This window comes from Chitinophaga sp. 22308 (genome assembly GCF_052045305.1).
GTDB lineage: Bacteria > Bacteroidota > Bacteroidia > Chitinophagales > Chitinophagaceae > Chitinophaga > Chitinophaga varians_A.
This window is the reverse complement of sequence record NZ_JBQEOP010000002.1, coordinates 1,098,369-1,156,039: the sequence shown is the minus strand read 5'-3', so window position 1 is coordinate 1,156,039 and position 57,671 is coordinate 1,098,369. Positions and strand designations below refer to the sequence as shown.

The 57,671-nt window shown below is 50.6% G+C and carries 40 protein-coding genes, 2 tRNA genes and 1 pseudogene (2 of these 43 cut by a window edge); 25 read left to right on the top strand and 18 right to left on the bottom strand.

Annotation, left to right across the window (positions count from 1 at the left end):
• Positions 1–713, top strand: a pseudogene (locus tag ACTJJS_RS11510) (recombinase family protein) (its annotated part extends 226 nt beyond the left edge of the window); the annotation flags it as partial.
• 577 nt (positions 714–1,290) lie between these two features.
• On the opposite strand, the gene ACTJJS_RS11505 reads toward ACTJJS_RS11510, so the two are convergent.
• Positions 1,291–1,363: transfer RNA gene (locus tag ACTJJS_RS11505), tRNA-Lys, on the bottom strand.
• Between the two features lie 192 nt (positions 1,364–1,555).
• Between ACTJJS_RS11505 and ACTJJS_RS11500 the strand changes: the two genes are divergently transcribed.
• The 4 genes from ACTJJS_RS11500 (at position 1,556) to ACTJJS_RS11485 (ending at position 7,093) form a co-directional block, all read left to right on the top strand.
• Complete coding sequence (locus ACTJJS_RS11500; protein WP_343745588.1) at positions 1,556–2,371, top strand: SDR family oxidoreductase; 816 nt, start codon at positions 1,556–1,558, stop codon at positions 2,369–2,371.
• Between the two features lie 198 nt (positions 2,372–2,569).
• Positions 2,570–3,397, top strand: coding sequence for an SAM hydrolase/SAM-dependent halogenase family protein (locus ACTJJS_RS11495; RefSeq protein ID WP_168873070.1), 828 nt, complete (start codon positions 2,570–2,572; stop codon positions 3,395–3,397).
• Complete coding sequence (locus tag ACTJJS_RS11490) at positions 3,394–3,687, top strand: putative quinol monooxygenase (RefSeq protein ID WP_168873069.1); 294 nt, start codon at positions 3,394–3,396, stop codon at positions 3,685–3,687. The genes ACTJJS_RS11495 and ACTJJS_RS11490 overlap by 4 nt, the downstream gene beginning before the upstream one ends.
• Before the next feature lie 172 nt (positions 3,688–3,859).
• Positions 3,860–7,093: a protein O-mannosyl-transferase family gene (locus tag ACTJJS_RS11485; protein WP_440663798.1), complete on the top strand. Its 3,234-nt coding sequence runs from the start codon at positions 3,860–3,862 to the stop codon at positions 7,091–7,093.
• Between the two features lie 102 nt (positions 7,094–7,195).
• Here ACTJJS_RS11485 and ACTJJS_RS11480 read toward each other — a convergent pair whose 3' ends face one another.
• Complete coding sequence (locus tag ACTJJS_RS11480; RefSeq protein ID WP_168873067.1) at positions 7,196–8,041, bottom strand: sugar phosphate isomerase/epimerase family protein; 846 nt, start codon at positions 8,039–8,041, stop codon at positions 7,196–7,198.
• Positions 8,042–8,242: 201 nt separating this feature from the next.
• Here ACTJJS_RS11480 and ACTJJS_RS11475 point away from each other — a divergent pair, with 201 nt between their 5' ends.
• The 3 genes from ACTJJS_RS11475 (at position 8,243) to ACTJJS_RS11465 (ending at position 12,280) form a co-directional block, all read left to right on the top strand.
• Positions 8,243–9,337 carry a vWA domain-containing protein gene (locus tag ACTJJS_RS11475; RefSeq protein WP_168873066.1) on the top strand — a complete coding sequence of 365 codons (1,095 nt, stop codon included), beginning with the start codon at positions 8,243–8,245 and terminating at the stop codon, positions 9,335–9,337.
• Between the two features lie 31 nt (positions 9,338–9,368).
• On the top strand, positions 9,369–10,886 hold the full coding sequence (locus ACTJJS_RS11470; RefSeq protein WP_168873065.1) for a sigma 54-interacting transcriptional regulator: 1,518 nt from the start codon (positions 9,369–9,371) through the stop codon (positions 10,884–10,886).
• 89 nt (positions 10,887–10,975) lie between these two features.
• Positions 10,976–12,280 (top strand): Gfo/Idh/MocA family protein, encoded by a 1,305-nt coding sequence (locus ACTJJS_RS11465; RefSeq protein WP_440663797.1) that lies wholly within the window; start codon positions 10,976–10,978, stop codon positions 12,278–12,280.
• Positions 12,281–12,350: 70 nt separating this feature from the next.
• Here the strand turns inward: ACTJJS_RS11465 and ACTJJS_RS11460 are convergent, their stop codons facing one another.
• Both ACTJJS_RS11460 and ACTJJS_RS11455 read right to left on the bottom strand, forming a co-directional pair.
• On the bottom strand, positions 12,351–12,833 hold the full coding sequence (locus ACTJJS_RS11460; RefSeq protein WP_440663796.1) for a GNAT family N-acetyltransferase: 483 nt from the start codon (positions 12,831–12,833) through the stop codon (positions 12,351–12,353).
• A gap of 299 nt (positions 12,834–13,132) precedes the next feature.
• Positions 13,133–13,203, bottom strand: a tRNA-Cys gene (locus tag ACTJJS_RS11455).
• A gap of 197 nt (positions 13,204–13,400) precedes the next feature.
• Here ACTJJS_RS11455 and ACTJJS_RS11450 point away from each other — a divergent pair.
• From ACTJJS_RS11450 to ACTJJS_RS11425, 6 genes are all read left to right on the top strand, one after another.
• A complete protein-coding gene (locus tag ACTJJS_RS11450; protein ID WP_440663795.1) occupies positions 13,401–14,282 on the top strand; it encodes a nucleoside phosphorylase in 882 nt (293 codons plus the stop codon).
• A 354-nt stretch (positions 14,283–14,636) separates the two neighbouring features.
• On the top strand, positions 14,637–15,422 hold the full coding sequence (dapF, locus tag ACTJJS_RS11445) for a diaminopimelate epimerase (RefSeq protein WP_168873061.1): 786 nt from the start codon (positions 14,637–14,639) through the stop codon (positions 15,420–15,422).
• A 22-nt stretch (positions 15,423–15,444) separates the two neighbouring features.
• The gene (locus tag ACTJJS_RS11440; RefSeq protein ID WP_440663794.1) at positions 15,445–16,383 is read left to right on the top strand and encodes a magnesium transporter CorA family protein; all 939 of its coding nucleotides are present in this window, start codon (positions 15,445–15,447) and stop codon (positions 16,381–16,383) included.
• 44 nt (positions 16,384–16,427) lie between these two features.
• Complete coding sequence (locus tag ACTJJS_RS11435) at positions 16,428–19,373, top strand: gliding motility-associated C-terminal domain-containing protein (RefSeq protein WP_440663793.1); 2,946 nt, start codon at positions 16,428–16,430, stop codon at positions 19,371–19,373.
• Positions 19,374–19,436: 63 nt separating this feature from the next.
• Entirely contained in the window at positions 19,437–20,078 is a 642-nt protein-coding gene (locus ACTJJS_RS11430; RefSeq protein WP_440663792.1) for a class I SAM-dependent methyltransferase, read from the top strand.
• A gap of 4 nt (positions 20,079–20,082) precedes the next feature.
• Positions 20,083–20,535: an NUDIX domain-containing protein gene (locus ACTJJS_RS11425; protein WP_168873058.1), complete on the top strand. Its 453-nt coding sequence runs from the start codon at positions 20,083–20,085 to the stop codon at positions 20,533–20,535.
• On the opposite strand, the gene ACTJJS_RS11420 is transcribed toward ACTJJS_RS11425, so the two are convergent.
• Positions 20,532–21,341, bottom strand: a complete 810-nt coding sequence (locus ACTJJS_RS11420) for a queuosine precursor transporter (protein WP_440663791.1) — start codon at positions 21,339–21,341, stop codon at positions 20,532–20,534. The genes ACTJJS_RS11425 and ACTJJS_RS11420 overlap by 4 nt on opposite strands.
• A 345-nt stretch (positions 21,342–21,686) precedes the next feature.
• Here ACTJJS_RS11420 and ACTJJS_RS11415 point away from each other — a divergent pair, with 345 nt between their 5' ends.
• Entirely contained in the window at positions 21,687–24,194 is a 2,508-nt protein-coding gene (locus tag ACTJJS_RS11415; protein ID WP_440663790.1) for a YfhO family protein, read from the top strand.
• A 91-nt stretch (positions 24,195–24,285) separates the two neighbouring features.
• Here the strand turns inward: ACTJJS_RS11415 and ACTJJS_RS11410 are convergent, their stop codons facing one another.
• The 6 genes from ACTJJS_RS11410 to ACTJJS_RS11385 all read right to left on the bottom strand — a co-directional run bounded on the left by ACTJJS_RS11410 (position 24,286) and on the right by ACTJJS_RS11385 (position 29,165).
• Positions 24,286–25,044, bottom strand: a complete 759-nt coding sequence (locus ACTJJS_RS11410) for a glycosyltransferase family 2 protein (protein ID WP_440663789.1) — start codon at positions 25,042–25,044, stop codon at positions 24,286–24,288.
• Positions 25,045–25,054: 10 nt separating this feature from the next.
• The gene (locus tag ACTJJS_RS11405) at positions 25,055–26,140 is read right to left on the bottom strand and encodes a DegT/DnrJ/EryC1/StrS family aminotransferase (RefSeq protein ID WP_440663788.1); all 1,086 of its coding nucleotides are present in this window, start codon (positions 26,138–26,140) and stop codon (positions 25,055–25,057) included.
• 6 nt (positions 26,141–26,146) lie between these two features.
• On the bottom strand, positions 26,147–26,518 hold the full coding sequence (locus tag ACTJJS_RS11400) for a sugar 3,4-ketoisomerase (protein ID WP_168873053.1): 372 nt from the start codon (positions 26,516–26,518) through the stop codon (positions 26,147–26,149).
• Between the two features lie 9 nt (positions 26,519–26,527).
• On the bottom strand, positions 26,528–27,529 hold the full coding sequence (locus ACTJJS_RS11395; RefSeq protein WP_168873052.1) for a glycosyl transferase: 1,002 nt from the start codon (positions 27,527–27,529) through the stop codon (positions 26,528–26,530).
• Positions 27,530–27,538: 9 nt separating this feature from the next.
• Entirely contained in the window at positions 27,539–28,183 is a 645-nt protein-coding gene (locus ACTJJS_RS11390; RefSeq protein WP_440663787.1) for a methionine biosynthesis protein MetW, read from the bottom strand.
• 73 nt (positions 28,184–28,256) lie between these two features.
• Positions 28,257–29,165 carry a sugar transferase gene (locus ACTJJS_RS11385; protein ID WP_343745578.1) on the bottom strand — a complete coding sequence of 303 codons (909 nt, stop codon included), beginning with the start codon at positions 29,163–29,165 and terminating at the stop codon, positions 28,257–28,259.
• Between the two features lie 188 nt (positions 29,166–29,353).
• Here ACTJJS_RS11385 and ACTJJS_RS11380 point away from each other — a divergent pair, with 188 nt between their 5' ends.
• On the top strand, positions 29,354–30,844 hold the full coding sequence (locus tag ACTJJS_RS11380) for a lipopolysaccharide biosynthesis protein (RefSeq protein WP_168873049.1): 1,491 nt from the start codon (positions 29,354–29,356) through the stop codon (positions 30,842–30,844).
• Here ACTJJS_RS11380 and ACTJJS_RS11375 read toward each other — a convergent pair.
• Positions 30,841–31,512, bottom strand: coding sequence for a C40 family peptidase (locus ACTJJS_RS11375; RefSeq protein WP_440663786.1), 672 nt, complete (start codon positions 31,510–31,512; stop codon positions 30,841–30,843). The two genes, ACTJJS_RS11380 and ACTJJS_RS11375, sit on opposite strands and share 4 nt — an antisense overlap.
• A gap of 124 nt (positions 31,513–31,636) precedes the next feature.
• Between ACTJJS_RS11375 and dnaE the strand changes: the two genes are divergently transcribed.
• From dnaE to ACTJJS_RS11350, 5 genes are all read left to right on the top strand, one after another.
• Positions 31,637–35,278 carry a DNA polymerase III subunit alpha gene (gene dnaE, locus ACTJJS_RS11370; protein WP_440663785.1) on the top strand — a complete coding sequence of 1,214 codons (3,642 nt, stop codon included), beginning with the start codon at positions 31,637–31,639 and terminating at the stop codon, positions 35,276–35,278.
• Positions 35,279–35,383: 105 nt separating this feature from the next.
• On the top strand, positions 35,384–35,701 hold the full coding sequence (trxA, locus tag ACTJJS_RS11365; protein WP_168873046.1) for a thioredoxin: 318 nt from the start codon (positions 35,384–35,386) through the stop codon (positions 35,699–35,701).
• 163 nt (positions 35,702–35,864) lie between these two features.
• Positions 35,865–38,006 (top strand): M43 family zinc metalloprotease, encoded by a 2,142-nt coding sequence (locus tag ACTJJS_RS11360; protein ID WP_440663784.1) that lies wholly within the window; start codon positions 35,865–35,867, stop codon positions 38,004–38,006.
• The gene (mqnE, locus tag ACTJJS_RS11355; RefSeq protein WP_440663783.1) at positions 38,003–39,187 is read left to right on the top strand and encodes an aminofutalosine synthase MqnE; all 1,185 of its coding nucleotides are present in this window, start codon (positions 38,003–38,005) and stop codon (positions 39,185–39,187) included. Before ACTJJS_RS11360 ends, mqnE begins: the two co-directional genes overlap by 4 nt.
• Before the next feature lie 7 nt (positions 39,188–39,194).
• Positions 39,195–39,737 (top strand): DUF192 domain-containing protein, encoded by a 543-nt coding sequence (locus ACTJJS_RS11350; RefSeq protein ID WP_168873043.1) that lies wholly within the window; start codon positions 39,195–39,197, stop codon positions 39,735–39,737.
• An 84-nt stretch (positions 39,738–39,821) separates the two neighbouring features.
• On the opposite strand, the gene ACTJJS_RS11345 is transcribed toward ACTJJS_RS11350, so the two are convergent.
• The 3 genes from ACTJJS_RS11345 to ACTJJS_RS11335 form a co-directional block, all read right to left on the bottom strand.
• Positions 39,822–40,187, bottom strand: a complete 366-nt coding sequence (locus ACTJJS_RS11345; protein ID WP_168873042.1) for a GreA/GreB family elongation factor — start codon at positions 40,185–40,187, stop codon at positions 39,822–39,824.
• Between the two features lie 19 nt (positions 40,188–40,206).
• The gene (locus ACTJJS_RS11340; RefSeq protein WP_168873041.1) at positions 40,207–41,769 is read right to left on the bottom strand and encodes an FMN-binding glutamate synthase family protein; all 1,563 of its coding nucleotides are present in this window, start codon (positions 41,767–41,769) and stop codon (positions 40,207–40,209) included.
• A 269-nt stretch (positions 41,770–42,038) separates the two neighbouring features.
• Complete coding sequence (locus tag ACTJJS_RS11335) at positions 42,039–44,327, bottom strand: DUF7133 domain-containing protein (RefSeq protein WP_440663782.1); 2,289 nt, start codon at positions 44,325–44,327, stop codon at positions 42,039–42,041.
• Between the two features lie 310 nt (positions 44,328–44,637).
• Here ACTJJS_RS11335 and ACTJJS_RS11330 point away from each other — a divergent pair, with 310 nt between their 5' ends.
• Positions 44,638–45,759 carry an acyltransferase family protein gene (locus ACTJJS_RS11330; RefSeq protein ID WP_440663781.1) on the top strand — a complete coding sequence of 374 codons (1,122 nt, stop codon included), beginning with the start codon at positions 44,638–44,640 and terminating at the stop codon, positions 45,757–45,759.
• A 95-nt stretch (positions 45,760–45,854) separates the two neighbouring features.
• Entirely contained in the window at positions 45,855–47,120 is a 1,266-nt protein-coding gene (locus ACTJJS_RS11325; RefSeq protein WP_440663780.1) for a NupC/NupG family nucleoside CNT transporter, read from the top strand.
• 267 nt (positions 47,121–47,387) lie between these two features.
• Here the strand turns inward: ACTJJS_RS11325 and ACTJJS_RS11320 are convergent, their stop codons facing one another.
• Both ACTJJS_RS11320 and smc read right to left on the bottom strand, forming a co-directional pair.
• Complete coding sequence (locus tag ACTJJS_RS11320; protein WP_168873037.1) at positions 47,388–47,786, bottom strand: DUF4259 domain-containing protein; 399 nt, start codon at positions 47,784–47,786, stop codon at positions 47,388–47,390.
• Between the two features lie 85 nt (positions 47,787–47,871).
• Positions 47,872–51,402, bottom strand: coding sequence for a chromosome segregation protein SMC (gene smc, locus ACTJJS_RS11315; protein ID WP_440663779.1), 3,531 nt, complete (start codon positions 51,400–51,402; stop codon positions 47,872–47,874).
• Positions 51,403–51,767: 365 nt separating this feature from the next.
• On the opposite strand from smc, the gene ACTJJS_RS11310 reads away from it, so the two are divergent.
• Both ACTJJS_RS11310 and ACTJJS_RS11305 read left to right on the top strand, forming a co-directional pair.
• Complete coding sequence (locus tag ACTJJS_RS11310; protein ID WP_440663778.1) at positions 51,768–54,167, top strand: outer membrane beta-barrel family protein; 2,400 nt, start codon at positions 51,768–51,770, stop codon at positions 54,165–54,167.
• 158 nt (positions 54,168–54,325) lie between these two features.
• Positions 54,326–56,548, top strand: a complete 2,223-nt coding sequence (locus ACTJJS_RS11305; protein ID WP_440663777.1) for an FUSC family membrane protein — start codon at positions 54,326–54,328, stop codon at positions 56,546–56,548.
• A gap of 69 nt (positions 56,549–56,617) precedes the next feature.
• Here ACTJJS_RS11305 and bshC read toward each other — a convergent pair whose 3' ends face one another.
• Positions 56,618–57,671: the 3' portion of a bacillithiol biosynthesis cysteine-adding enzyme BshC gene (bshC, locus tag ACTJJS_RS11300; RefSeq protein WP_440663776.1), read on the bottom strand. It continues 527 nt past the right edge of the window; 1,054 of the gene's 1,581 nt are visible here — the last part of the coding sequence; its start codon lies beyond the right edge, outside the window; the stop codon is at positions 56,618–56,620.

Here is a 57,671-nt window from a genome sequence, read left to right as displayed (position 1 = left end):
TTTTCACCAAATGGGATAGATTTTCTCGCAACGCAGGGGATGCCTATCAGATGATTAGCACCATTCGTAAACTCGGAGTGGAACCGCAGGCAATCGAGCAGCCTTTGGACATGACGATCCCCGAAAGCAAGATCATGATGGCCGTGTATCTGTCCACGCCTGAAGTCGAGAATGACCGTCGCGCTCTCAATGTTTTTTATGGAATGCGCCGCGCTCGAAAAGAAGGCCGCTGGATGGGTACAGCTCCGATCGGGTATCAAAACAAAACGGACGAAAGCGGCAAGGTTAAATACATCTGCCCTAAGCAACCAGAGGCAGATATCATGAGGTGGGTATTTGAAGAAATTGCCTCCAACCGGTTCAATACAGAGCAGATCCTGCAAATGGCTCGCAAGCGTGGTTTAAAATGCAGCAAGAACAATTTTTGGGTGGCAGTACGTAATCCAATCTATTGCGGCAAAATTCACGTTCCTAAGTTCAAAGACGAGGAAAGTATCTTTGTGCAGGGGAAACACCAGCCTATCATATCTTCAACCCTTTTTTATCTGGTACAGGAAATTCTCGACGGACGGCGTAAAAAGCAACGGACAAAGATTGTTGTTGATGACAACCTGCCGCTGCGCGGTTTTTTAGTTTGCCCCCGCTGCGGCAGGATGCTAACCGGCAGCGCATCGAAAGGCAAATACAAGCATTATCACTATTACCATTGCATAACATCATGCGGATGCCGCTTTCCAGCAGAGAGGGCAAATCAGCTTTTTTCAAAAGAGCTTCGCAAGTTTGTGCCACGATCTCCATTCCGTGATATTTTCCGGCCTGCCCTCGAATACTATTTTAAGGCCCAAACTAAAAGCACCAATGACGAAAGGGATAGTTTAATGTCACAAATAGACACCTATACAGACCTGATAAGGGAGGCACGGAAATGTCTGTTCCAACACAAAATCACTGACGAAGATTTTAGGCAAAGTAAAGAAGAGTATGAAAAAGCCATTTCAAAGCTAGAGGATCGGCTGGCGGAGATTCCTAAGAAAAACTACAACATTGAGGGGATTCTCGAAAAGGGTATGCGAAACCTTTCTCAGCTTGATAATTTATATGAAAGTGGTGCAGTAGAAACCCGGCGACAGATCATAAGTTCGATATACCCCGATAAACTGGTATTTACTGGTGACGCATATCGAACTCCTAGAGTAAATTATGCAGTTCAGCTAATATTCAGCATGGATAAGGCTTTGGCAGAAAAAGAAAATGGGACAAGCCTATCTGTTTTAGACTTGTCCCATCAGGTGATCCCGCTGGGACTCGAACCCAGGGCCCATACATTAAAAGTGTATTGCTCTACCAACTGAGCTACGGAATCATTCCCTTTTCTGAAGGGAGTGCAAAAATAGGAATAATTTATTTTTAAACAAGTTTTTGTCAAAAAAATTCTGAAGATCCCCACCAATAAGGCTTATAAGCCAATAACAGCAGTACAAATATGTATCACACCTATAATAAAATGCTGTTACTATGAACTTCTCGCCTATTTTTGCAGTGCAAAAATATACCCATGAAAACTTTCTTTCAGAACAAGACAGTCGTTATTACCGGTGGATCATCGGGGATTGGCAGGGCTATGGTGGTGGAGATGCTGCAACACGGCGCTAATGTGGCGGTATGCGGCCGCAAGCTGCCGGCGCTGGAAGCGCTGCGCAATGAGCTGAACAATCCGAAGGGGCTGTTCATCTTTGTTGCGGACGTGAGTAAAGAAGACGATTGTAAGGCATTCATTGAAGCGGTGAATAAACAGTTCGGCGGTATCGACGTGTTGATCAACAACGCAGGTATTTCCATGCGGGCACTGTTCCGTGATCTGGATTTGAGTGTGCTGAAGTCGCTGATGGATATCAATTTCTGGGGGACTGTTTATTGCACCAAGTATGCGTTGCCGGCTATCCTGGCGTCGAAGGGCACTATCGTGGGGGTATCTTCCATTGCGGGCTACCGCGGCCTTCCGGGGCGGACCGGCTACTCCGCTTCCAAATTCGCGATGCAGGGTTTCCTCGAGGCATTGAGGACCGAGAATCTGCATACAGGCGTCAACGTGATGTGGGTATGCCCTGGCTTCACGTCGTCGAATATACGGAATACGGCGTTGAACCCGCAGGGACAGGCACAGAGTGAAACGCCGCTCGACGAGGACAAACTCATGAGCGCTGAAGCCGTGGCAACAGCTATCGCCAAAGCTATCGCTAAGCGCAAACGCACGCTGGTACTGACAGGACAGGGCAAGCTCACCGTATTCCTCAGCAGGGTGATACCCGGCATGCTGGACAAACTCGTTTATAACCACTTTAAGAAAGAACCCAATTCCCCTTTACAGTAAAAATCAAATTTTCTGCTTAAAATAGGCGCCATCGGTATTTTTACCTTTATTTGCAATGAGATTGCATTTAAAACCCCATGGCATCTTTTTTGGAAGGAAAGCGGACATTTAATTATGCCATTCAGATGTGATACCGGTAACTGTTAGCAAGGAAGGGCGTTGAAATGTGAATTTAGAGCGGGATTTAGAATTTCTGGCATGTCCATTATAACATTAACATCAGACATAGGGATGCAGGATTACCTGGTAGGTGCCATCAAAGGGCAGCTCTGGCATTACTGCCCGGAATGTCATGTTACGGACATCACCCACCATATCAGCCCGTTCAATCTCCCCCAGGCCACTTACATCTGTAAAAGCGCTTTCGCCTGGTTTCCGCTTGGCACGTTCCATTTTGTATTGATCAATCTGTTCGACCGGAAACCGGACCACGTCCTGGTGGCGGAACATAACGGCCAGTATATCGGCTGTGCCGATAACGGCCTGCTGACCATGATCGCCGGAGGTATGCCGGAGAAAGTGGTGAAAATACCGCTGCCCGCCAATGCGCCCAAGACCACGTTCACCATGATCCAGCTGCTGGCCATGGCTGCCCGTGAACTGAGCAGAGGCAAAGCGCTCGGGGAAATAGCGCCCCTCACGCAACAGATCCAGGTAAAACATAACCTGCAACCCCTGGTAGGCGATGACTTCATCGAAGGCCAGATCATCCATATCGACAGCTTCGAAAACGTAGTGGTCAATATCACCCGCGACCAGTTCGATGCGCAACGCAAGAACCGCCGCTTCCAGATATTCTTCCGCCGCAATGAAGTCATCAACCAGATCAGCGAATCCTACGCCGACGTGCCCGAAGGCCAGAAACTGGCCCTCTTTAACGCTGCCGGCTACCTCGAAATAGCTATCAACAAAGGAAATGCCGCCGGCCTCTTCGGCCTGCAGGGATTCCGCAGGGACCAACTGACCCAGCCCACCGGCTTCCAGCAACTTTCATTTTACCAAACTGTCAGAATAATATTTCAATGATCAACAGACTCGTTAAGATGGAGTTTGCGCCCGACAAGGTAAACTCCTTCCGGGAACTGTTTTCCCGTCAACAAAATCTGATCCGGCACTTCCCCGGATGCCTCCACCTCGAACTTTGGGAACATCCGGCCTCCGGAAACACCTTCTTCACCTTCAGCAAATGGGAGTCCGAAACCGCACTGGAAGCCTACCGGCAGTCAGACCTCTTCCGGGAAACATGGGCGGCCACTAAAGTGCTTTTCAGCGCAAAACCAGCAGCATGGACCGTTACAGAGGCTTTCAAAGCCTGAACGCCCGCCGGGCGGACTGGGAATTCTAATGGTATTTTAATTCCCCCCAAACCGGCTACTATTCAAGCGGATAGCTAACAATTAAAAAGATATTTACAAAAAGTTAAAACTGTTCGGCAGATTAGCATAATTTGCTACTTTTTATATTTTTGTCGGACCTTAAAACAACCTTATGAATTTTAAAAGGACCAACAACATAGTTGGCTGGGTGATTTGCATCATAGCCTGCTCTGTTTACATTATGACTATGGAGGCCACGGGCAGCTTGTGGGACTGCGGCGAGTTCATTTCCAGTGCGTACAAAGTACAAGTCCCCCACCCTCCCGGAGCACCCCTGTTCGTGTTGCTCGGAAGACTCTTCAGCATGTTCCTGAAACCCTCACAGGCCGCCCTGGGCGTAAATACCATGACTGCCCTGGCCAGTGGTTTCACCATCCTGTTCCTCTTCTGGACCATCACGCACTTCGCCCGTCGTCTAATGGTTAAAGCCGGTGAAGAAATCTCCCGTGAAAAAATGATCGCTATCATGGGCGCCGGTATCGTAGGGTCTCTCGCGTATACCTTTTCTGATTCATTCTGGTTCTCCGCTGTGGAAGGTGAAGTATATGGTATGTCCTCCTTCTTTACCGCCATCGTGTTCTGGGCCATCCTCAAATGGGAACATGAGGCCGACGAACCTTATGCCGACAGATGGATCGTGTTGATCGCTTACCTCCTGGGCCTCTCCATCGGGGTGCACCTGCTCAACCTCCTCACCATCCCGGCCATCGTTATGGTGTATTACTTCAAAAGATTCAAACCCACAGCATGGGGCACTTTCTGGGCTTTCATCATCGGCTGTGCCATCACCGGTATGATCCAGAAATACCTGATCCAGGACACCGTAAAAGCCTCCGGTTATATGGACGTTATCTTCGTCAATAACCTCGGCATGGGCTACTTCTCCGGGTTTATCTTCTACTTTGCAGCGATTACCGCAGTACTGGTGCTGGGTTACAGAAAACCCAAACTCGGCCTGTATGCTCCGCTGATCGTGATCGCTTCCGTGATCCTGGTGCCCGCCTACAATGACACCAGCGGCGGCGTGGTATTCTTCAAAGTATTACTGGCAGCGTTCTTCCTGCTGATACCAACCCTGCTGAAAGCATTCGGCGTTAAACTCGACGCGGGCAAAACACTGCACTTCAGCCGGTTGACCATCCTTTTCATTCTCTTCACTCTCCTCGGATATTCTACGTATATCACCACCATGGTGCGTTCTACTTCCAATCCTTCTGTAGATATGTACAACGTGGACAACCCGATCTCCCTCGTAGGTTACCTCGGCCGCGAACAATATGGCGATTTCCCCCTGATCTATGGTCAGGTGTTCACCGCCCGCCCCGAACGGTATGACGAAGGCGGCAACATCTACGCCCGCGGCGCTAAGAAATACGTGGTGGCCGGCAAAAAGATGGAGCCTAAATACGCTTCCGAAGATATGATGCTGTTCCCACGCGTATGGGACGCCAGCAACGATCAGGGCCACGCGGACTTCTACCGCTCCTGGCTCGGACTCGACGCCAACGAAAAACCAGGCTTCGGCGATAACATCAAGTTCTTTGTACAATACCAGATGAACTTCATGTACTTCCGCTACTTCATGTGGAACTTCGTCGGAAAACAAAACGATACCCAGGGCTACGGCAACGTACGTGACGGCAACTGGATCTCCGGTATCCCCTTCATCGATAACATGATCTATGGCGACCAGAGCATGATGCCGGACAGCCTGAAAGAAAACAAAGGACACAATACCCTGTTCTTCCTGCCGTTCATCCTCGGTATCATCGGTTTCTTCTTCCAGTACAACAACCATCGTAAAGATACCCTCGTGGTATCGCTCCTGTTCTTCTTTACAGGCATCGCGATCGTACTGTACCTCAACCAGGCCGGTAACCAGCCACGTGAACGTGACTACGCTTATGTAGGCTCTTTCTACGCTTTCGCTATCTGGATCGGCCTCGGCGTGCTCGCTGTGTACAACTTCCTGAAAAAGAAAACCAAAAGCGCCCTGTCTCCCACCATCGCTACCGCCCTCTGCCTCCTGGCCGTGCCGGTACTGATGGCCGCTCAGGAATGGGACGACCACGACCGCTCCACCAAATACATCGCCCGCGATATCGCGAAAGATTACCTGGAATCCTGCCAGCCTAACGCTATCCTCTTCACCGTTGGAGATAACGATACCTACCCACTGTGGTATGCACAGGAAGTGGAAGGCATCCGCCAGGATATCAGGGTGATCAACCTCAGCCTCCTGGGCGTGGACTGGTATATCGATCAACAACGCAGAATGGTCAACAAAAGCCCGGCCATCCCGATGAGCTGGACGCCTGAGAAATACCAGGGCGAAACCCGCAACTACATCCGCTTCTTCGATCCGGGAAATATTCCGGCAGATAAATACTTCAACCTGAAAGACATCATGGACTTCATGGGAAGCGATGATGAACACAACAAGATCAACACCCAGGACGGTGGCGCAGAAAACTTCCTGCCTACCCGCCAGTTGTTTATCCCGGTTAACAAGGAAGAAGTGCTGAAATACGGCGTTGTAGGTGCAAAAGACGCAGATAAAATCCTGCCGCAGGTGCCCATCAAGGTCACCAAAAGCTACCTGCTGAAAAATGACCTGGCTGTTTACGATATCATCGCTACCAACAACTGGAAACGCCCGATCTACTTCACCAGCCCTACTGACCTCGGTCTGAACGATTACCTGCAAACCGATGGTCTGGCTTACCACCTGGTGCCGTTGCCTAAACCAACAGCAACCGACCCGCTGGGCATGGACATCAACGCCAACGTAGGAGTGATGTACGATAACCTGATGCACAAGTTCTCTTTCGGTGGTGCCCAGACACCAGGTACTTACTTCGATGAACCGAACCGTAAGATGCTGACCTACCTGCGCCAGTCCTACACCCGCCTCAGCGTGGCCATGACTCAGGGCGGTGCTTCCAAAGACAGCGCTATCTCCGTGCTCTCCTATATGGACAAAAACCTCAAGGAAGTTAACTTCCCGTATGCGATGACCACTCCGGGTAACATGCACAACTATACGTCGCTGCAAACCGTGTACGCACACTACATTGCCGGTGATGTAAAACGCGCGGAAGAACTGAGCGCCCAGATCATCAAAGACTGCCAGCAGCAAATCCGCTACTACCAGTCCCTGCCCGCCAGCAGACTCACTTCCGACCTGCAGCGTGACGGACAGACCGCTGAACAGTTCGTTCAATGGCTGGAACGTATGAAGGTGGATTTCGGCCCTGGTGGCCAACACGCCCGCGAAGGCATGCAAAACATGAACACAGAGGATTCCAACGCAGCTCCCAAAGCAGCCCCCGACTCCTCCAAATAACTGAACAAGGAAAGACCAAAATTCCAATAAACCAAGAGCCCCTCTGGCAACCGGATAACACCGGACCAGAGGGGCTCTTGGTTTATTGGAAAAATTAAATGATTACAGGTTGCTTACCATTGTTCTCCAGAAAGCAGCGCTTTCTTTTACTTCCGGTACGTTAGTGTCCCAGTTGTACTCGTATTCCGCAGAGAAAAGGCCTTTGAACTTCTGTGCTTTCAGCGTCTCCAGTACTTTTGGTATCTGACAAACACCGTTGCCCCAGATCACGTCATGTCCTTTTTCAGATTTTTCATTCAGGTCCTTGAAATGCAGGCTTACAATGTGGCCGTTCAGTTTCTTCAGGCATTCTACCGGATCGAGGCCGGAACGTACCCAGTGACCGATGTCAGCGCAGGCGCCCATCAATTTGCTTCTGCCTTCGATAGCTTTCAGCACGGCTTCAGGGTTCCAGTAAGGGCTTGGTTTCGGATGGTCATGGATCGCCAGTTTGATATTGTAGCGGTCACAGAGCGAAGAAATCAGGTCCAGGTACTCCGCCTGCGGCTCACTGGTGATGCTCTGGATGCCCATCCTGTTGGCAAAGTCGAACAACATACGCCATTCTGCTTCGGAATTGGGCACTACCACGCCAAAAGCCATCAGTACCTTGTGTTTCTTCTTAAACAGTTCTTTTACCTTTTCCTGTTTGTCGGGAGACATATGATAGTCCAGTTTGCCTTCAATGCCACCGCCGATGGTCTGGCCCGGAAAGGCTTCCACATACTGGATACCACAGCTGTCCATTTTATCCAGCGCTTCCGCCAGCGTAAAATGGTTGAATGTCCATGCCTGGGCACCCAGTTTCCAGCCCAATGCATCTGCCCTGGCCTGGCCCTTAGCAGACTGTGCAAACATTGCCACCGCTAAACCTCCCGCCAGCAGCCACGCATTTCTCAGTTTTTTCATATTGTTATTTTTTTGATGATTGAAAGTAATAGCTTTCAACGGAAAATACAAGAGTTCTGGTCATTTCTCCCCGAAAACCACTACCAACGGCCATTTCCCTTAGGCTTAACGGAATCATAAAACCCCGCCCGGAAATGGAACACCCATGGGAAATATTTTTTCGCTAATTTTAGAAACGAACTTTGATTTGATTTTTGTGCTATGAGAGGAATAATTTTTTCCCGGTTCAAACCGGACGAAGATACCCGATCTCCCTTCCAGAAACTGCTGGACCTCTTCACCCAACTACTCACTTACACCAGCGGAGACGTTACAGAAGCCCTGCAGTGGCTCACGGAACTGGACAAGGAATTCGGGCTGACCAACGATGAGTATGGCATAGGGGACTTCATTCAGGAACTCCGCGAAAAAGGGTACCTGAAAGAAAACGAGGAAACCGGCAAGATAGAACTGACTGCCAAAACGGAGCAAACTATCCGCAGAAACGCACTGGAAGAGATCTTCGGAAAACTCAAAAAATCCACTGTCGGCAATCACAATATCCGGAAATCGGGCATGGGCGATGAGCTCAACGCGGAAACAAGGCCCTTCGAATTCGGTGACAGCATCGATCAGCTCGATGTGACCGCCTCTATCCGCAATGCCCAGATCAATCACGGCATCGACAGTTTCTCCATCCATCAGGACGACCTGGAAATCAAGGAAACAGACTACAAAACCCAGACGTCCACCGCCCTGATGATCGATATCTCCCACTCCATGATATTGTACGGAGAAGACAGGATCACCCCCGCCAAAAAAGTGGCCATGGCCCTCAGTGAACTCATCACTACCCGCTATCCGAAAGATACGCTGGACATTATCGTTTTTGGCAACGATGCCTGGCAGGTGGAGATCAAAGACCTTCCCTATCTGACAGTAGGCCCCTACCACACCAATACGGTGGCTGGCCTGGAACTGGCCATGGACCTGCTGCGACGGCGGCGTAATCCCAACAAACAGATCTTTATGATCACAGACGGGAAACCTACCTGTCTGAAAGTCGGGAAAGAATACTACAAAAACAGCTTCGGCCTGGACCGTAAAATCCTTAACAGGACGCTCAACCTGGCCGCACAGTGCAAAAAACTGAAAATACCCATTACTACCTTCATGGTAGCTACAGATCCATGGCTGCAGAAATTCGTGCAGGAGTTTACCGAAACCAACAACGGTAAGGCCTTTTTCTCCGGTACCGACAATCTGGGCCAGTTCCTGTTCTACGACTTTGAAAACGGGAAACGAAAATTATTCTAAAAACCGGCAAGGAATTGCGTAACTTTTAAACATGGATACGAGCATCAAGACGTTAGGTGAACTGAAAAAGAGTGGCTATCAACCCGTTTCAGTCAAAGAGGAAATCAGACGCAACCTGATAACAAAACTGCAGAAAAAAGAAACATCCTTCCCCGGCATCATTGGCTACGAAGATACTGTCATACCAGACACCGAAAGAGCCCTGCTCTCCCGGCACAATATCCTGTTCCTCGGTCTCCGCGGACAGGCCAAAACCCGCATGGCGCGGCAGATGACAGACCTCCTCGATGAATACATCCCCATCGTGGAAGGCTCTGAAGTCAATGATGACCCTTTCCAGCCACTGTCACGCTACGCGCGTGACCTCATCGCGGAAAAAGGCGATAAAACGCCTATCACCTGGCTCTCACGCGACGAACGCTATGCCGAAAAACTCGCTACGCCAGACGTGTCCGTGGCCGACCTCATCGGGGACATAGACCCGATCAAGGCCGCCAATCAAAAACTGAGCTATGCGGACGAACGTGCCATTCACTTTGGCATCATTCCCCGCTCCAACCGCGGCATCTTCGTCATCAACGAACTGCCCGACCTCCAGGCACGTATACAGGTGGCCCTGTTTAATATCCTCCAGGAAGGCGACATCCAGATCCGTGGCTTCAAAGTAAGGATGCCGCTGGATATCCTGTTTGTCTTCACCGCTAACCCGGAAGACTATACGAACCGCGGCTCTATCGTTACTCCGCTGAAAGACAGGATCGAAAGCCAGATCATCACCCACTACCCGAAAAGCGTCGAAAACTCCCTGCTCATCACAGAACAGGAAGCCAATATACATACCGACCAGGAAGCCCGTGTGGCCATCTCCGATATGGTGAAACGCCTCATAGAACAGGTGGCCTTCGAAGCACGCAACAGCGAATATGTAGACAAAAAAAGTGGCGTCTCCGCCCGTCTCACTATTGCCGCCTTTGAAAATGCCGTCAGCTCCGGGGAAAGACGCGCCATCATCAACAAGGAAAAAGAAACACACGTCCGTATAGCCGACCTGATGTCCATTATTCCGGCCATCACCGGCAAAATAGAACTGGTGTACGAAGGTGAACAGGAAGGCCCGTTACAGGTTGCGCATAACCTGCTCGACAAGTCCATCCGCACGCTCTTCGCTACCTATTTCCCCAATCCTGATTCGTTCAAGAAAAAGAAACAGGCCGTGCCCGTGGAAAACCCTTACCGCAGTGTTATCCAGTGGTTCGACAAAGGCAATTCACTGCAACTGATGCAGGACATCAGCGACAAACAGTATGAAACCACGCTCAATAAAGTAGAAGGGCTGAAAGACATGGTGAAGGCCCGTTTCCCGCAGGCCAACAACCGCGAGGCCCTGCTGCTCATGGAATTCGTGCTGCACGGACTGGCATCGTACTCCCTCATCAGCAAAAAAGTAGGGGAAAACGATACCCGCTTCAGCGATCTGCTGGGCACCATGATGAACTTCAGCCTGAGCAACGATGACGAGGATGACAACAGCGACGAACCCGAATTTTAATCTTTATCAATAATCTGACAACAAAGGCTGGTCTTTTCTGACCAGCCTTTGTTATTTTTTATTATTTTGTTGACCTAAAATTCCACATTATGAAACACACACGAAGGGACTTCCTCCGTTCCGCGTCCGCCTTGGCAGGCGGCGCCGGCCTGGTGTCCATGATTCCAGCCGGTTTACGGGCTGTTGCCCCCTCCGACCGCGTCCGTATTGCCGCCATCGGCATCAACGGGATGGGTTGGTCCGACCTTACCGCCATGCTCAAACATCCGGCCGCACAATGTGTAGCCCTCTGCGATGTAGACCGCAACGTATTGGACAAACGTGTAGGCGAGCTATCTCACCAAGGCATCAAAGCCAAAGCGTATAGTGATTACCGTAAGCTGCTCGATGACAAGTCCATCGACGCGGTGATCATCGGCACGCCGGACCACTGGCACTGCCTCCAGATGACGGACGCCTGCTCCGCCGGTAAAGACGTGTACGTAGAAAAGCCGTTGGGCAATTCCATCATGGAATGCCGCGCCATGGTGGCCGCACAGCAGCGTCACCGCCGCGCCGTACAGGTAGGCCAGTGGCAACGCAGCCAGCAACATTTTAAAGACGCCGTTGCCTTTGTGCATTCCGGTAAACTGGGACAGGTACGCCTGGTAAAGGCCTGGGCGTATATGGGCTGGATGAAGTCCATCCCCGTTAAGCCCGACAGCGCCCCACCTGCCGGCGTAGACTACAAAGCATGGCTGGGCCCTGCTAAAGAGCGCCCTTTTAACGCCAACCGTTTCCATTTCAATTTCCGCTGGTACTGGGACTATGCCGGTGGCCTGATGACCGACTGGGGCGTTCATTTGCTCGACTATGCCCTGCTGGGCATGAAAGCGGAAACACCCAAATCCGTGATGGCCGCCGGGGGCAAGTTTGCCTACCCCGACGACGCCGCAGAAACGCCCGACACCCTCACCACTGTGTATGAATTCGATGGTTTCAACATCCAGTGGGAACAGGCACAGGGCATCAATGGCGGTCCTTACGGGCGCGACCACGGTATCGCCTTTATCGGCAACAACGGCACGCTGGTGCTGGACCGCGGCGGATGGGAAGTAATCCCTGAAAAAGACAAAATGGAAGCCGTTGCCCGCCAGAAAGCCGTGGACAATGGCCTTGACCTGCATACGCAGAACTTCATCGATGTAGTCCGTTCACGCCGGCTGGACGACCTGCGCACGCCGGTACAGGCAGGCGCGCATATCGCTACCATGGCTCAAATGGGGAACGTAGCCTTCAGGACCGGGAAAAAATTGTATTGGGACAAACACGCAGGACAGTTTACCGACAGCGACGCCAATCAAATGCTGGCTGCCGGATATCATAATGGGTACAAACTGCCGTCTGTCGGCTAATTCATTCAAAGGCGCAGCGCAGCAAACATGCATAATAAAAGCACTTGTTGCCTGCGCCCTTCTACACTGATCAGGAAGCTTTCTCCAGGCTCAGCGACAGGTATACCGCGCTGCTGATAGGGTTGTCGTAATACGCTGCTATAGGCTGGAATCCCAGCGACGTATATAATTCAATGGCCGGCCGCATATGTGCCAGCGTATCGAGCAGAATACGTTTATAGCCCAGGTTACGGCTCTCTTCAATGGCTTCAGCCGCCAATGCCTTGCCTACGCCATGGCCCTTGAAAACGTCCCTTACGAAAAGACGTTTCATTTCAGCGGTAGTGTTGTCAAAAGGACGGATAGCCACACATCCTGCCACCTGGCCATCTACTTTGGCCAGTAACAGGGCGCCGCCGGGGGCGGAATATACGCCGGGCAGGTGGGCCATCTCATCTTCAAACTGCTGAAAGCTAAGGTCAACATTTAACCAGTTGGCATATTCTCTGAAAAGTAGTTTTACCTGTTCCAGGCTTCCGGTATCTGTTGCGGTTACTTTAATGATCTCTGTCATCGCCACAATTTTAAAAATTATCGGGAAAACGCAAAAGCCTTCCGGAATAGGGCGTTCCTATCTCTCTGACTGGTTTCCGGGAACACCCCCAAACTTTTGCGGGATAAGCAATTTACGACAAATTCACAGGTAAACGATCAAACAAAAAATTAATTTTCAGAGAAAAAAAATGGCTGGATAAGAACCAATATGCGGGGAAAAACAACCTGCTTCCATGCGTTGCACCAACCGGCTGAAAACAGCCATGGGCAAGAAAACAAAAAAGCCGCTACAAGAGCGGCTTCTTACTTTCCCATCTGAGGTTCCGAGCGGATTCGAACCGCTGTACGAGGTTTTGCAGACCTCTGCCTAGCCACTCGGCCACGGAACCATACAATCCGACCAAAACACTTGCTGATGCTTGCCTTCAGCGGGCGTCCCCGTCGTTTTGTGGGATTGCAAAAGTAGTAAATTTCTGATAACCACCAAATATTATTCAAAAAATATCTAAAAAAATATTTTGATAATTATACAGAACGTGGGAATATTGAGGTGCCAACAAGGAATGTTGAATTAAAAATTAATAACATGGAGAATAAACGTATTGCTGAATCTGAGCTTATTATCAACAGCCGTGGAGCGGTATATCACCTGGACGTAAGACCGGAAGAACTGGCTCATACCATCATCACTGTGGGCGATCCGGACCGTGTTCCGGCAGTGACCAAACACTTCGATAAAATAGAACACAAATCGCAACACCGCGAATTTGTTACCCATACCGGTTATATCGGAAACAAAAGACTGTCTGTCGTATCCACCGGCATCGGTACAGATAACATCGATATCGTGCTCAATGAACTCGACGCCCTCGTTAATATCGACTTCCAGACACGCCTCGTGAAAGACCAGCTGACCTCCCTGCAGGTAATCCGCCTGGGCACTTCCGGCGCGCTACAGGACAGCATTCCGGTAGACAGCTTTGTCGTTTCTTCCCATGGCCTTGGCCTTGATAACCTCATGGCCTACTACGCTTTTGAAAACACCACACAAGAAAAACAACTGCTGGAAGCCTTCCGCGGCCAGGTAATGCTGCAGCCAGGTGGCGCCAGCCCATGCCTCTTCACCGCCGGCGAAGACCTGCGCCAGCGCTTCACCGACGGATTTCATACAGGCATCACCGTTACCTGCCCCGGCTTCTACGCGCCACAAGGCCGTATGCTGAGAGGACCGCTGTCAAACCCGAACCTGATCGACAACCTCACCGGCTTCTCCTATGAAGGACATCGCATCACCAACTTCGAGATGGAAACATCTGCCATATACGGCATGGGACGCGTACTCGGCCACCAATGCCTGTCTGTCAGCGCCATCGTGGCCAACCGCATCCGGCAGGAATTTTCGAAAGACGGCGGCGCAGCCGTGGAAGCATTGATACAGAAAGGACTGGGGATTATTGCAACGTTATAAAACGGCTGCTTCGCAGCTCCGTCCCCAGGGCTGAAGCCCTGGGCTACGTTGTGTGTTCCGGGCGTGTTTTGCAGGGGGGCCATAACTGACAGCTTAAGCCTTTCCATGGTGCATATTAAGATGAAGCTTTTTCGTGCTGCATATGGAGATGAATGCCACAAATGCACATAAGGAGATGAATACTATAAATGCTACATGTAGAGATGAATGCCGTAATAATGGGGTCTTCCCTAAAAAGCCTGAACTAACCGTCACCCAGGGCTTCAGCCCTGGGAAGCGGGAACTTCCCGTTAAATTTTCCCCCCGGGCCGCAGCTCCGGGAAAACCATCACCATTCTTTTCTATCTTTGCCTTATGCAACAGATCCATTTCTATAAATACCAGGGTACCGGCAACGATTTCGTTATCATGGACAACCGGCAGGGACAGTATGACTGGCTCACCAACGAACAGGTGAACGAACTGTGCGACCGCCGTTTCGGCATCGGTGCCGACGGCCTGATGCTCCTGAACAAAAGTGAAGACTACGACTTCGCCATGAAATATTATAACTCCGACGGCCGCGAAAGTTCCATGTGCGGCAACGGAGGCCGCTGCCTCGCCGCTTTTGCCCATAAAATGGGCGTTGGTGACGGTAACCTGTACTTTATCGCGGTGGATGGCGAACACGAAGCCACAATGGACGGAGAGAACTGGGTCAACCTGAAAATGCAGGACGTCGACTTCGTGGAACAAGGCCCGCTGCATTATTATCTCAATACCGGCTCCCCGCATTTTGTAAAATATGTGGACGATGTGCAAGCGGTGGACGTATTTAACGAAGGCCGCCAGATACGCTATAATGAACGTTTTGCGGCTGAAGGCACCAATGTCAACTTCGTACAGCCTTTTGAAAACGGTATCTTCGTACGTACCTACGAAAGAGGCGTGGAAGATGAAACCTATTCCTGCGGCACCGGCGTGACAGCCGCCGCTATTACCTTCGCCGGCAAAGAAGAGAAAGAATATGTAGTGCCCGTTCAGACACTTGGTGGACAACTGGAAGTACGCTTTACCCGTACCGGCGAACGCACCTTCTCCAACATCTGGCTCTGTGGCCCCGCCACCCTGGTGTTTGAAGGACAGATAACCATTGGCTGATAACGCTTTTTTACCCCTGCAGATGATCCAATACTTCAAAAACATAGATTCCAAGACAGTGGCTATCCAGGCGCCTGAAAACGACGCCTGGGTAAACATCACCCCTCCGCTGAAACAGGCTGAATTTGAACAGCTCTCCGAAGCACTGGACATACCGCTGGACTTCCTGACCGACTCGCTCGATATCGATGAAAAATCACGCTATGAGCTGGAAGACAATGTAAAACTCATCGTTATCAAAACACCGACGGAGAACAACTCCATCAATGAAAGCGACGCCTATTACATCACCATCCCCATCGTGATCATCCTCACACATAATCAGATCCTGACGGTCAACTCCTTCGATAACGCAGCCATCAAACGGTTCCTGGACACCTTCCACAACCGCTCTCCTGAAAAAAGAAACATGATGGTGCTCAAAATCTTTGAGAAAGTCGTGGTCAACTTCCTCGATTACCTCAAAGAAATCAACCAACGCAGAAACATGCTGGAAGCAAAACTCTACGATTCCAACCGGAACGAAGAACTGCTCGCCATCATGCGTATACAGAAAAGCCTCGTTTACTTCGTCACCGCCCTGCGCAGCAATGAACTGCTGCTGATGAAACTGGAAAGGACCAACTTCCTCGGCCTCAATGAAGATGAAAAGGAATTCCTCCATGACCTGGTCGTAGATACTTCCCAGGCCCTCGAAATGGCCAATATCTACACCAATATCCTCAGCAGCACCATGGACGCCTTCGCCAGCATCATCTCCAACAACCTGAACGTGGTCATGAAAAGATTGACCTCCATTACGATCATCCTTACTTTTCCCATGCTGGTGGCCAGTATCTACGGTATGAACGTAGAGCTCCCCTACCAGCACAGCATACACGCTTTCTATATACCCATTATCCTCTCAGTCGTGATCTCCGTGATCATCAGCATGTATTTCATGAAGAAGAAATGGTTTTAGCATCGTATATTGCTATACAGTAGCTTTTATTTCCTATACAACCTATGTCTGTTCGTTTCATCTGTTGTATCACCCTGATCATATGGGTGATCTGTCAACCACTCACCAGCACTGCCCAGAAAGAGGGCAACATCTGGTATTTTGGCGATTATGCCGGTCTTGATTTTAATACCCTTCCACCCAAACTATTGCTGGACGGTAAGCTGAAGACCCGTGAGGGCGTGGCCACCGTGTCCGACGCCAACGGTAAACTGCTGTTTTACACAGAGGGCACAAAGGTCTGGGATGCCTCCCATAATGTAATGCCCAACGGTTACGGCCTTCAGGGCAACTACACCGCCAGCCAGTCGGCCATTGCAGTTCCTTTCCCCGGCCATCCCGGACAATACTATGTCTTCACGTCTGCTGAAGGTAGCGGCATGCGCAGCTCGCTGGTAAATATGACGTTGAACAATGGCCTGGGGGATATTGCGGCCGCTTCCAAAAACATCTCCCTGATCCCCAACAACCTGAGCACGGAAAAGGTCATGGCCACCAAACACTGTAACAATACGGACTTTTGGGTCATCTCCCATTCCAAAGGCAATAACAGCTTTTACGTATGGCCGCTCACAGCAACAGGCATAGGCACCCCCACGATATACAACGTCGGACTGCCTATCGCCGACGACGGCGGCTGGGAAACCATTGGCTGCCTGAAAGTATCCCCGGACGGGCAATGGCTCACCCACGTAAAAGGTAATACCAGTACCTCCACCACCTCTACCACGGAAATTTTCAGGTTCAACAACCAGACCGGCGCCATCACCGGCCCCGTAGCGGCACTGGACAATCTCAATCAGGGCTACGGCATGGAATACGCCCCCGGCGGCAAATTCATCTACGTCACCGCCACCAATGGCCGGGACCTGTTCCAGTTCGATCTTACCGCTACCAACATCAACGCATCCCGCGTACTGATCAGCCGCTCTCCCACCATCAACTACGGGTCGCTGCAACTGGCGCCTGACGGACAGATATATGTGGCCGGAGAAGCAGGTTATGATATAGCCGCCAATGCCATCAGTATCATTCATAATCCCGACATGCCCGGACTGGCCTGCAATTTCCAGGAAAGCGCCCTGAGCGTGCGCCCCTCCGGTGCCAAACTGGGCCTGCCCACCCTGATGAGCAGCTATGTGTATGACGCCAACAGCTTCACCGTGAAAGATACCTGCCTGAACGCCGTCACACAGTTCACGCCCAACAGCACCGCCAATATCACTACCATCAACTGGGATTTCGGCGATGGCCAGACTTCCACCGCCACGCAACCCACACATACCTACGCTCAGGCCGGCAGTTATACGGTCACCCTGAAAACAACAGGCCCATGTCATAACAACACCGTCAGCCGCGTGGTCCATATTGCGGCCCCTGATATTCGCAGTGAAACGGCCAGCCTGTGCAACCACAGTTCCTATACCCTGCCAGACGGACGTGTAGTGCGAACTCCCGGCAGGTACACCAGCAACCTGAAAAACAAAGCCGGCTGCGATAGCATCATCACCACTATCCTCGCACAGAACCAGCTATATACTGTCAATTTAAATACCACCATCTGCTCCAATATCGTTTTCAAATTGCCGGATGGAAGGCAGGTCAGTACCAGCGGGGACTACACCAGCAGACTCACTACCATATATGGCTGCGATAGTACCATCAATACACACCTCACTGTGCTGAAAGCGTACAGCATAACGGAAGCAAAACAGCTGTGCAAAGGCAATAGCTATACACTTCCCGATGGCCGTACCGTCAGTGCTGCTGGCTCCTATACCTCATCACTCCGTACCTTTTACGGTTGCGATAGCATTATCACCACGACCATCGTTGTGAATCCAACCTACAACATAAATGTGGACACAGGCATGTGTAAAAACGCGTCTATCCTGCTTCCCGATGGAAAACCGGTAACCGTTCCGGGAGATTATACTACCGTACTTTCATCACAAACAGGCTGTGACAGCATCATCCATACCCATGTTGTTTATTATCCCGATTATCAGATCAGCAAAGAAGCCGGTATTTGTAAGGGAGACAGCTATCTACTGCCGGACGGCCGCAGTACAAAAGTAGCGGGCGTATATACCTCCAACTTGCAGACCACCCGGCGTTGCGACAGTATTATCACGACCACCCTTACTGTATGGGACACCTATGCCATAACAGAAGATAAATTACATTGCCCTGGTGCGCCGTATCGTCTGCCCGATAACAAGACGGTCACCCAGGCCGGAACATATACCTCGCAGCTGCGATCTGTTCATGGCTGCGACAGCATTATTACCACCGTCCTCACCGATGCGCCCGTTTACCGGTTTTATGCTACACAGGAAATTTGTAATGGCGCTTCCGTTCGTTTGCAGGATGGCACCATGGTCACACAAGCCGGCGACTACACCGTTCGCTATACTACCTGGCTGGGTTGCGACAGCCTCTTTCATACAAAAGTGAAGGTGATGTATCCACCGATGATCAACCTGGGGGCAGACACCTGCCTGTTTGATAATAAGCCTATTGTCTTTTCGCCCGGACCGGGATTTGACAGCTACCTGTGGCAGGATGGCTCTACACGCCCTACTTTCACGGCACATCAGCCGGGCCGTTATGAAGTGACCGTTAAAAACAAATGCGGTTCCGAAACGTCCTGGGTAACGGTAACAGAATGTTCCCCGGAATTATTCCTGCCGAATGCGTTCTCACCCAATGGAGACGGGAAAAATGATATTTTCAGAATTGTTAATTATCACGGTCAGCAGCTGGTAGAATTCAGCATTTATAACCGCTGGGGAGAATGTATATTTTTAACAACAGATCCTAAAAGAGGCTGGGATGGCACTTTCCACGGGCAATTGCAGCCGGTGGGCGCTTATGTGTACCATGTCCGTTATCGTAACATGCTGGGCCAGGAAAAGCTGCTGAAGGGCACGGTGACCCTCTTATTGTAGTGTATTCTTACTTTATTCTGTTATATTTACACCCGGACTAAATTTATAACCTGATCTCCGCCCATGGCAGCTCTGTTAAAAAATATCATACGAAAAGCCAAAGCGCTGAGTGGCTACAACGCCATGAAAGCCGCCGCCGCAGAAAAGAAACTGATAAAAGCACTTAAAGATACCAAAGACTGGAAACTGGTTATCGGCGCCAGTTCCGTGTTTGAACAGGGATGGATTCCTACGGAAGTGGAGCAGTTCAACCTGCTGGACCCGGATTCCTGGAACAAATATATTCCCGATGCATCCGTGTCCGTTTTCCTGGCCGAGCACGTGTGGGAACACCTCACGTACGAACAGGGCCTCACCGGCGCACGTACCTGTTACCGCTACCTTAAGCCAGGTGGTTATCTGCGTATAGCCGTTCCTGATGGTTTCCATCCGGACGCTGATTATATCAACAATGTAAAGCCCGGCGGCGCAGGCTGGGGCGCAGACGACCATAAAGTCCTCTACACCTACAAGCTCATGAGCCAACTGCTGACGGAAGCCGGCTTTAAAGTGAAGCTGCTGGAATATTATGACGAAGCAGGACAGTTCCATGCCAATGAATGGAACAAATCCGATGGCATGATACACCGCTCTATCCGTTACGACGAAAGAAATGTGGGCGGCAAACCGGTCTATACTTCCATCATCATCGACGCTGTTAAATAAGCATATGCAAACAGGATTCAACGTACGTGTTTACGGCATTATGATCAATGACCGTAAACAGGTACTGGTAACAGACGAATATATCCGGGGCGGTTACTATACCAAATTTCCCGGCGGCGGGCTGGAATTCGGGGAAGGCACACTGGAGTGCATGGTACGGGAGTGGCGCGAGGAACTGGCACAGGATGTCCGTGTAGTAGAGCATATTTATACCACTGATTTTTTTCAGATCTCCGCATTCGACAACGAAACACAGATCATCTCCATTTATTACCTGGTAGAACCATTGTCTCCCTTTACCGCACAGGTGCTCAACAAACCATTTGATTTCAAGGTACCGGAAGGGGTATCTGAAGTAGAATACGCACGTTGGATCGACTGGGAGGAGTTTTCAGCCGAAGCCGTTACCCTCCCGATCGATAAAGTGGTGGCAGATATGGTGAAAGCACGCTATTAATCGTGCGGCACCACGTCCATTACAGGCATTTCGTCTTTGCCCATGGCGGCCGCTTTCATACGGGCAGCCGTATCATGGCCGAGGTAACGCACGATGCGGTGTTCCAGCAGATAGATCAGCGGGGTTAACGCTACCGCCACTACGAATTTATAACTGTAGTTCACCATACAGATGGCCAGCACCCGCTGCCAGCTCCAGTCCTTGCCCACCTTAAACGCAATAAACAATACAATGAAACTGTCTACCAGCTGAGATACAATGGTAGACCCCGTGGCACGTAACCATACATGTTTTTCGCCGGTACGTTTTTTTATCCGGTGAAACACGGTCACATCCACGATCTGGCTTACCAGGAAGGCCGACAGGCTACCCAGGATGATCCACATCCCCTGCCCGAAAATCCCCACAAACGCTTTCTGCATGTCGGGCACGCCTTCAGCACTGCTGCTGCCTATCCACCAGCTGTCTGCGGGCACTCTCATCGCCACAAAAAACATCAGGAAAGCATAGGAAATCAGCGCTACCGCTGTATACGAGATACGACGCACCGCCACCGGCCCGTAAAACTCATTCACAATATCTGTCATCACAAACTCCAGCGGCCACAATAAAACGCCGGCCGTCAGGGTGTAGGACAACCCGCTCTCCCCAAACAGGGAGAACGTATGTACAGGCAATCCGAATAAGCGTTCCAGTGAAAACAATTTGCCACCGATACATTCCGCGATCAGCGCGTTAGCTACAAAAAAGCTGGCAAATATGACAAAAAGCCGTGTAGGCTTATCATTTAGTAGTTGCTTGACCATTTTAATAAGAGACTATAAGTTGAAATATTAAAATACCTACATTACACAGGAATAACCACGGCGGTAACTGTTTCCACTGTATTTTTTTTATCATCAGCAATACGGCGGTGATCAGACATACGGCCAGATTCAAAGGAAACGCCACGCCCACGCCCAATACCAGCACATGTTCCACTATTACGTCCAGCCTGTGGTCATATGCGGTGATCCGGAGCAACTGCCCCAAAATAAAGCACAGGTTGCAGATAAATACAAATTTTAACACAAATCGAATCCAGCGCATATTGAAATTTCGGATAAATTACAGTTATTTTTGTTCCTTTAAAACTAAATACAAGATATCCGATGAAGCAAAACTGGCTAAAAGCCATTCTTCCGCATCTGGCAGCAATTGGCATCTTTATATTGCTGGCAACGGTTTACTGCTCTCCTGTATTGGAAGGCAAGATAGTAAACCAGAGCGACATGATGAGCGTAAACGGAATGGCCAAAGAGGCGAGAGACTTTTACGAAGCGACGGGTGAAGCCCCCTTGTGGACTAACAGCATGTTCTCCGGGATGCCTTCCTATGTGATCTATACAGGCCCCGGCAAAAATGCGCTCACCTTCGTCAACAAATTAGTTACGCTCGGCCTGCCCTCCCCTGTTAACATGCTGTTCCTCGCTATGATCAGCATGTACCTCCTCGCCTGTATCCTGGACTTTAAATACTGGATACGGATATTGGGCGCCATCGCTTTTGCCTTCTGCTCCTACAATGTGATCCTCATCGATGTAGGGCACATCACCAAAATGTACGACATCGCCCTGATGCCCGCAGTACTGGCCGGCATCATACTCACCTACCGCGGACGCCTGATCGGCGGCTTTGGCCTCACCGCCATCGCTACCGGCCTGCTCATCTACAACAACCACCTGCAAATGATCTATTACACCCTGATCATGATACTCATACTGGTAGCAGGTGCGTTTATCCACGCGTATAAAACGAAGACAATACCGCAGTTCTTCAAAGCGTCCGTACTGCTGGCCATCGCCGGCATCATAGGCGTACTGCCCGCCGCAGACAACCTGCTTCCCGTAAAGGAATATACCGACTATACCATGCGCGGCAGCAAGTCCGAACTCACCCTGGGCAAAGAAGACGCGAAAGAAAATAAATCCACCGGCCTGGACAAAGACTATGCTTTTGAATGGAGCTATGGCGTAGGTGAATCCCTCACCTTCATGATCCCCGGCTATGTAGGCAACTCCTCCGGCCAGAAACTGGGCACCGGCTCCCATGTGTACGAACAAATGGTCAGCCTCGGCGCTCCCGCCGCCCAGGTGGAACAATACATGGACCAGATGAAATTCCCGCTCTACTACGGCGCACAGGAAAAAGGCACCTCCGGCCCCGTATACGTAGGCGCTATCATCTGTTTCCTGTTCATCCTCTCGCTGCTGGTAGTGGACAGCTGGCATAAATGGTGGTTGCTCGCCGTTACCATCGTGGGCTTTATCCTCGCATGGGGCAAAAACTTCGGCTTTATCAACGACTTCCTCTTTTATCACCTGCCACTGTACAATAAATTCAGAGCGCCGGCACAAGCACTGGTACTGCCTTCGCTCACGTTTGTAATACTGGCCTGCTGGGCACTGCAGGAAGTGGCCAACGGCAAGCACAGCAAAGACATACTACTGAAAAAACTGAAACAGGCCACTTACATCACCGGTGGTATCGTCATTGTAGTCGGTATCCTCGGCAGCATGTTCATGAATTTCAGCGGCCACAGCGACGAAACCATGCTCGGCTACTTCGCGCAGATGCTGGGTGGTAAAGAAAACGCGCAACTGATGGTCCGCGCACTGGAAAAAGACCGTAGCTCCCTGCTGCTGAAAGACAGCATCCGCTCACTGGTGTTTATCCTGATCGCCGCCGCCGCTATCTGGGCCTACCTCAAAGATAAACTGAAATGGCAACCTGCCGCATTGATCATCGTAGCCGCAGTAGCGATAGACCTGATACAGGTAGACCGTAACTACCTCGGCAAAGACAGCTATGTGGATGAATCAGTGATGAATGCTCCCTTCCAGCCTTCTGCCGCTGACCTGCAAATTAAACAGGACCCGGACCCGTACTACCGTGTGTTCAACCTCACCTCCGATCCGTTTAATGACGCTGTCCCCTCTTACTTCCACAAAAACATCGGTGGCTACAGTCCCGCTAAACTGTGGATTTACCAGGACCTGATCACTCATCAGATCTCTAAAAACAATATGGGCGTGCTTAACATGCTCAACACCAAATACTTCATCGTTCCGGACCAGAAAACCGGTCAACCTGTAGCACAACGCAACCCCGACGCTAACGGTAACGCATGGTTCGTAAAAGGTATCGTATGGGCACCTGATGCCAATACAGAAATGAAAACGCTGGACTACCTGCACACCAAAGACTCCGCAGTAGTGGACAAACGTTTTGCGAAAGAACTGGGTGCCAACTACCAGCCTGCCACAACGGACAGCAGCGCTGCCATCAAACTCACCAAATACGGCCTCAACAGCCTGGAATATACATCCACCAACGCGCAGGAAGGTCTTGGCGTATTCTCCGAGATCTACTACCCCGCCGGCTGGAACGCATATATTGATGGTAAGAAAACAGACATCGTCAGAGTTGACTATGCACTGCGCGGCCTGAAAATACCTGCCGGCCAGCATAAAATCGATCTGAAATTTGAGCCTGCCACTTTCTATAAGGCCCAGAAAATTTCATCCGTTACCTCCATCATATTGGTGCTGGTGGTAATTGGATCGTTTATATGGGAAATCATTGGTGCGGGCAAAAAAGAAGAAAAAACAGCAGCATAAACGTTGCATAATACAAATACAAAAGGCAGGCCTAAGCGACCTGCCTTTTTTTTGTTCCCCAGGGCTGAAGCCCTGGGCATGCGAAATACAATTAATATTTTTTCGAGAAGATATACCGTAACCCAATAAACAGGTGATGCGTGAAATTAGGGATATGCCCGTAATACCTGCTCAGTATTTTGTACCGCTCCTTCCATGCCAACTGTTGCCGTTGTTTGGAAGTGCCTCCCACCCTGAACTTCGACACGGTGATGTGCGTATTGCAAATATGACGGGAAGCCTTTAATGTTCTGATCATCCAGTCGATGTCTGCACATACTTTATATTGCAGATCGTAGAGCGGGCTCAGTTTCCGGCGTATGATATATGCCTGGTGAGACACCACCATGCCATGTTTCAGGCTTTTCCAGTTGAGCTGCGCCGGTACTTTATGCGGCGTTTGCTCAGAGCGCAACCCCAGTTCATTGCCATGCTCGTCGATGAACATCGCTTCTCCGTAATATACGTCAGCATCCGGGCAGCTGTGCATCATTTTTTCGATCACGGTATCATCCGCAAGGACATCGTCTGCATTGAGGAACAGCAGGTATTCGCCGGTAGCCAGCTGCATCCCTTTGTTCATGGCGTCATACAGGCCGTTGTCTTTCTCTGATACCACCCGGGCGATGCGGGAGCGGTGTGGTGCTATCACTTCCAGCGTATTGTCTTTCGACGCACCGTCTATAATGATATATTCGATATGCGGGTACGTCTGTGACAGCACGCTTTTGATGGTGCTTTCAATAAACCTGCCTGCATTGTAACATACCGTAATAATACTGACAACCGCTGATGATCGTTTATCCGACACAGTTATAGCTTTAAAATTTATTGATCACTTCCACTACCTTTTCTATGTCTGCGGTGGTATGGCAGTAGGAACATGGCAGGCTGAGGGTAGTACGGTGTATCTCTTCGGAGATCGGGTACGAATCACCTTCAATAATGCCTTTCATCGCTTTCTGCCGGTGCGGCGGCAACGGGTAGTGGATATCTGTTTTTACGCCATTGTCCAGCAGGAACTGTTTCAGTTCATCGCGGCGCTCGTGACGGATATTGTAGATATGGTACACATCAAAATAGTCAGGGTGTACCACTGGTTTGATAAAATCGTTTTTCAGCCCCTGGTGATAAACATCGGCCAGTTTTCTTTTATGTTCGGTGATCTGTGCCAGGTATTTGAACTTCACGCTCAGAAAAGCAGCCTGTACTTCATCCAGGCGGGAGTTGTAGCCTACCACTTCATTGTAGTACTTAACATCGGAGCCATAGTTGCGCAGCCGGCGGACAGCGGTGGCCAGTTCATCATCATTGCAAAGCACAGCGCCAGCGTCGCCGAGGGCGCCGAGATTTTTGGTCGGATAAAAACTGAATGCGCCGAATTCACCGAAAGTACCGGTCAGCTGCCCTTTGAAAGAGGCGGCATGTGACTGGGCGCAATCTTCTATCAGCACCAGGTTATATTTTTCCTTGATGGCCATGATCTTGTCCATCTCACAGCTTTTACCATACAGGTGTACCACCATGATGGCACGGGTACGGGACGTGATCGCTGCCGGAATTTTTTCCGGGTCAATATTATAGGTATTGATGTCCGGTTCCACCAGTACGGGTTTCAGGCCGCACTGCGCTATAGACAGGATGGTGGCGATATACGTATTGGAAGGCACGATCACTTCATCGCCCGGGGCGAAGTTGAAGGCGCGCAGGCTCAGGATCAGCGCATCGAGGCCGTTGGCCAGCCCGAGGCAGTGTTTTACACCATGATAAGCAGCGTAATCGGTTTCAAATTCCTTTACTTTATTGCCCAGTATATACCAGCCGCTTTCCAAAGTATCATTGAAAGCCGCTCTGAATTCATCAAAGAAAGGCTTGTTCAGTAAGCCGAGGTTCTCATAATCGATCATAACCTGTCAATTGTCGTAAGGTTCGTAAATATAATCCGCCGGGTCGAAAGGGGTGGACGCCATCACCAGCAATACCGCGTCGGGCGTAAAGTGGTGCATGGTGTGCCAGTCTTCCGGTTCCAGTATCAGGCATTTGTTGGGATGGTCCAGCACGAAGTCGGTCTGCTCTCCTTTGCCATTGTTGTTGGACACAATACAGCTGCCATGCACGCAGATGGCGGCCTGTATGGTACGGTGATGCCGGTGGCCGCCTCTTACGGAATCATCCACGCCATAGATATAAAAGATCCTTTTGATATCGAAAGGGATCTGTTTTTCTATGACGGTAAGGTTCCCCCGTTTATCGCTGTGTGTCGTCAGATTGATGATATGTGCCATACGTTGTATTTAAATCCCGGATTCCTTCAGGGGATATATATGATAAACATTTCTCAGTTTACGCCAGATGGTGACCAGCGTAGCTTTCAGGCCTGATGGCCGGGGCCTCGCGCCATGCGGGTCAAATGACGGGTCTACCGCCTGTATCCTCCGCTTGCATGCCTCCAGTTCCAGGATATATGGTTCATAGAACAACTTTTTTACGGCCGGCGTGATAATACGCCTGCCCAGTTCTATGGTATTATCGGTAAAATACTTCAGGTAATGGAAATGGTAAAATATCGGGTCAAATTCCTTACCGGTGCTGATTTCACGGCAACGCAGCCTGTCACCGTTTTTAAAGACGTCGTACTGCTGGATATTCCAGAGGGCAAGACCGCCGCCCAGGTTTTCCATCACCCATACGTTCAGGAAACGGGAAGGCCAGTCGTCCAGGTACTTCTGGTCGCCGAACTTGCCGTCTTCATGGCGGTCGTAACACCAGTCGAGACAGGCGTTGCGCCACCACTGCAATGCTTCCATGCCCCAGCGGTTGTTGCGGAAAGTGATGTACTGCACGCAATACTTGCCGCTCAATTTACTTTTATCGTACTGCGGCGTATAACGATGCTCGGTGATCATCACGGAATGGTTGCCCATCTCCTCCATCAGCACATGAGGATCGTTATAAAAAAGCAGGTCCGCATCGATATAGGTACAATGCGGCAACTGAAACTGTTGAATACAATATAAAATCGTGGAAGAGCTACAGGTCCAGCAGTATTCCGCACGGTTGCGGCCTGGCTTCACCTTCAGCAGCTCCGGGTCTTCAAATTCCGCCAGGGAGATCACTGTCAGGTGCGGCAGCGCCATCTTCCGCAATACAGACAGACATTTGTCGTCAAAAGCAAAAACGTACAGGTGGAAATCGGAACATACCGCTGCCAGCGAAGTGTACATGGCCAGCCCACGGGACAAATAATTACTGTCAAACAGCGTACAATAATATAATGTAGTATCTCTTTCGTTCATAATCAGGTTTTATTCCTTCTCCGTTTCCAGGATAATGGTTTTGCGAAACCACCCGGGAAACAGCCCTCCAAGCACATCTATCAGCTTAAAGCCGGCCGACACGTACAACTTCCTTTTCACATGCAGTCCGCCTACTGCCTGCAGCAGCTCATAAAAATCGCGAACAGACAGCTGATGGATATGCCCGGTATTGTACCAGCGATAGCCAAACAGCATCCGGGTAGGCATTCTGCCGTTGACCAGCATGTCCAGGCGGTTCATAAAGTAGGCAAAGTTAGGAAATGAGACGATCTGACGGCGGGAAACCCTTTTCATCTCTGCCAATAACTTCTCCGGGTACATCACCATCTGGATGGTCACGTTGCATACTGCCACATCAAATTCGTTGTCTTCATAGGGCAACGTTTCATCAATGCGCCCCACTATCACGTCCAGTCCTTTCTGCCGGCATATCTCCACACCAGACCCGGAAAGTTCCATGCCCTTACAGCTGCATTGTGCCTCCTGTTGCATGGCCTCGATCAGCAACCCATTGCCGCAGCCCAGGTCCAATACTTTGTTTCCCTTGTCCAGTAAACTGATAATTTTACTGTATTCTGGTCTTCTGTTGACTGGAATCCCCGAATAGTCATAATTCCGGTTGTCATTGCGCATGAATATGGTGTTTTGATCGTTGATGCCGGCAGCCGGCCACATATCCGCTCACCTCCTTAAATGCCCGGCATTCTTATCTTTTTTTGATAAATCGTTTGATCTTCTGGACCAGGCCCAGTTTGGTGGACCTGAAATAGTCCTCAAAGGCTGCCGTTCCCTGCACACTGGCCTCCAGTGGCAATTTCTGCAATTGTATCGGTGTAGGTGACATCACCACTTCGTACTTCTCAGTATCCGCCTCATCCATATGCGTGGCAGATTCATCACCTCCGATGTTCTGCACCAGGGAACGGGACGGATATAAAGTCAGCATATTCTTCAGAAATGCGGAAGCATTCCAGCGGATAGCCCAGGAGTCGTTCTGGCCGCTGATCTGCTTGCGCAGCATTTTCATATAATCGTAGGTGTTATTAAAGTTAAATGCCCTACCCTCTCCTTTCAGGCGGATGGCATCATACAGTTTCTGTCCGTCGGGCTCAAACTGTTTCCAGGCGCGGGCCCAGGTGGCCCATCCCCAGCAGTCGGCCCCGCGGATAAAAAATGTTTCCGGCATTTTCTCCAGCAACGGATAAAGGTATCCGTGGATAGAAGCTACCTGCGGGTCGTCTTCATACAGGTCCAGCCCCTCGTTCATATACCGGAGGAAATAAGGCGACAGTACCAGGTCATCTTCCACGATGATAGCTTTGCCGTGTTTTTCAATGACTTCCGTTACGCCGGTGATCACCGATTTGGCGAGGCCGTAGTTCTGTACCCGCTCGGCAATATGTACCGTGCCGCACCACTTACGGCTGCGGATCACCTCCCGGGTGGCGGCAATCTGCTGCAACGTTTCTGCAGTAGCTCCTTCTTTCGGCCCATCCGCAAAAACATACAACTCACTCTCCGCCGCTTCCGGATTGAGCGCCAGGCTCTCCAGGGCTTTTCTGGTGATCTCCGGCCGCTTAAATGCGAAAAAAATAATCGGTGCTAATGTAGACATACGCTATTGATTATAATACTGCCGACAAGGCCGGCACTATTAGTACCTTACAAAATAAATTCATTATTGGGAGAACTGCAAAAACCATGAAAAAAATTACTTACTTGTTGTTCTTTCATACACAATTCCTAATACAAACCACCCCCGCTGGAAGATTCTTTCTATATTTGCGCTTCATAAAACAGGTAATGGGGATCATCCGAAAACAGAGCTTTTATTCATCCATATTCATCTACATAGGGTTTGCCTTCGGCGCCGTTAATCTGATCATGCTGATGCCGAAGATCTTCTCCAAAGAAGAAATCGGCCTTACCCGCGTACTGATCGACGTCAGCACGCTGCTGGCCACGGTGGCCTCCCTTGGCGCCGTTCCGGTGATCAATAAGTTCTTCCCCTTTTATCACGACTATCTCAAACCGGAGAAAAACGACCTGCCCAAACTCACCCTCATCGTGTCCCTTATAGGGTTTATGCTGTTTGTGGCGTTCTCTGTTATATTCAAAGGACTGATTATCCGCAAGTTCAGCGGCAATTCCCCGCTCTTCATCACTTATTTTTCCGCGATCTATCCCCTCACCTTTTTTATACTGGCCTTTAACATGCTCGAAGGCTTTGCCTGGGGCCTGCACAAAACGGTGGCGTCCAATTTTCTGAAGGAAGGCGGTATCCGTATCATCTCCACCGTGATGCTGCTGGTCTTTGCTTTTGCCCATATCAGCTTTGCGCAATATATCAATGTATTCAGCCTGCCTTATGCTGTTGCCGCTATCGCGCTGTTAGTCATATTATGGCGTACCGGTCAGCTGAAATTCAGTGGTGGCGGTATCAGCAATGTTACCCGCCGTTTGGGCAAACGTATGTTTATCTTCAGCAGCTATGTGTTTTCTTCCAATGTGTTCACCCTGCTGCGGAAAACCAACGATATCCTCATTATCTCCAGCATCAGCGGACTGGAAAATGCGGGCCTTTTCTCCTATGCCACATTTGTGATCAGCTTTATGGAGGTGCCGCAACGCAGCATGTACGCTATCACTACGCCCATTCTGGCCACCGCCTGGAAAAACAGGGACATGGCCAAAATACAGGAGCTGTACACCAAAAGCTCTATCACCCTGTCTATAGCCGGCGTCGGCATTTTCGGGGCCATATGGCTCTCTGTCAATAACCTGGTATTGTACCTGGGTCCCGGATGGCACCTGATCGTTCAGATCATCTTTATTCTCGGGCTTGCTAAAATGATCGACCTGGTGACAGGCATCAACAACCAGATCATTCAAACTTCCAACTACTGGCGCTTTGATTTTGTCAGTTCCATTGTGGTGGTGTTTATTTCCTTTTTCTGCAACCTGTACCTCCAAAGACGCATTGGCACGGTGGGCGCGGCTTACGCGGACCTTGTCACCGTAGCGATCTTCAACCTCGCGCGTTATCTTTTTATCTGGATACGGTTTGGTATGCAGCCTTTAAGCCTCAAAACCCTGTATGCGCTGCTGTTAGGCATCGGAGGCGTGTTGCTGGTGCAACAGCTCCCCTTCATGTTCAACATGTATGTAGACACCATCGTCCGCTCAGTCCTTTTCATGGGCCTGTTCGGTGTTGCGGTGATCAACACACGCTTGTCGGAAGATGTCAACAATGCCTGGGAAATAGTAAAAGGAAAGATAGGGCTTCGCTACTAAAGCCTGCCGCCACCGGCGAAATACCGCTTCCAGTAAGGCTCGTTCAGATCACTGATCATCACGCCGTTGCTCGTGGACGCATGCACAAATTTATCATTGTCGAGGTAGATGCCCACATGCGAGATACGTTTATGGTGGATCTTGAAGAAGACCAGATCACCTTCCCGGAGGTCACGCTCTTTTAAGTGTTGTCTTACCTTACTGTACAGTTCCACGGAATTACCCGTCAGCGCATACTGGAACACGGCGCTCACCAGCGTATTCACAAAGCCGGAGCAATCAATACCGTCGCGGGTTTTACCACCCAGCCGGTAAGGCGTGCCCCACCATTCTTCAATAAAGTTATACAGACTATAGTTTAATACGTTTTCCACCGGCACGTCCAGCAACTGCGCATATTTGAACTGCCAGCTCTGGGCATTTTCCAGGTTGGCGCTGGCATAGGTAACATTTTTACCGATGCTCACATTTTTGTTGCTGTTATAGGAAGAAGAGCCGTGCGTGCGCCCCGGGGTATTGATATGGTCCAGGAAGGTAATGCGTCGGGATTCAGACACGGTCGGCGTGTTGCCATGCTTCACGGTACTTTTTTTGATGGTAGAACAGGAACCTAATGCCATTGCACAAACCGATAATTTCATCCATAAATGTCCCTTAATACTCATCATAGTGTCTGGTTAAAAAAATTTTGCGCTAAAATATTGATTTATGACTAATTATGAACGCAAATAATGGATTTTTATTGAACCAAATTCTATCGTACTTTTGACGCCTGACGAAACAGCTTAGCAGATGATCTTTTCCCACTTACATGTACACACGCAATTTTCCTTACTGGATGGTGCAGCCGATATCAAATCACTGTACAAAAAAGCCATGGCCTCCAATCAGCCGGCACTGGCCATCACGGACCATGGAAATATGTTTGGTGCCTTCCAGTTTGTGGCAGAAGCGTATAACAACAAACTCAATCCCGGTGATCCAAAGGATAAAAGACTCAAAGTAAAACCCATCGTGGGGTGTGAGTTCTACCTCGTGGAAAACCGCCACAAACGCGCCTTCACACGCGAAGAGAAAGATATCCGTTACCATCAGGTGTTACTGGCCAAAGACGACGAAGGATACCGTAACCTGATCAAACTCTGTTCTCTTGGTTATATGGAAGGCCTTTATGGCAAATATCCGCGTATCGACAAAGAGCTGATATTACAATACCACAAAGGCCTGATCGCCACTACCTGCTGCCTCGGCGCCTCCGTGCCTAAAACCATCCTGCGAAAAGGAGAAGAAGAAGGCGAAAAGGAATTTAAATGGTGGCTCGATATCTTCGGTGACGATTTTTATGTGGAAATGCAGCGCCATGGCATCCCTGAGCAAGACCAGGTCAACCATGTGCTGCTGAAATACGCCGCCAAATACAATGTGAAAATCATCGCCTCCAACGACTCCCACTACGTGGACCAGGCAGATGCCAACGCACACGACATCCTGCTCTGTATCAACACCGGCGAGAAAAAAAGCACGCCTACCAACAAAGAATTTTCTGACGACGAAGCGGCACCTAAAAACACCCGCTTCGCATTCTATAACGATCAGTTCTATTTTAAGACCACGGAGGAAATGACCGCGCTGTTCCATGACCTCCCGCAGGCAATAGACAACACCAACGAGATCGTGGACAAAGTACAGCTGCTGGACCTGAAGCGCGACATCCTGCTGCCCAACTTCCCCATCCCGAAAGAGTTCCTCACGCAGGACCAGTACCTGCGGCACCTCACCTACGAAGGCGCCCGCACCCGGTACCGGGAAATGACCGCGGACATTGAAGAACGTATCAACTTTGAATTGCAGGTAATCGAAAACATGGGTTTTGCCGGTTACTTCCTCATCGTATCGGACTTCATTAAAGCAGGACGTGACCTCGGCGTATTCATCGGCCCGGGCCGCGGTTCCGCCGCCGGTTCAGCCGTGGCCTACTGTATCGGCATCACCAATATCGACCCGATCAAATACAACCTCCTGTTCGAACGTTTCCTCAACCCGGACCGTAAGAGCATGCCCGATATTGATACGGACTTCGATGATGAAGGCCGTCAGAAAGTAATTGACTACGTAGTACAGAAATACGGCCGCAACCAGGTAGCGCAGATCATCACCTACGGTACCATGGCCGCCAAAATGAGTATCAAAGACGTTGCCCGTGTAATGGACCTGCCACTGGTGGAATCCAACTCGCTGGCCAAACTGGTGCCGGAAAAACCCGGCATCCAGCTGGACCGTATCTTCAACGCCCCGTTGGAAGGCGACAAGAGCCTGGCAGATAAAGAAGGCCTCGCTGGCGAAGACATTGAAAACGTAAAACGCCTTCGTGAACTGATCAAAGGAGAAGACCTGCAGGGCGAAGTGCTCCGCGAAGCCTGCGTACTGGAAGGGTCTGTCCGTAACACCGGTATCCACGCGGCTGGTATCATCATTGCCCCGCAAGACCTGTACGACCTCATCCCCGTATCCACCGCCAAAGACTCTGACCTCCTCGTTACCCAGTTCGAGGGCAGCATCATCGAATCTGCCGGCGTAATCAAGATGGACTTTTTGGGCCTGAAAACCCTTACCATCATCAAAGGCGCTCTGGAACTGATCCGCATGAACCATGGCGTGGAAATTGAAATCGACAATATTCCGCTGGACGACGCGCTGACATATGAACTGTACCAGAAAGGCGAAACCAACGCCACGTTCCAGTTCGAGTCGCCCGGCATGCAGAAATACCTCCGCGAACTGAAACCGGACCGTTTCGATGACCTCATCGCGATGAACGCCTTGTACCGTCCGGGACCGCTCGAGTACATCCCGTCCTTCATCCGCCGTAAACACGGCCTGGAGCCGGTTACATTCGACCTACCGGACATGGAGGAACACCTCGCGGAAACCTACGGTATCTGCGTATACCAGGAACAGGTAATGTTGCTCAGCCAGAAGCTGGCCAACTTCTCCCGTGGTGATGCGGACATCCTCCGTAAAGCGATGGGTAAAAAACAAATCGCGGTACTGAACAAGATGAAGGCCCAGTTCATGGAAGGTTGCGCCTCCCATGGCTACGACCTGAAAGTCTGCGAAAAAGTATGGACCGACTGGGAAGCCTTCGCCTCCTATGCGTTCAATAAATCGCACGCCACCTGCTACGCCTTCGTGGCCTACCAGACCGCCTACCTCAAAGCCCACTACCCTTCCGAATACATGGCGTCTGTACTGAACTGCGCCAGTAACATTGAGAAGATCACCTTCTTCATGGAAGAATGTAAACGCATGGGCATCGACGTATTGCCGCCGGATGTGAACGAATCCCTGAAAGGCTTCGCGGTGAACAAAAAAGGACAGATCCGTTTCGGCCTTGGTGGCCTGAAAGGCGTGGGTGAAGCCGCCGTGGAAAACCTCCTCGAAGAAAGGAAAAAAGACGGCCCTTTCAAAACAGTGTTCGACTTCATCAAACGTGTGAACCAACGCGCTGTCAATAAAAAATCACTCGAGGCCCTGATTATGTCCGGCGCTTTCGACTGCTTCCCGGAATTCCACCGGGCACAGTATTTCCACAAACCGGAAAACGAGCCCATGAACGGGCTTGATAAAATCGTGAAATTCGGCCAACAGGTGTCGGCAGGCTCTTCCAACCTTGGCAGCCTCTTCGGTGCTGAAGACATGCCGGACGTGGAACCACCCAAAATTCCCAACTGTGACCCCTGGCCGCTGATCATGAAGCTCAATAACGAACGGGACATTACCGGTATCTATATCTCCGGCCATCCGCTGGACGATTACCGTTTTGAACTGAAGCATTACCATATGAACACCGTGCAGGAGCTTGTGGAGTACCAGGCAGAGATCAGCGCGCCCGGCAGTTCCGGCGGCCGCTCCCGCGAACGGAATTTCCGCCTGGCGGTGTATGTCACCAATGCCCAGGAAAGGATTTCCCGCAACAACCGGCAGTTTGGCGTTATGACGATCGAAGACTACAGCGGCAAATTTGAATTTGCCCTGTGGAGCGAGGACTTCATCCGGTTTGCACCTTACCTGAAACCCGGCCTCTGCCTGTTTATCAACGGCGGCTTTAAATCCAAGCGCTTTAATGACAACGAATACGAGTTTAAGGTAAGTAGCATCCAGCTGCTGCAGGAAGTGAAGAAAACACATACCAAACAGGTGTTCCTGGCCACTTCCCCTAAACTGCTGAACCGCGAAACGGTAGACTTCCTCGTGGAAAACATCAACCGCTATCCCGGTAACAGTCAACTGCATCTGCAGCTCGTAGATATAGACGATAATCTGCAGGTAAAAATGCATACTTTCAACAGAAACATCGAGATGAATGACGAGTTGGCGCATTTCCTGCGAAAACAACCGGACCTCGATGTCTATATCGAGATAATCAATAAGTAAGATGTCAAAAAAGCAGTAATTTGCACTCGGTTCAAGTTTTGATCATATACACCAGTAGACAATCAAAAACAATCATTAATAAACACCTTTAAATTATAATATCTTATGGCTTTAGAATTCACAGACGCGAACTTCCAGACGGAAGTGCTGGATTCCGATAAATTAACAGTAGTTGATTTTTGGGCAGAATGGTGCGGTCCCTGCCGGGCTATCGGACCAGTTATTGAAGAACTGTCTAAAGATTACGCTGGTAAAGTAAACATCGGTAAAGTAAATGTTGACGTGAACCCGCAAATCTCTATCGACTACGGTATCACCAGCATTCCTGCTATCCTGTTCATCAAAGATGGCAAGGTGGTAGACAAGCAAGTAGGCGCAGTTCCGAAAGCTGTTCTGGACAAAAAAATACAGGCCAACCTGTAATGATATAAACGAAACTGAGTGATGAAAAAGCCCTTCCGTTCGACGGAAGGGCTTTTTTGTGCCCTTCTCTGTACACTGTGACAAAATTCCGGTTCCACTGCGTATATTACACTATCATCAAAACCAGAAAAACCATCTGATTCATCTCTAATAACAACGATCTTTGCGCCACACATTTATTATCCTGTTTACCTTACTTTACAGCCTGGCCGCCATTGGCCAGCGCCAATGCGGCACCGCCGTTGCCCTGCAGCAACGGGTGCATGAACATCCTTCCCTGCAACAAGTGATCGACAACAATGAAAAGAAAATGCAACTGCTGCAACAGCGCCGCATGATGCGCGTGCAAACCGAAGCAGTGCCGCAAAATGTCACTATCCCTGTAGTGGTGCATATAGTACTGGACAATCCAGACCTGGTCACCGATGCGCAGGTCATGTCCCAGATAGCTGTGTTAAACCAGGATTATAACGCCACCAATCCGGACGTTAGCCAGGTACCGCCAGTGTGGCAACCCATTATTGGCAATTCGCGGATCAATTTCTGCCTGGCCCAGCGCACGCCCGGCGATGAGCCCACCACGGGCATCGTCCGCGTGAAAACAGCCGCAGGCCAAAGCTTTAGTATCAGCGGCGGCGCCCCCGACGCGAAATATGATCAAACCGGCGGCTCCGATGCCTGGGACACCCAAAAGTACCTCAACATCTGGGTGACCCGCCTGTCGGGCAACTACCTGGGCGTGGCCGCTCCTCCGGGCAATGGTTACCCTGCCGAACAACTGGGCGTAGTGGTGCTTTATACCGCTTTTGGCACCACCGGCAGCGTAGGCCGTATCTATAACCTCGGTCGTACCACCACCCATGAAATAGGGCATTTCTTTGGCCTGAAACATATCTGGGGCGACGACGGCGGCACCTGCTCCGTAGATGACGGCATCGCCGATACCCCGTTGCAGGGCGACAACACCTACGGGTGCCCCTCTTTTCCAAAAACCGACAATTGCAGCCCCAGCTTCCCGGGGATTATGTTCATGAACTACATGGACTATAGCGACGACGCCTGTATGCACCTCTTCACCGCCGGCCAGACCGGCAGGATGCGCGATGTGCTGGAAAATATCGTCAGCAGCCTGATGACGTCCAATGGCTGTACGCCCGTTGTGCTGCCGGCAAACGACGCCGCACTGACGGCCGTCAGCGGCGTCACCGGCAAACTTTGCGATAACCGTATCCTGCCCCGGGTGACCCTGCGCAACAAAGGCACCAATGCCCTTACCGCTGTGCGTATTTTGTACCGGCTCAACAATGGCGCGCTGGTCAACTACAACTGGCAGGGCAATCTGCCCAGCCTGCAGAGCGTAGACGTCCCCCTTCCTGCCTCGCAGGTGGCCGTAGGCGCCTATAACCTGCAAGCCTATACGCAGTCGCCCAACGGTCAGCCAGACGCTAACGTGGCCAACGATACCGCGGCCAGCCGCTTCCACTTCGATGCGGAAGTGCAGCTGCCTTTTGAAGAAGGCTTTGAACAGGACAGTTTCCCGCCGCCGGGATGGGACATCTATAACCCCGACCGCAGCTTCACCTGGGAGCGTGACCGCAACGTGGGGCACAACAGCAAAGCATCGGCGCTGGTACGCAACAAAGGATACAACGTCAACGACCAGACAGATGACCTCATCACACCCGTGATCGACCCGCAGGCGCATGATTCCATTTTCCTGTTCTTTGACGTGGCCGCAGCCGTTTATTCCGATCCCAATATGACCGGCAACGTGTGGGACACCCTGCAGGTGCTGGTCACCAAAGATTGTCACCAGACAGGCGCCATCGCCTACAGCAAATGGGGCAAATACCTCATCACCCGCCCTACCGCCGTACAGGATGAATTCATCCCCAACAACAACGAATGGCGCCGCGATTCGGTGGACCTGACAGCGTTGGTGGGCAAAGACAAATTCCAACTGGCTTTCCGGAATATCTCAAATGCGGAGAATAACATATATATCGACAATATCAGGATCGTTACCAAAGATATCAATCCGGACCTGCGCCAGGCCGGCGTATTGATTCATCCTAACCCCACTGACGGGCTGGTATGGATCAGCTTCTATGAACGGCCTTCCGACCTTCAGCAGGTGAACCTCTACAATGCCGCCGGACAACTCGTCGCTTCCAAACCGGGTAATGCTGTTGGCGCCAACAACCGGATGACCTTTAATTTGGTAAATGAGCCAAATGGTGTTTATTTTGTAAAATTAATTTACAGGAACAGGGCCAACACCATTAAATTAATGAAAGTAAGATGACGATGAGACAAGATTACCCGGCAGTTCAGACACTTCTTCAGCAACCTTCTCTGGACACTGACCTGAAGAACATTGCAGAAAAAATCCTGCGTCAGGAAAGAATTACGCCCGCAGAAGGGCTGACCTTATTTGAGAAAGGCGATGTCGGCTTTTTAGGCGCACTGGCCAACCATGTGCGGGAACGCATGCACGGCGACAAGACTTACTTCAACCGTAATTTTCATATTGAGCCTACCAACGTATGTGTTTTCACCTGCCATTTCTGCTCCTATTCCCGGCTGTATAAAAACCGTGAAGACGGATGGGAACTGAGCATCGACCAGATGCTGGACATCGTGAAAAGCTATGACGGGCAGCCTGTTACGGAAGTCCACATTGTAGGCGGCGTACATCCCAAGATGCAGCTGGACTTCTTCGTGGAACTGATCAAAAAAATCAAGGCGCACCGCCCTGATCTTCATATCAAAGGGTTTACCGCTGTGGAACTGGACTATATGTTCCGCAAAGCCAAAGTAAGCGTAGAAGAAGGGATGCGCATCCTCAACGAAGCAGGCCTGCAATCCATGCCTGGCGGCGGCGCTGAAATCTTCCATCCGGACGTACGGGCTAAAATCTGCCATGACAAGGTAGATGCTGATGGCTGGCTGGCCATCCACCGCGCTGCGCACAACCGCGGCATGGTCACCAACGCCACGATGCTCTACGGCCACATTGAATCCTACGAGCACCGTATAGACCATATGGAACGTTTACGGCAGCTACAGGATGAAACACATGGCTTCAATACCTTTATCCCGCTGAAATTCAGGAACAAGGGCAACGATATGTCCGATATCCCGGAATCCTCTATAGTGGAAGACCTGAAGCTGTACGCAGTGGCCCGGTTGTATATGGACAACTTCTCCCACATCAAGGCTTACTGGCCCATGCTGGGAAGAAATACCGCACAGCTGACCCTCTCCTTCGGCGTAAATGACCTGGACGGGACCATCGATGATACCACCAAGATCTACAGCATGGCCGGCGCGGAAGAACAAAACCCTTCCATGAACACCGCCCAGCTGGCACAACTGATCAAACAAGCCGGCAGAAGGCCCGTTGAACGCGATACTGTGTACAATGAAATCAAAGATTATACAGACGTCGTTTTCTCCGATGAGGAGCTACTACTGACTAAATAATATCCTTATGCAGCTACCGTTCAAATACCTGTTGATAGCCGCCCTGTATGTGTCCGGCTGTAACAATAATTCCGGCAACAACAACAGCGCCGCCACCACGGACACCGGTACCGGCACTACCGCCGGCACGGAATCTCCAACACAGGTCACTTCCAACGGCAGCGAATTCAAAAAAGAAGCGTCCCTGGTGTTCCTGTCCAAAAACAAGGCAGACACCATCCGCAAAATAGATATCCAGCTGGCACAAACCGATCAGCAGCGGGAAGACGGGCTGATGTACCGTAAATCCATGACCGATGACCAGGGCATGCTGTTTATCTTCCCGGATATGGAAGAGCGTTCCTTCTGGATGAAAAACACCTACATCTCCCTCGATATCATCTACCTGGATGATAAACTGGAGATCGTGTCTATCCAGAAATATGCCACCCCGCTGTCAGAACAAAGCCTGCCCTCCTTCAAGAAAGCACAATACGTGCTGGAAGTCAACGGCGGCTTCTGCGATAAATACCACGTCAATTATGGCGACCACGTTGTTTATCACAAATAACAATATAAAAGAGAAGCCCCGGCAGACGCCGGGGCTTTTTTTGCTTGATACATATTTGATCGCTAACATTATAGCCTTTTAAAACTATCCTTCGTTCGCCACCCGCAGAATGTGCAGCTGGGTTTTGCCCGCAGGCACTTCCCAGTCGATGGTGTCACCGGCGCTATAGCCCAGCAGGGCCGTGCCTATAGGTGAAAGAATAGAAAGTTTACCCAGTTGAATATTGCTGGCGGCAGGTAATACCAGCTGTACTTCCCGCACAGCGCCGCTGCGCTCATCCCTGAACTGCAGCGTGGAATTTACCTGTACCACATCATCGGGTACTTTTGTTTTCCGGATAACCGCCCTGTCCAGCTCCTCTTTCAGTTTAGCCGTACCCGGGGCGTGGTAACAAAGTGTTTTCAGAATGTCATAATCATGTTGGGACACTACAATCTGTTTCTTTTTCATAAAAACAGGTTTTAATCAATTAATTAACTGACTGCCCCGGAATAAGTGCCGCTCCGGCAGAACGGCCGTTGTCCGGTGCGTAAATTTCTTCATATGATCGTATATCCGTTCTCGTTACCCTTCTGTAAAGTGCGGCAGGATTGACTTGTTCAGGCGTTGCGAAACCGCAGGCGCCCATCAGTTCAGCCAGTGCATATATGGTGTTGCGGTGGAAATTGGCCACACGCTCTTTTTTATCGGTCACATTTACGCCCTGGTATAAGGTCGGGTCTTGCGTGGCCACACCTACCGGGCAGCTGCCGCTATCGCATTGAAGCGCCTGTATACAGCCCAGTGCCAGCATCATGCCCCTGGCGCTGTAGCACGCGTCTGCACCTAATGCCAACACTTTCATAATGTCGAAACCGGTGATGATCTTGCCACTGGCCATGATTCTGATATGCTGTTTCAGGTCGTACTTTTTCAGCATGTTCACTACAAAAGCCAGCGCATCATACAAAGGCATACCGATACTGTCCGTGAACTCCAGCGGAGCCGCACCAGTACCACCTTCTGCACCATCTACCGTAATAAAGTCGGGGTAGATGCCAGTGTTGGTCATGGCTTTACAGATACGCTCAAATTCATCCTTGCGGCCTACGCACAATTTGAAACCCACCGGCTTACCACCGGAGAGGGTACGCAGCTGCTGCACAAACGCCAGCATCTCATATTCGTTGCCAAAGGCGGTATGTGCTGCCGGCGACAGCACGCTGACGCCTGGTTTCACCTTACGGATAGCGGCAATTTCCGGCGTATTTTTCGCTGCCGGCAGTACCCCGCCCTTACCGGGCTTGGCACCCTGGCTCAATTTCAGTTCCACCATCTTTACAGCTGGTTCTGCAACCGTTCCGGCATATACCTCCGGCGAGAAATTACCTTTCTCATCGCGGCAGCCGAAGTAACCGGTACCGATCTGCCAGATCAGGTCACCGCCATGTTGCAGGTGATACGGACTAACGCCACCTTCCCCGGTGTTGTGGGCAAAGCCGCCCACCTGTGCACCACCATTGAGGGAAAGGATAGCGGTTTTACTCAGCGCACCGTAACTCATTGCGCTGATGTTGAGCAAACTTGCATTGTAAGGCTGACTGCATTGTTTGTTGCCGATGGTTACCCGCAACGCGTCCGGTTTTACTTTCGTCGGGAATGCTGTATGGGCGGCCCATTCGTAACCCGGTTCGTACATATCGGCGAGCGCGCCGAAAGCAACGGTCTGTTTTACGTCTTTCGCACGCTGGTACACTACCGCACGCTGACGACGGCTGAACGGCCGCCCGTCTGTGTCCGACTCGAAGAAATACTGCCGCATTTCCGGTCTGATGTGCTCCAGCAGGTAACGCAGCCTGCCCAGCAGCGGGTAGTTGCGCAGCAGGGCATGTTTGCCCTGGAAACGGTCAATCAATGTCAGTAATGTGACACCCACGGCCACCGGTAATAAAATCCATCCTGTTAAATAACCGCGATAAAGGCTTGCAGCCACGCTCACATCCAGCAACAGGCATAAAAGATAAACTGCCCATCGTGCTATCCGATGATTCATAAAACTTATTTTATAAGATTGTTTTGGAAATTGCTATATGGATTATACTACCAATACAAGCGTACAGGTATCATCCCCCCGGGTACAACTGTTACGATGCTAGAAGTTGCCCGGGCTTAATTGTTGAAGTCTTTTGGACAGGATAAAAACGGCAATAAAAACCCGCCCGTACAAATACGGAGTTGGCTACAGCAGGTCAATATGTAAGTTGCCTTGTTCACTTGTTGTAAATGAACAGCAAAGATAGGCCTTTTATTTATATCCGCGCACTATTTGGTTAATTCCGCCGCGGTAAACGGTTTTTGACGGCCGTTGAATTGTTTGCGGACAGCTTTGATATCATCAACGGACACCTTTCCGGCTTTGTTGTTCCACGCGCTGCGTAAGAAAGTAAGCAGTTCTGCAATGTCACTGTCATTGAATTCGTCGCTGCCACCGATACCTGGCATATCTCCGTTGATCTCAGGCGCTTTATACAGCTTACCATGTACTTCCACCGGGCCGGTAAGGCCATACAGCACAATGGCGGCGAACTTGTTTTTATCGCCGTTCACCCAGTTGCTTTCATTCAGCGGCGGTGCCATAGAAGCAATACCATTACCGTTTTTACCGTGACAGGTCTGGCAAACGGTGTTAAATATTTTATATCCCCTGGGATATTTCTCCGCCAATGCGTCCATCTTTTTGGCGCTGGCAGCATTGTCCATATTTTTCAGCACGTTGTTCAACTGTTTGTTCAATGCCAGTGCAGTATCCGGATTAAATGCCACCAGTTGTTTCAGCAGTGCAGCTTCCCGATTGACTGCATTATTGACCAGCGCCGCGGCTATATAACGGTCACGCGCATACGCTTTCATCAGTTTTTCTTCGAGACGGCCGGCCGCAGCTTTATCCGTCTTGCCCAGCGCGGGCAACAAATACGCGACATACGGCGCAAAGAAAGGTTTGTCTGCCAGCGAGTCCAGCTTGCCTGCCGCGGCTTTGGCAGTCTTGCTGTCCAACACGGAAGGCAATGCGGCCAGTGCCTGCACTTTGTAATCGTCGCTGCCTTGTTCCAGTATCACGGCCAGGTCGGCGTATGTCAACTGGTGCAGCCCTTCCAGCGTCCAGAGGGCGTGTACCTGCATCAGCGGCGTAGCGGTATTGGACAGCGCGGTGCGCAGTTCCGGTACCAGCGCGGTTAAACGATGGTCTATAATATATTGTTGGGCTTTATCGCGCAGCGCGCCATTGGGATCATTCAACAACTGCAACAGCTGGTCCTGTTGCACCACGGTTTTCTTCGGACGCTGCCCAGCCGGAACGATGCGGTAAATACGGCCACAGCTGAGCGGCTGCGTCAGTTCCCGCATCTTGATTTCGTTCTTGAGGTAAGTGGTAATATATGTTTTGTGCTGCAGGATGCCGCGGTACATATCGGTGATATACAGCGCCCCATCCGGACCGTTATATAATCCTGTGGGCCGGAAACGCTCGTCGGTGCTGGCCAGGAACTCTTTGCCCTGGTAGGCTTGTTTTCCGGTAACGATATAACCACTGTCTTTTAAAATATTCCGTTTGATGAGATTCGCCGAAGGTTCTGCTACGAAAGCGTTACCCGCATAGTCAGCCGGAAGAAGATGGCCCCGGTAGATCACCGGACCGCAGGCGGCGGTGAACTCTACCAGCCGCAGGCTGTCGTCCAGTATGCCTTTCATGTAACCTCTGTTGACACCAGGTGTAGGATGCGCCGGATATACGTGGTTGTCTTTCACTATTTTCTGGTCATAGCCGGCAGCGTTCTGCTGGTGCGGGTTTTTACCGCCCAGACCCGCCGGGAAATAATCTCCCAGCAGATTTTCAGAGTTGTTATTATAGAACAGCCTTCCTTTGTCGTCCTGTGTAATGCCCCACTGTCCGCGGAAAGTAGTGGCTTCTTTCAGCCATTTATCGCCAACTTTGCGGTAGCGGCGGTCAGATTTGGCGTTGTATATCCAGTTGTCCAGCCCCCGCAAAAGCCCGTTAGGCTGGTGTTCCACATTACCGCCTGCAGCGTACATACTGTCCACCAGTACCTTTTTGCCGGGTTTGTCATTGTTGTTTTCGATAAACCATAATTGCGGCGGCGTAGCCACCAGCACGCCGTTTTCCACGAGGCATACCGCTCTGGGCAGCACCAGTGAATCGAGGAACACGGTCCTTTTGTCCATTACGCCGTCACCGGTGGTATCTTCCAGTATCACGATTTTGCCGTCGGGTTTATCTTCACCGGTACCGCTGGTATCCGGCATGAAACCCATCATTTCCACCACCCACATCCTGCCACGGTCGTCGAATACAGCGCTTACCGGTGCTACGACCATTGGTTCTGCTGCCACCAGCTGCACCTCCAGTCCTTTATCGACCGTCATGGCGCCAATGGCGGCCTTACCATCCAGCACGGGGGATTTGTCGAACTGCTTGCGCATGGCCAGCGAATCCTGCTCGTGTTTACTCATCCGGTCTTGTTGTGATGTTTGTCCGCAGGCAAACCATGCCAGGGAAATCGTGGAAATGATCAGGTAATGAAAACGGCTCATGTATTTAATTCGATTGCAGAAACTAAAAATACATCTCTCGCGGTTTTTTGCAACTATTTTTTGATCAGAGGCTAAATCATTGGCGGATTTGGTGATTTAGAAATTTAAGAGAGTTTTGTCCGGCTACATGCTCCTATGGAGCAACTACCTTTTTTACTATTATGGTGAAAATACTGGCTGTTATTGGGAAATCACTATAAGAAACCGCCTCGCCTGATAGCTAAATTTGCAGACGGCCCGATTTTCAGAAGGGTATGTAGCATATAAACGGCCCGGTTAAATAACAATTTCCAAATAACCCAATATCCAAATGCTTTCCACGTCATCAGCCAAACCGCATTATGAAGTACTCGACGGATTGCGGGGCACCGCTGCCATCACCATCGTTGTATTCCACTTTCTTGAGCTTGTCTGGAACGACTATAGCCAGAACCCGCTGGGGCATGGCTTTCTGGCGGTTGACTTTTTCTTCTGCCTGTCGGGCTTTGTGATTGGTTACGCCTATGACGGCCGGCTGGCGCAGATCGGGTACCGCGGATTTTTCCGCGGACGTTTATTAAGATTGCACCCGCTGGTACCGCTGGGCTCCGTACTTGGTCTGCTTTCTTTTCTGTTTGACCCGTTTGGCGGCGATCCTTATGCACAGGGCGTTTGGCCTATCGTGGCGGGGTTTCTTTGTTCCCTGCTGCTGATACCTTTCCCGTGGCTGCCGGGAAGGGGCGGCGCACTTTTCCCGTTTAACTCTCCCACGTGGTCCTTGTTTATGGAGTATTGCATCAACGTCGTGTATGCATTGGTGCTAAACCGGCTGCATAAGGTCGTCACTTTGTTACTGACCGTGCTGGCCGCTGGCTGGCTGGCCGTTACCGCCCGGCATGCCGGCACCCTGATCGGAGGTTGGGCCGACGCCAATATTATGGACGGTTTTGCGCGGGTGAGCTTCTCGTTCCTTGCAGGGTTGAGCGTGTACCGCTTTCAATGGACACTACGTACGCCGCTGGGTTTTGTGGCATTATCACTGTTATTGCTGGCCACTTTTATGTGCCCTTATTTCGGGCAGAACTGGCTGACAGAGTGGTTGATCGTAGCCGCCGTTTACCCGCTGGTGATCGCGTTAGGCGCAGGCGCCACGGCCACGGGCTGGTGGTTGCAGTGCTGTCGTTTTATAGGCCGGCTGTCTTATCCTTTATATATGACCCATATCTTTTTGATATGGCCATTCGGTAACTACTATGCGCAATACAAACCGGGGCCGTTGCTGCTGACAATAATTGTGGCAGTGGGCACCCTGGTATTGATGGCCATCGGTTACCTGGCTATGCGTTGGTACGATGAACCAGTGCGCCGGTGGCTGAGCGGCCGGTTAAAGTCAAAGACAGCCCAATCACTTGCTGGTGGCCGGCTGACAGAGATTCCTACAAGACAGCTTTAAAACCACTGCGGAATTATGTCGTAAAATGACCAGGAATCGCAAAATAACTTATCTTCGTCGCCTTATTGCATACATTTTACGATTTATTTGCATTTATGGAACGCTTTCAGGGCTTAATCGGCATCGTCCTTATTTTGGGTATTGCCTTTTTGTTTTCCAACAACAGGAGTAAGATCAACTATCGACTGGTGATAAGTGGTATTACGTTACAGGTAGTGATTGCGCTGCTGGTATTTAAAGTTCCTCCTATTACCTGGTTTTTCCAGCAAGTAGGCCACGCTATGGGTAAACTGGAAGCGTTTGCACGTCAGGGCGCCGCTTTCGTGTATGGTGGCATCGGGGTGTCCCAGCCTCCCACCGGTACAATAGCCGACTATGCCAGTGGCGGGTTTGTTTTTGCTTTTAACGTGACGGCCACCATTATCCTGGTATGCGTACTGGTGGCGGTGTTATATCACTTCGGTATTATGCAGCGGATAGTAGCCGTGATTGCCCGTGCCATGAACATAGTGATGCGGGTGAGCGGTGCAGAAGCACTCAGCAACGTGGCCAGCGCTTTCGTAGGCCAGGTGGAAGCACAGGTAATGATCCGCCCCTATCTCAATTCCATGACCAAAAGTGAGATACTCGCCTCTATGAGCGGCAGCCTTGCCTGTATTGCCGGCGGTATCCTCGTGGTATATGCCAATATGGGCTTCCAGGCCGGCATGGACATCGCGCCGTTCCTGATCACCGCCAGCCTGATGGCCGCCCCCGGCGCGCTGGTGATCTCCAAGATCGTCTTCCCGGAAACAGAAGAAAGCGTGACCATGGGCCGTGTGAAGATGGAAGTAAAAAGTAACTACACCAACGTGATCGACGCCATTTCCCATGGCGCCGGCGACGGTTTTAAAATAGCCATGAACGTGATCGCCATGCTGATCGGCTTTATCGCACTGATAGCGTTGCTCGACTGGTGCCTGATCCACCTGGGGCACCTGGTAGGCCTGAGCTTCGACCTCAGCCTGGACTGGATCTTCGGTAAACTGTTCACCCCAATGGCATGGGCCATGGGCGTACCCAGCCAGGATGTGAACAACGTGGCCACGCTGCTGGGACAAAAACTTACGATCAATGAATTTGTGGCATTCAAAAGCATGACCAGCCACAGCGTTAAAATAGAATCCGCCAAAGCGATCACCATCGTCACCATCGCTATTGCCGGCTTTGCCAACTTCAGCAGCGTGGGCATGCAGATCGGTGGTATCGGTGAACTGGCGCCGGGCCGTCGTACGGACCTGGCCAAACTGGGGCTGAAAGCCCTGCTGTGTGGAACATTGGCCAGCTACCTGTCAGCTACGATTGCCGGTATTTTGCTGTAAGTGTTTAGCTATTTAGTCTTTCAGTTACCGCGCGTGTAATACCTCAATATTTAAATAACTATATACCAAGTATAAAAGGCAAGGCCCGTATGTTGATTCATACGGGCCTTGCCTTTTATATCTTTTACATATTTTGATCAAACAGACTGCATGAATGGGCTGAATAAGACGCAGCACAATCCCTGCTTAAAAAGTCAATTGTCCTTAAGCATTGTTTTCCTGCGATCAGATCAGTGTTCGCCTCCGGGCAGTCCCGGTCATTACAGGTTAGAGTTCCAGTCTTTTCACCAGGGAGGCCTGAACAGCTGTCCATGCGTCGAGGCTACCGGCTTCTTCCCAGTAATTTTTCATTTCTGATGCGCTCAATATTTTGTTTACAGCAGCAACGGCCTGGCTTCTTAAACCTTTTGTTGCGATCAGGTTCAGGATGTCCAGTTTGTCCAGCGGATCTTCGGGGAAGTCTTCGCTTGGCTTGCCCATCAGCGCTGCCACCAGTTCAGCGGCGGCTAATCCTTCTTCGCAATCAGATACTTCCAGAGTTTCGGTGTTGTTGATGATACGTGCCAGCGTATCAGTTACCAAACCACCATCTTTGCTGTCGATCACGTCAAAAACCCAGTCTTGTGATCCATCATTTTCAAAATTCCTGGTGCCCCATGCGCCCATAGTGTGTAACGTTTTTTATTTTTTTAAAATAACGAAATAGAGAATAAAATTAATAGTCTCTCTTTACAACAACAAAAACCTTTCATCAGTTTAAACTCCTGAAGTCCACCGGCACCAGTTTGCTCACCCCGGGTTCCTGCATGGTAACCCCGTAAATCACGTCCACGGCGGCCATCGTTTGTTTATTGTGAGTTACAATAATAAACTGTGAATTATCAGAGAATTTTCTGATCATGTTGGTGAATTTGCCCACATTGGCATCATCGAGCGGCGCGTCTACCTCATCCAGAATACAGAATGGCGCGGGTTTGATCAGGTAGATGGCAAACAGCAGGGCGGTGGCCGTGAGGGTTTTCTCTCCACCGGAAAGCTGGGTAATGGCTGCCGGACGTTTGCCTTTGGGTTTTGCAATGATTTCGATTCCGGTATCGGCCAGGTTCTCAGGATCGCTCAGGATCATATCGCACTGGTCTTCCTCGGTAAAGAGGGCTTTAAATACGCGGATAAAATTCTCTTTAACGGTGTTGAATGTATCGAGGAATTTCTGGTTGGCAGTGGTTTCCACTTCCTGGATGGTTGCCAGCAGGGAATCTTTTGCGTTTACCAGGTCTGTTTTCTGTTCCAGGATGAACTCGTACCGTTTTTTCATTTCCTGGTAGGCTTCAATGGCGGTAGGGTTGATTTCCCCCATGTTCTCGAGGCGTTTTTTCAGGCGTTCTGCGCTGCCCTGCAGTTCATCTACCGGCAGTTCAGAGGTACGTTGTTCATCGATGATCTCGTCCAGGTTAACCTTAAACTCCACGCTCAGGCGTTCTTTCATGGAAGCCAGTTGTAACTTCAGCTCATTCACCTTGTCTTTGATGACATTGAGTTGCTGTTCCAGCTGTTCGCGGGCCCTTTGTTTGGTGCGCAGCGTTGTTTCCAGTTCCTGGAGGTGGTTACGGAAATTATAGTATTCCTGGTCTTTTTCGTTGAGTGCTTTTTCTTCTTCCTCACGCTGACGGAACAGTTCTACCAGTCCGTCTTCAGCCGCGCTGCGTTTCTCGTCTGCCGTCGCAATATTGGCCACCGCGTCTTCCAGCTGGGCTTTATTGCTGGTGATCTGCGCATGCAGGTCTGTAAGTTGCTTGCGTTTAAATTCCAGTTCCTGTTTGAGCGCCTGCACTTTACTATGCTGACGGGTATGTTGCAGGTTCTGGTTGTTAAACTGCACATTGGCCATATTGAACTGCTGCTCCACTTCCAGGGCCGTTCTGTCGGCCTCCGTGATGGCATCCTGCAGCTCTCCCACCCTGTCGTTGAGGTTTTCCAGTTCCTCGCGTACACCGGAGATGCTCTCCTGGTTGGTAGTCAGTGATTGCTGCATCTCTTCCAGCCGCTTGTCGCCGCTTTCTATCAGGTGATGGAAGTTTTCGATCCTGTTCTGAAGGCCAAACAGCTGGTTGTTCAGCTGATTGATCTTTTCACGGGCGGCATTGATATTATTTTCATTGAGCTGGCTGTTGTAGCCGAGCACCTGGTTGTGTTTGTCCTGTATCTGTACGCGCAGGCTGCCTACGGTAGCCTCCAGATCTTTGATCTCCGCTTCCAGTTTCTCCAGGTTTTTGGCGCGCCCCAGCTTTTTGCCTTCAAACAGGCCTACGGAGCCACCGGTGATATTGAATTTGCCCCGGTGCATGCGGCCTGATTTCTCCACCAGGCAGATCTCATCGTCGGATACCTGGCTGAATTCGAGGCGGGTAATGTCTTCCCCTATGAATACTTTGCCCAGCAGGTGATAGCCGAGGCCTTTGTATTTCTCTTCAATTTCCACTACGTCCAGGGCCGGTATAGTGCCGGCGGGCGCCAGCAGGCCGTTGGCCGGAATCCGGAACTGATCGAGGATAAAGAAATTGGCTTTGCCTTTTTTATGGGTGTCCAGCAACTGGATAGCCTGTACGGCTTCCGCCACATTATTAACAACGTAGTAGTTCAGGTAAGGCTCCAGGAGATTTTCCACGCAGGTGCGATACTCCTCCTTACAGAAAAAGACGTCGCTCAGAATAGGCGCTTCATTGTTCCATTCCGGGTTCTTTTTCAGGAATTTGATGCTTTCAGGGTATCCTTCCAGGCTGTCTACCAGGGACTTCAGCAGGTCAAATTCGTTCTTTTTGGAGTCCAGCTTACGGTTTTCATCCACCAGCTGGTCCCTCAGTCCTTCGATATCTGACTGGGTGGCCAGTATCTTGCCTTTTGTTTCTTCCTGGAAGCGGACCATCTCGTCCAGTTCTGTTTTGCTGGTGGTGATGGTTTGCTGCAGTGTTTCCTTTTCTGCTTCCAGTTGGGTGATTTGTTGCAGGCGGCTGTTCTTTTCTTCCTGCAGCTGCTGGATACCCCGTTGCAGGTTCTGCACAGAGGTGTCTGCCACCGCTACTTTCTTTTCCGCCTCAAACTGTTGGCGTTGCCAGCGTTGCTGGTCGTTTCGCAGGGTTTCGAGGGCCAGTTTCTTTTGCTGGAAGCGTTCTTTTTTCTCCTCCACCATTTCGCGGAGGGTTTCCAGTTCATCTTCCATAGATTCAAAGACTTCCGCTTCTTCCACTACCTGTTTCTCGGTAAACTCGATGGAGGTGGTGAGTCCCTGCAGTTGTCCTTCTGCGTTGCTGAGGAAGTCGGTAATATTTTTTTCGCGTTCCCGCAGGTAAGTCAGCTGTTGGGCGGCGAGGTTCTTGTCATTTTCTTTGGTACGGATGGTGGCCACCAGTTCGTTGAACGATTTCTGGAGCACCTGCAGTTCCCGTTCTTTGGCCACAAAGTGCAGTTTATCCTGCTCCACGGCGGCTTCCGCAGTGGTGATCTCTGTTTCCAGCTGCAGTTTGCGGTCGCTTTCTTCCTGTTGTTTATCAGACAGTTCCCGGAAGGTGACATTAAATCCTTCCAGTGCGGCTTTGGCCAGTTCGATACTGATTTCGCGGTATTCCTTTTTCACCTCGTAGAAGCGTTCTGCTTTACGGGCCTGGCTTTCCAGCGTTTTCAGGTTATTATTGATTTCAAACAGGAGGTCTTCGATGCGGTTAAGGTCGCCCTCTGTAGCTTCCAGTTTGGATTTGGCTTCTTTTTTACGTGTTTTGTATATGGAGATGCCTGCCGCTTGCTCCAGCATACGGCGACGGCTGTTTTCCTTGTCTCTGATGATATCGTCCACCATCCCGAGCTCGATGATGGCGTAGGAGTCCGTGCTAACGCCGGTGTCCATGAAGAGGTTATGGATGTCTTTGAGGCGGCAGGCCACATCATTGAGGCGATACTCACTGTCCCCGTTTTTATAGAATTTACGGGTAATGGTCACCGTTGTGAATTCGGTGGGAAGTACGTTTTTGGTGTTTTCAAAGGTGAGGCTTACCTCTGCCATACCGCTGGCAGAGCGCGTTTTGGAACCGTTGAACACCAGCCCTGACTGGTTTTCAGACCGCAGGTTGCTGATTTTATGTTCCCCGATCACCCAGCGGATGGAGTCGATGATATTACTTTTGCCGCAGCCGTTGGGCCCGATGACACCTGTTATCCCTTCGTCAAAGTTCAGAACGGTTTTATCGGCAAAACTTTTAAAGCCTTTAATTTCTAGTGTTTTTAAGCGCACGACTTACTCCGAGGTTTTTTTAAGGCGTCAAAGATATAATTTTACCCGAATGAAAAAGTAATTTAAGTGAGAAGCAGGTATCTCCCGTAATTATTTATACACACTCCGGGCGAAAATAACTGTCACACGACCATTCCATCTCCTTTAAAGGACTGATTATAAATATAGTAAAAAGCGCAATTATAATTTAATTCCCTGTGAGAAATTATTGGCCGTTTATCCCAACCGCTCTGCATTAGCAGTAACATTTTATAGCTTGTGTAAGTAACCCGGAGGCCACCTATGTAGCTATGCCACTGTAACTTATGCCATTTACCACATAGGCGGGGCCCGGGACGATACCTCAAAATAATCCATCCTGTTCCATGACGCAAAAAGGCATATGGCTGTTGCTCCTGTTATGCATTAGTGTGACCCTGCAGGCCCGCCAGCAGGGAGGCTCCATCACCGGCCAGGTGGCCGACAGTGTTTCCCGTAAACCCGTGGAATTTGCTACGGTAGTACTCATGCAGGCGGCCGACCGCAAAACGGTGGCCCACACGCTGACGGACAACAAGGGCGATTTCCGCTTTACTGGTGTGGCCTACGGCGTTTATCGGATCGGGATCACCATGCTGGGTTATGCCCCCCTCCTCCTGGACACCATCCGGGTAGACGCCGCCAATGCGGCCCACCGCCTCAGTCCCCGTTATCTTTCCACCACCACGCAACAGCTGAGCGGCGTCACCGTCGCCGGCAAAAAGCCCCTGATAGAACTGCAAGATGAGAAACTCATCTACAACGTGGAAAACGATATCGACAAAGACAACAGCTCCGCCTCCGATATCATGCGCAAAATCCCGATGCTGACAGTAGATGCCGACGGCACCATCAAACTGAAAGGCCAGACCAACTACAAAGTGCTGCTCAACGGCCGCGCCACCTCCCTCATCACCAAAGACCCCAAGGAAGCCCTGAAAGCCTACCCGGCCAGCATCATCAAAAAAATAGAAATCATCACCGAACCGTCCGCCAAATACGATGCAGAAGGCATCGGCGGCATCATCAATATCATCACCCAACGCGACGTAATTGGCTACAATGGCAGCCTCTTTACCAACTATAACACCATCGGCAGGTACAGCGGCGGCGGCTCCATCAGCGCCCGCAGGAAAAAAGTCGGCATCACCGCCTACGCCGGCGGCAATATCGACCAAAGCCACAACAGCAACACCATCAGCCGGCAAAGCCTCCTCCCCGGCGACAAAGGCCTGCTGGAACAAAGCACGGAGTTCAAACGCAACAACAAAATGCTCTACGGCAGCCTGGAAATGACCTACGACATCGACACGGCCAACAGCCTCACCCTCTTCGGCAACGGCAACATCAGCAAAATGACACAGCTGATGCCGCAGATCAGTCACTGGGCAGACAGCACCGGCAAACCCATACAGTCCGGCACCAACAACAGCGACTCCTACAGCCAGGGCCATGGCACCGGCGCAGGACTGGACTACCAGCATAAATTCCGGAAACCGGGACATGAACTGTCACTGGTGTTTAACATGGTCAACAGCTACGGGGACGGCCATACAGACAACAGCCAGGTGTATGTGCCCGGCACCGACAGCTTTTACCGCAACAACACGGTTTTCACCAACCGCGCCATCGTCACGCAGGCCGACTATTCCCTGCCACTGCCACATGAACAGTTCTTGGAAACAGGCTTCAAAGGCACTTTTCAATATAACACCAACACCGCCACCCAGGAAGTACGCAATAAAGAAGGGGCCATGGTGCCCAATCCCAGCCGCGAAAATATTTTCAATACAACCTTGAACGTCCTCGCTTTTTACGTCACCTACCGCTTTAAAATAGGTACCAAACTAAGCGTGAAGCCAGGCTTCAGGCTGGAACAGACACACCAGACCGGGGATTTTGTGTCTACCAAAACACGGATCAACAGCGACTACCTCAGCCCCATTCCTACCGTAAACATCACCTGGCAGCTGCAACCCATGACCAGCCTGTCGTTCTCCTACAGCCGCCGCTTGGAACGGCCCAATATATTTGCGATGAACCCCTATGTCAATGACAACGACCCCTATAACATTTTCTATGGCAACCCTAACCTGAAACCATCTTACGCCAACAGCTTCGGGGCCTATTTCAACAAGATCATGGAGAAGATCACCTTTAACGCAGGGCTGGATTACACTTTCATCAACAATTCCATCCAGAACATTATCACTGTAGACCCGGCAAAAGGAATCTCCGCTACTACCTATGACAACATCGGTAAATCCAACAGCGTAGGCATCAGTACCAGCATGCGTTTTGCCCTGACGAAAAAATGGAACGTCAGCATCAACGGACGTGGCAGCCACAGTAATTTCAGCGATGGCAACACTATCCGCAGCAGCGGTTTTTCAGGCAGCGCCTACTTTAATACCGACTATAATTTTGGCCACAGCTTCCGGGCAGATGGGTACTGCTACTTTTATAGCGGCTCTCCCAGCGTGCAAGGCACCAGCGGCTCCAACACAGGCTATGGCTTTACCCTGCGCAAGGATTTCCTGGACAGGAAACTGTCTGTCAGCATCGCCGCAGACCAGCCTTTCCGGAAACAAAGACCGGCCATTTCAGAAACCAATGACCCCGCCTTCCATAGGGTATATACCTCCTATTTCCCTGCCAACACTTACACCTTCTCTGTCAGCTGGCGCTTCGGCAAACTAACGACCAGCGCTACACGAAATAAGAGCGTTATAGATACAGGGATGTAATTACGAATTACAAATTACGAATTACGAATTACGAATTACGGTATGCCTCATAAAGCGGTCAATAAGTAGCCGTTCCATAAGACAGCCCTCCATTCGTAATTCGTAATTTGTAATTCGTAATTGCCTTGTATCTTTGTGCTCCAAAAACCGATTAACGTTTGCGAATAGAACAGCGGATCAACGATATCAAGAGTTTCCTTTACAGTTATCATTTTAGCAACGGCATGCGCACCACCATCAGCGTGGTGGTCCCCTCCCTGATTTTTGCCGCCATCGGGCAATTAGGGCTGGGCATTGCCATGTCGATGGGCGCTTTGTGTACGGCCCTCAGTGATGTGCCTGGCACCATTGTACATAAACGCAATGGCCTTATCATCAGCACCGGCCTCATTTTCCTGACAGCCATAGGCACTGGCCTGCTGCTTCCCTACCCTTTCCTGATGGCCTTGTGGATCGTAGCATGTTGTTTTGTTTTTGCCATGATGCTCGTATACGGCAACCGGGGTGGCAATATCGGTACGGGCTGTCTGCTCATCCTCGTGTCTATCCTCGGTGAATCCAACCTGACACCCGGCATGGCAGTGGTCTATGCTTCCATGGTGCTGCTGGGCAGTATCTGGTACGCACTGCTGGCGCTGATACTATGGCAGATACGCCCCTATCTCAACGTACAACAGGCACTGGGCGACTGTATACAACAGACCGCCCGTTATCTTGAGCTCCGCTCCAACTTCTATACACCCGGCGTAGATGTGGCCGCCAACTATAAAGCCGTGCTGGCCCAACAGGTCATCGTCAACGAAAAACAGGAAAATGTACGGGAACTGTTATTAAAAAGACGTTCCGCCCAGCAAGGCACCACCAGCATCAACAAAAGCATGGTGCTTATCTTCCTGGACATGGTGGACCTGCAGGAGCAGATCATGGCCTCCCAGACGGATTACAACGCCCTGCAACGTGATTTCAAACAGGACGATATCCTCCGGAAATTTCATGCGCTGATCACCGAATTTGTAGAAGAACTGGAAAATATCGGGCTGGCTGTTGCGGCAGGACAGCGCTCCCTGCCTAAGACCAATCTTAAATATGAGATGGAAAAGGTGAAAAAAGCGATTGCGGACATCACCCTGAAGCTCCCCACCCTGGCGGAAAGAACACGAACCATCCCACTGACCAACATTCTGCAGAACCTCCAGGACATGGCGCAGCGTATCTACAACCTGCACCGCCTTACCCGGCTGGAACGCCTGAAAGATGAGACCATCGATCCCAAACTGGAACTGTCGAAATTTACTACCCGCCAGAAATATGACCTGGAAACATTCCGCGACAACCTCACTTTCAAATCCCATATTTTCCGGCATGCCATCCGTGTAAGCCTTGCCACCGTGACGGGTTACCTGCTGGGACTGGCCCTGCACCTCGACAGGGTGTACTGGATATTGCTGACCATCGTAGTGATCCTCAAACCCGGTTTCGGGCTCACCCGCTCACGCAGCATACAACGCCTTATCGGCACGGTACTGGGCGCGCTTTTCGCAGCCGGGCTGCTGTATATCACCCATAACGACACGGTGATCTTCATCAGCATGTTGCTTTGTATCCTGGGCGCCTACAGCTTTATGAGCTTCCAGTATACGCTCAGCGTTTTCTTTGTGACACCGTTCATCATTTTCCTGCTGCATTTCCTGCACCCGTCAGATCTGTACAACGCCACCCAGAGGGTACTCGACACTTTCATCGGCGGAGGCATCGCCTTCTTCGCCAACATGCTGCTGTGGCCCTCCTGGGAACATAACACCCTGCCGGGATATATGCAGAAAATGTTGCTCTCCAACCGCAAATACTTTGAACTGGTATTAAGGGTATATGCCGGCGAAACCAATACCATAATGGATTTTAAACTGGCCCGCAAAGACACTTATGTCAGCACCGCCAATATGATGGCCGCGTTCCAGCGCATGCTCTCTGAACCCAAAAGCAAACAGAAAAATGCATCAGAGGTGTATCACTTTGTAGTGCTGAACCATACCCTCACCTCACATATCGCCGCGCTGGCGGCATACAGCATGCATCACGGCGTGCAGTTCCCCAGGCCGGAGTATAAGGAAATCACTACCTACCTGCTGCAATACATTGACCAGCTGTACCTCATGATAGACCCTGCCACCCGCAGCCAGGCGCAACTGGAACCGCCTATTCATGCTTTCGACACACTGGACGAGCACCTGCATAACCTCGTACATCTGCGCCAGCTCGAAATCAACGAAGGCAAAGGCGCTACGCCTGTCCGTGACGAAATGCTTGAAACCAAACAGGTACATGACCAGCTACAGGCAATTCTGTCGTTGGTAAAGGATATGGGTAAAGCGTTAAGCTGATTGATATTCCAATTATAAAAAAGCCCCGGGCCGTAAATGGCCCGGGGCTTTTTATATATCGACAAATAACTAGCGTACTATCGTAAACTGGTCTGTCACCGGCGTCAATGCAGCCAGCACCCTGTCCAGGAAAGCCGGGCCTTCTGTTGCGTACCAGGGCATAAAATTCTCTTTGCGCTCCTGCAATGACCCTCCGGGGAACAGTTTATTTTTCACCTGTTTGATCTGGTCTGTCTGCCATGCGAATTTTTTCTTTTCCGCCCGGAGGAATTTATGTTCCAGTTTTCCGACGGACTTCAGCGCACGGCTTCTTTCCGCGCCCACACTGGCCACCAGTGTGACATCTATGCTACGGGCCTTTTCTTCAAGGCTGTCATACAGTTTTTCAATGGCCGCATATTCATCTTTCAGCACCAATGCCGCATTGGTATGTTTTTTCACATAGGCGTTCACGATATCGTCGGTGGTGGCAAACAATTCAGCCGTAGTGATGCCCAGTTTATCGAGCCGCCGGGCCGACAGTTCATCGGTCAGCAGCAGGGAATTGCGTAGCAGCAATACCGGATAAGGTACGCCGTAGTGGGCAAACAGTGCTTTCAGTTCCATCCAGTAGGCGATTTCGCCGCCGCCGCCGATGAAAGCGATGTTAGGCAGGATCGTTTCCTGGAACATGCCCCGCAAAATAACGTTAGGGCTGAAGTGTTCCGGATGTGCGTCCAGCTCTTTTTCGAGGCCGGCAGCGTCAAATTTCAACGAGGTGTGTAATACTTTCCACTGGTCGCCCTCCTGCACAATACGTTCACGCATACCATCCTGCAGGTAAAACAGGTTGATCTCGCGGGGATTGGCCTGCACTTTATAATGCGCCCCCAGTTGTTCCAGGGTATTGTTAACGATATGGTGTGATGCCTGATGAAACAGTTCATCTTTCATCACCGGAATATAGAGGTGTTTCAAGGCAGGGCTGTCAGGCACCAGCACCACCAGCCCGTAACGTCCAAACAAGGCATGCACCAGGTAAAGCGTGGCCTCCTGGATATTACGGTGTTCCAGGTAAGCTTTCTGCAACAGCGTTATCAGCTCTCCCGCGTGGGGCGCGTACCCCAGTGTATCTTTTATCTGT

Coding starts and splice junctions, on each gene's coding strand:
- ACTJJS_RS11500 (WP_343745588.1), top strand. CDS start 1,556: ATGAAAACTTTCTTTCAGAACAAGACAGTCGTTATTACCGGTGGATCA.
- ACTJJS_RS11495 (WP_168873070.1), top strand. CDS start 2,570: ATGTCCATTATAACATTAACATCAGACATAGGGATGCAGGATTACCTG.
- ACTJJS_RS11490 (WP_168873069.1), top strand. CDS start 3,394: ATGATCAACAGACTCGTTAAGATGGAGTTTGCGCCCGACAAGGTAAAC.
- ACTJJS_RS11485 (WP_440663798.1), top strand. CDS start 3,860: ATGAATTTTAAAAGGACCAACAACATAGTTGGCTGGGTGATTTGCATC.
- ACTJJS_RS11480 (WP_168873067.1), bottom strand. CDS start 8,041: ATGAAAAAACTGAGAAATGCGTGGCTGCTGGCGGGAGGTTTAGCGGTG.
- ACTJJS_RS11475 (WP_168873066.1), top strand. CDS start 8,243: ATGAGAGGAATAATTTTTTCCCGGTTCAAACCGGACGAAGATACCCGA.
- ACTJJS_RS11470 (WP_168873065.1), top strand. CDS start 9,369: ATGGATACGAGCATCAAGACGTTAGGTGAACTGAAAAAGAGTGGCTAT.
- ACTJJS_RS11465 (WP_440663797.1), top strand. CDS start 10,976: ATGAAACACACACGAAGGGACTTCCTCCGTTCCGCGTCCGCCTTGGCA.
- ACTJJS_RS11460 (WP_440663796.1), bottom strand. CDS start 12,833: ATGACAGAGATCATTAAAGTAACCGCAACAGATACCGGAAGCCTGGAA.
- ACTJJS_RS11450 (WP_440663795.1), top strand. CDS start 13,401: ATGGAGAATAAACGTATTGCTGAATCTGAGCTTATTATCAACAGCCGT.
- dapF (WP_168873061.1), top strand. CDS start 14,637: ATGCAACAGATCCATTTCTATAAATACCAGGGTACCGGCAACGATTTC.
- ACTJJS_RS11440 (WP_440663794.1), top strand. CDS start 15,445: ATGATCCAATACTTCAAAAACATAGATTCCAAGACAGTGGCTATCCAG.
- ACTJJS_RS11435 (WP_440663793.1), top strand. CDS start 16,428: ATGTCTGTTCGTTTCATCTGTTGTATCACCCTGATCATATGGGTGATC.
- ACTJJS_RS11430 (WP_440663792.1), top strand. CDS start 19,437: ATGGCAGCTCTGTTAAAAAATATCATACGAAAAGCCAAAGCGCTGAGT.
- ACTJJS_RS11425 (WP_168873058.1), top strand. CDS start 20,083: ATGCAAACAGGATTCAACGTACGTGTTTACGGCATTATGATCAATGAC.
- ACTJJS_RS11420 (WP_440663791.1), bottom strand. CDS start 21,341: ATGGTCAAGCAACTACTAAATGATAAGCCTACACGGCTTTTTGTCATA.
- ACTJJS_RS11415 (WP_440663790.1), top strand. CDS start 21,687: ATGAAGCAAAACTGGCTAAAAGCCATTCTTCCGCATCTGGCAGCAATT.
- ACTJJS_RS11405 (WP_440663788.1), bottom strand. CDS start 26,140: ATGATCGATTATGAGAACCTCGGCTTACTGAACAAGCCTTTCTTTGAT.
- ACTJJS_RS11400 (WP_168873053.1), bottom strand. CDS start 26,518: ATGGCACATATCATCAATCTGACGACACACAGCGATAAACGGGGGAAC.
- ACTJJS_RS11395 (WP_168873052.1), bottom strand. CDS start 27,529: ATGAACGAAAGAGATACTACATTATATTATTGTACGCTGTTTGACAGT.
- ACTJJS_RS11390 (WP_440663787.1), bottom strand. CDS start 28,183: ATGCGCAATGACAACCGGAATTATGACTATTCGGGGATTCCAGTCAAC.
- ACTJJS_RS11385 (WP_343745578.1), bottom strand. CDS start 29,165: ATGTCTACATTAGCACCGATTATTTTTTTCGCATTTAAGCGGCCGGAG.
- ACTJJS_RS11380 (WP_168873049.1), top strand. CDS start 29,354: ATGGGGATCATCCGAAAACAGAGCTTTTATTCATCCATATTCATCTAC.
- ACTJJS_RS11375 (WP_440663786.1), bottom strand. CDS start 31,512: ATGATGAGTATTAAGGGACATTTATGGATGAAATTATCGGTTTGTGCA.
- dnaE (WP_440663785.1), top strand. CDS start 31,637: ATGATCTTTTCCCACTTACATGTACACACGCAATTTTCCTTACTGGAT.
- trxA (WP_168873046.1), top strand. CDS start 35,384: ATGGCTTTAGAATTCACAGACGCGAACTTCCAGACGGAAGTGCTGGAT.
- mqnE (WP_440663783.1), top strand. CDS start 38,003: ATGACGATGAGACAAGATTACCCGGCAGTTCAGACACTTCTTCAGCAA.
- ACTJJS_RS11350 (WP_168873043.1), top strand. CDS start 39,195: ATGCAGCTACCGTTCAAATACCTGTTGATAGCCGCCCTGTATGTGTCC.
- ACTJJS_RS11345 (WP_168873042.1), bottom strand. CDS start 40,187: ATGAAAAAGAAACAGATTGTAGTGTCCCAACATGATTATGACATTCTG.
- ACTJJS_RS11340 (WP_168873041.1), bottom strand. CDS start 41,769: ATGAATCATCGGATAGCACGATGGGCAGTTTATCTTTTATGCCTGTTG.
- ACTJJS_RS11335 (WP_440663782.1), bottom strand. CDS start 44,327: ATGAGCCGTTTTCATTACCTGATCATTTCCACGATTTCCCTGGCATGG.
- ACTJJS_RS11330 (WP_440663781.1), top strand. CDS start 44,638: ATGCTTTCCACGTCATCAGCCAAACCGCATTATGAAGTACTCGACGGA.
- ACTJJS_RS11325 (WP_440663780.1), top strand. CDS start 45,855: ATGGAACGCTTTCAGGGCTTAATCGGCATCGTCCTTATTTTGGGTATT.
- ACTJJS_RS11320 (WP_168873037.1), bottom strand. CDS start 47,786: ATGGGCGCATGGGGCACCAGGAATTTTGAAAATGATGGATCACAAGAC.
- ACTJJS_RS11310 (WP_440663778.1), top strand. CDS start 51,768: ATGACGCAAAAAGGCATATGGCTGTTGCTCCTGTTATGCATTAGTGTG.